The sequence below is a fragment of the Thermus brockianus genome (genome assembly GCF_021462505.1).
GTDB classification, from domain to species: Bacteria; Deinococcota; Deinococci; order Deinococcales; family Thermaceae; genus Thermus; species Thermus hydrothermalis.
Genome location: NZ_JAKEDV010000001.1, coordinates 323,980 through 380,687 on the forward strand (window position 1 = coordinate 323,980; position 56,708 = coordinate 380,687).

The window sequence follows — 56,708 nt, forward strand, 5'->3', positions numbered from 1 at the left end:
GGTAGAATGACGGGTGGCCCTTTGGGCCAGCCCATGGATACCCTTCTCCATACCCTCTATGGCCACCGCTTAAGCCTGCCCCAGGTGGCGGCGGCTTGGCTTTTTGCCCGGGAAACACCCCCGGCGGTCCTCTTGGCTCCGGAGGAGCGCTTGAAGCGCTACCAAGATCTTTCCGCCTTTGGGGTACCTGTCTACGTGAACCCAGGCCTCGAGGCTCTGGAGGAGAAGGCCCTTTTTCTCTTCTCCTACGAGGAGGCCCTGGCCCCCTTTCCCGAAAACCCCGAGGCCTGGCGCTTAGTCCTGGAAGTGGGGCGGCGTTACCCGCGGGAAGCCCTCCTTTCCCGCCTCCTCCAGATGGGCTACGCCCGGGACGAGGACTACCGGGTCCTGGGGGAGGTGTTGGAGCTCGGGGAGGTGCGGCTGGAGTTCTTTGGGGACGAGCTGGAAAGGCTCTTGGTGGCGGGGACGGAAAAGCGCCGCCACGTCCTCCTGCCCAAGCCGGGGAAAGCGGAAACCTTCTCAAGCCACAAGATCCGCCACTTCCCGGGGCCCGTCTACCTGGACACCCCTGCCCTGGCCCCCAAGGCCCTCTGGCCCCTCCTGGAGGGGCGGCCCCTGGTGGCCTTGGGGAGCGGGGTGGAGCTACCCCCCATGGAGCTTGGGGTGCGCCCCCTCTCCCCCTACCGGGGAAGCCTGAAGGCCTTGGAGAAGGACCTGGCCCGCTGGCTTGCGGAGGGCAAGCGGGTCCACCTCTTCGTGGGCCATGCCCGCACCTTGGAGTTCTTGAGTAGACGCTTTGGGGCCTTTAGGCCCCAGGTGGTGGAGCAGTTTCCGGGTCCCAAGGGGCGTCTCTCCCTCCTCCCAGGGGCCTTTGAGGGAGGGGCGGAGTGGGGGGAGCATGTTCTCCTCACCGAAGCCTTGGTCTTCGCCACGGGAGGTGTGCGGGCGAGGTTGCGCAAAGGGGAAGGCCTGGCCGACCCTGGGGCCCTTACCCCGGGGGACTACCTCATCCACCCCGAGTACGGCATCGGCCAGTTCTTGGGCTTGGAAACCCGGGAGGTTCTCCGGGCCAAGCGGGACTACTTGGTCCTGCGCTACAAGGGAGAGGGGCGGCTTTACCTTCCCGTGGAGCAGCTACCCCTCCTCCGGCGCCACCCCGGCACCACGGATGACCCTCCGGAGCTCTCCTCCCTTGGCAAAAACGAGTGGCAACGGGTCAAGGAAAGGGCGAGGAAGGACGTGGAGGAGCTGGCGGGGCGCCTCCTGGTCCTTCAGGCCAAGCGCAAGGCCACCCCAGGCCGGGCCTTTCCTCCCTTGCCCGAGTGGGATCCCCTCATAGAGGGCGGGTTCCCCTACCAGCTCACCCCTGACCAGAAGCGGGCCCTCGAGGAGGTTCTAAGGGACCTGGAAAGCCCCCACCCCATGGACCGCCTGGTTTCGGGGGACGTGGGCTTTGGCAAGACGGAGGTGGCCCTAAGGGCGGCCCACCGGGTGGTGGGACACGGGGCCCAGGTGGCTTTCCTGGTTCCCACCACCCTGCTCGCCGAACAGCACGGCAAGACCTTCCGCGAGCGCTACCAAGGGCTTCCCGTGCGGGTGGCGGTGCTTTCCCGCTTTACCCCGGAGAAGGAGGAGGCAGAAATCCTCAAGGGCTTGGCGGAGGGCACGGTGGACATCGTCATCGGCACCCACCGCCTCCTGCAGCCGGACGTGCGCTTCAAGGACCTGGGCCTCCTCATCGTGGACGAGGAGCACCGCTTCGGGGTGGCTCAGAAGGAGAGGATCCGGGAGCTCAAGGCGGAGGTGGACACCCTTTACCTCTCCGCCACGCCCATCCCCCGGACCCTCTACAGCGCCTTGGTGGGCCTAAAGGACCTCTCCAGCATCCAGACCCCGCCCCCGGGGCGGAAACCCATCCGCACCTTTCTTGCCCCCTTTGACCCCCTCCTCGTGCGGGAGGCCATCCTTCAGGAGTTGGAAAGGGGCGGCAAGGTCTTCTACGTTCACGACCGGGTGGCCTCCATTGAGGCCAGGCGGCGCTACCTGGAAAACCTCGTCCCCGAGGCCCGCATCGGGGTGGTCCACGGGCAGATGCCGGAAAGCCTCATTGAGGAGACGATGCTCCTCTTCGCCGAAGGGGCTTACGATGTGCTCTTGGCCACCACCATCATTGAGTCGGGCCTGGACGTGCCCGAGGCCAACACCATCCTCATTGAGCGGGCGGACCGGCTGGGCCTGGCCACCCTTTACCAGCTCCGGGGCCGGGTGGGCCGCCGGGACCAGGAGGCCTACGCCTACCTCTTCCACCCGCCCAGGCTCACGGAGGCGGCGGAGAAGCGCCTTAGCGCCATCGCCGACCTCTCCGACCTGGGCTCGGGCCACCTCCTGGCGGAGAAGGACATGGAGATCCGGGGGGTGGGGAACCTCCTGGGCCCCGAACAGCACGGGCACATCCGGGCCCTCTCCCTGGAGGTCTATACCGAGCTTCTGGAGGAGGCCATCCGCAAGCTCAAGGGGGAGGTGAAGGAGGAAAGGCCCCACGTCACCCTGGACCTGGCCCTTTCCGCCCGCCTGCCGGCGGAATACGTGGGGAGCCTCGAGGCGCGGAGCCGCTATTATGGCCGCTTCGCCGAGGCGAGGAGTTTGGCGGAGCTCTCCCGGCTGGTGCGGGAGCTCAAGGAGCGCTATGGCCCCTTGCCCGAGGAGGCGGAGAACTTCGTGAACCTGGCCCGGCTCCGCCTGGTGGCCGAGCGCAAAGGGGTGGTCTCCATCACGGAGGACCTCACCCATCTCCAGGCCATCTTCGCCCAATGGCCCTTGGACTACGATGCCCGGGGGCTTAAAGGCCTTCCCTTCCGCGTGGAGATGACCCAGTACCCCCCCGGCTTCCGCCTGGAAAAGAAAGGTTTAAGGCCCCGGGACTATCCGGAGGCCTTAATGGAAACGCTGTTTCTTTTCGCAGACCGTTAGCTCAAGTTTAGCCAAATGCTTTTCACTTCCGTATAGTGTTCTAGGGCATAGCGGCCCATTTCCCTACCCAGCCCACTTTCCTTGAAGCCACCCCACGGGCTGGTGGCATCTAGGAGAAGGTAGCCGTTGACCCAAACGGTGCCAGCCTTTAGGCTGTGCGCTACGCGGATCGCTTGCTTTAGATCTTCGCCCCAGACGCCTGCAGCCAGGCCATAACGGGTTGCGTTGGCCCGCTGAACGGCTTCAGTTAAATTCTCGTAGGGGAGAATGGTGAGAACAGGTCCGAAGATTTCTTCCTGCGCGATCGTGTGGTGATCCTCAGCCAGGAAAACCGTGGGTTTGACGTAGAATCCCTTAAGCGAATGGTTGGGTTCCCCACCCAATAGAAGCTCAGCGCCTTCCTCCTTTCCTTTCCGAATATAGGAGAGTACCCGTTCTCTATGTTCCTCGCTGATTAACGGTCCCATTTGGGTAGCCGGATCTAGCGGGTGTCCCTGGCGGATGTTTTTAACTGCATCCAGGAATGTGTTCATGAAGGTGTCCAGGTAGCTTTTGGGTACAAAAAGGCGGCTACCAGCAGCGCAGACTTCGCCCTGGTTAAAGAAGGCGGCAAAAAGTACGCCACGGACTACTTTTTGTGGATCCGCATCTTCCAATACAATGTTGGGCGACTTTCCCCCAAGTTCTAGGGTAACACGCTTTAGGTGCTCTGCTGACTTTTTGAGGATAGACTTGCCAACCTCAGGCGAACCAGTGAAGGATATTTTCGCAACCCTTGGATGCAGAACAAGCGCCTCTCCTGCTTCTGGACCGAAACCCGGTACGATGTTTACTACTCCCTTGGGGAAGCCAGCTGCTTCGATGAGTTCAGCAAGGTACAAGGCGGTAAGGGGGGTAAGTTCAGAAGGCTTTAACACCACGGTGTTCCCTGCAGCAAGGGCGGGGGCTAACTTCCAGCTCGTAATGAGGAGGGGGAAGTTCCAAGGGGTAATTGCTCCGATCACGCCTAAGGGTTCGCGCCGGGTGTAGGCAAGGTAGTTTCCTGGGAGAGAGACCGGGAGAACTTCCCCTGACCATTTGGTACTCCATCCGGCAAAATAGCGAAAGTGTTGTGCAGCCAGGGGAATATCTGCGGTCCGAGCCTCAATATAGGGCTTGCCGACGTTAAGGGCTTCCAGAATGGCGAGGGCTTCGGCGTGCTCCTCTATAAGCTCCGCGAGCCGGAAAAGCAAGCGGCCCCTTTCGTCGGGGCTTGTCCGTCCCCATGAGCCCTGAAGGGCCCTTTCAGCAGCGAGAACAGCCTGGTCTACATCGGGAGCTTTGGCCCGCGCTACCCAGGCGAGGACCTCCTTCGTAGCTGGGTTGAGGACAGGGAAGCGCTCCCCGTCCTCAGCTTCTACGAACCTACCCCCAATGTAAAGCGGTCCAACGCGCTTCAGGAACTCGTCAATTTGACGCGGGACGTTGATGACCATGGTTTAAGCTTCTCCTTCCTCCATTTCTAAGGCAATTTGTTCAATCTCTTTTAGGCTCTGGTTGCGAGCCAGCTCCAATCGCCGGTAGCGCTTTTGGAACTGGCCCATGGCATAGTTGACGAACTCCCCGACTTCTAGTTGAAGGGGAAACCCCTGCGGGTAGGCGCGGAAAATGTCTTGAACGACGCCGAGGGCGTAGGGAAGAAGGTAGTTCATTCGGCGCTCCACGATCTCCCACAAGGATGGGTTTTCTGCGAGCAACCGGGAAAGGAGGTAAATGCCGTAGGCGATATGGCGAGACTCGTCGCGCTGGACATGGCGAATACCCTCTATCGTTCCGGGAAGCTTCACGCCCCGTTGACCTAAGAGTTCAGCGGCGCGATAATAGGCGTAGTAGCCTGTTTCCGCCAAAACGCCCTCAACGATCATGTTGTACGTAACTGCGGCTTCTGCTTGCGCTTCCGGGGAGGGATCGTCCAAAAGCCGCCCCATTGCTTTCGGAAGTTCCTCGTAGAAGATCTTTTTGTAGTTATTGCTATGGAACCGCTCTAGATTAGTTTCTCGGGCCACCTCCCGAATGAGGAGATCAAAGAATTCTACGTGTTTGGCTTCGTCCACGAGGAAGGTGGTTAGGTACATCTCTTCTTCCAATCGCCCCTCACGAGCGATCACCTGAACCAAGGGAAGCAGGTCAAGGGTTACAGCTTCTTCCCCGGACACAAAGAGGGAAGCCAAGTGGAGCGAAGCTTCTTTCTGCCCTTCGTTCAGCGCAGCAAAGCTCTCTTTGTCAACCGAGAAGTCAATGGCTTTAGGGTCCCAGAAATACTTTTTCGCCTTATGGTAAAGTTGGAGAGGAAAGGAATCCTTTAAGCCTTCCCGTGCTGTCTGGAAACCTTCGCGCAACATCTTTTCACCCCCTAACTACCAAAAGCACTTTGAGCGCCTCTTTGCGGTCAAACAGCTCGTATCCCCGAGGAGCTTCTTCTAGAGGAAGATAATGGGAAACGATCTTCTCCGGTTTTAGCCGCCCGCTTGCCAGGAGAGCCAGAACGGTATCAATGTACAAATGGACGTTGGCTAGCCCTATTCGGAAGGTTAGGTCCTTGACTAGCCCAGAAGCCAAGGGAAAGGGGAAGGAGGGTGCGTTGTCCACGCCGACAGCTGATACCCTTCCACCCGGCCGTACCATCTCTATGGCTAGGCTAAGAGTGGTTGGCCCGCCCACGGCCTCGAGGACCAGATCAGGTCCTTCATCATTGGTTTCAGAACGAGCGCGGCGGACCGGATTTTCTCGCTCAGCATTTATAGGAATGGCGCCGAGAGCGGCAGCACGTTCCAAGCGCTCGGGAATACGGTCAATGGCCAGAACTTTGCTCGCGCCTAACGCCTGTGCCACTTCGATGGCCATCAATCCCACAGGCCCAGTTCCGATGACTGCTACGCTGTCCCCGGGACGGAACTGGCCCTGAATAAGGCCCCCGTACGCCGTGGAAAGTATGTCGCCGGCAAAGATGGCCCTCTCAGGGCTGAGGTTTGGGGGCAGTTTGCGAAGATTGACGTGGGCAAAAGGTACCCGTAGCAGTTCTGTTTGGGCACCCTGGAGGTTGCCGAACATGGGGCCGTAACCGTAGACGCCCCCTCGCTCGCATAGGTTGTACTGTTGCCTCCTACAGTAGGTGCAGGTGCCACATGCGATGTGGAAGGGCCCTACAACCCAATCACCCGGCCTGAGGTTCGGGATACCCTCACCTACCGCCTCTACCTGGCCCACGAATTCGTGACCCAGAATGCTTCCTGGGAGTACGGGGATTTTGCCGTGGTAAAGGTGCAGGTCGGAACCGCAAATCCCAGCTAAATGCACCCGTACCAGAGCATCTAACGGGTGTTGGAGGCTAGGGGGGTCCACCCTTTTGACTGCGATTCGTTCCTTGCCTTCAAAAACAACCGCACGCATGGTTAGAGCCCTTCTGGATACTGGGTGGGGACTTGTTTTGCCGTATTGGTGAGCTCTAGGGCTGCCATCATGTACTGGCTGAGCGCGGCAAGGTCCCCCTTTTCGAGCTTTACTTTCCCCCGCATGAGTGCGGATACGGGGTCCAGTTCTCCCTCAATGATTTGCTTCCATGTACGGGCATCAGCGGTAATGATGTATGGTGCTTCCTCAAAATCCTGCGCAGTAGCTTGTCGTGCACCTCGGCATTCACCGTGGTAAAGATCCAGGTAAATGCCCCGCTTTTCTTCCAGGCCAAAGGCGGGATCCGGCTCTACCGCCAAGATTAGCGCCCCTTCCCATGTCGCTGCGGCCTGGCGATAGGCGGAATTGCCGTTCAGTGCTTCGCAGTATGCTTTGGCCCATTCGTCGGAAAAAGGTTCGTACATAGGTTTGTCACCTCCCGTTTGGGAATGCAGTTATCACCTTAGACCGGGTCAAGGCTTCTGTCAAGAGCCGTTAAGATGCTTGTACAATTGAGCTAAAAGGCTAGCAATATCAAAGTTTTGCATAATGTATAAAAAGCGAGACAAAAGACAATATGGACTAAGAGTACGTGTAGTGTTGTTAAAACCGTCCCCGCCCCTTGACGTTCAAGCTTGCCCCCGCCTAATGTAGGCACCAACGCTTGCAGCGGATCGCCTTTAGAAGGCGACGGAGCGGTTTGGAGGGGGGCGAAGCAGATGTTGGTGAGCCTGCGGAAAGCCGTACACGGGGCGGTTATTGGTTTGGTTCTGGTTTCTCAGGTTGGGGTGGGCAATCAATCTGAACTTCGGGTTGTTTCCCCACCGGATTTTCCGTCGGACTTGGCTGACCTCGAGGCCTTGCATGATGCTGGACGTTACCGGGAGGCGTACGAGAAGGCGCTACAGCGTAAGGATGCTTGGGGCTACATTTTGGCTTCCTATAGCGCGACGAATTATGCCCGCTATCAGGCGCAGGAGGCCGAACGCCAAGACTGGTTTAGGCGAGCTGCGGATGCGGCGCGCGAGGCGATCAAGTTGGCTCCACAAGAGAAGCGGAGGGCATCCTTTGAGGTGAGCGCTGAAGCCAAGGCGTACTTCGCTTTGGGGCAGGCGTTGGGACGGTATGTTCAGTACGCAGGGCTCTTCACGCAAGCCCTGTTGGTGAACCAGATACGTTCTGCCTTCAGTAAATCCATAGAACTGGCACCTCACTTTCCCGACCCCTATATCGGCATGGCTTTGTGGCATGCGGAGGGTGTTTCGCGGAACATATGCTTGATTTTTGGATGTCGGCGGGACCAGGTTCGCGTGTTCCTTGACAAAGCGGAGTCTTTGCGAAGCAACTCCAAGCGGGTCATTCTCGGTTATGTAGATGGGGGCTACGCCAACCTGCTAATAGGGGATTTCCAGGAATCCGATCGCGGGTTAAAAACGGCGCTGGCAACTCCCGCCAACACTGCCGAGGATCAATACGAGCACGAGCGGGCCAGGAAATTGTTGCAGGAGCTAGACCGCAAGAGGGGGGCAGGAAAATGACCCGTGCGCAAGAAAAGCCCTGGCTGAAGTTTTACGACCCGGGAGTGCCGTGGCAGCTTGAGTACCCTGAGGTCCCTGTACATGCTCTCTTGGAGGAGTCAGCTCGTAAGTGGCATTCAAAGGAAGCCCTTTTCTTTTACGGCACGAAGGTGACGTATGGCGAGCTTCTTGCTTTGACGCAGAGGGTTGCGGCAAATTTGCAGCACTTGGGTCTTCGGAAGGGGGATCGGGTAGCATTGATGCTTCCCAATACTCCCCAGTACGTGATGGCCTACTACGGGGTGTTGATGGCGGGAGGGGTTGTCGTCAACATGAGCCCCCTGTATACGCCCCGGGAGATGCGGGCGATTCTTGAGGATACAGAAGCCCGCTTTCTCATCATGATAGACTTCGCCTTCCCCCGCTACCTGGAAATAGAGGCGGAAACCCCTGTAGAGGTGGTGTTCACGGCGGGAATCCAGGATTATCTTCCTCCTCCGCTTAATGTCTTGTACTTGGCAAAGGCCAAACAAGAAGGGATCTGGCAGGAGTTGCCGGAACATCCTAAGCGGAGGGATTTCAGCGCCCTCTTACAGGAAGGAAAACCCGCTCCGGTGGAGGTGGCTCCTGATGATCTGGCACTTTTGCAATATACGGGGGGTACTACGGGATCGCCCAAAGGGGCCATGCTCACCCACAGAAACTTGGTGGCGAACGTTTACCAGGTGTGGTCGTGGATGGAGGCGGGGCGTGTTAGGCAGGACAAGTTCCGCCTCGAGGAGGGCAACGAGGTGGGGCTATGCGCGGTTCCCTTTTTCCATGTGTACGGGATGACAGTAGCCCTAAACCTCGGCATCAAGGGCGGGGGGAAGCTTATTCTCGTACCCCGGCCCGAACCGAAGGAGCTCGTGGACCACGTGGAGGACCATCGGGTGACGCTTTTCCCGGGAGTACCCACGATGTACGTGGGCTTTCTTCAGGTGCCCAATTTGGCGAAACGGGATGTTTCCTCCCTTAAGTTCTGCATCTCTGGGGCTGCTCCCCTTCCTATAGAGGTGGCCAGGCAGTTTGAGGAGGTTACAGGGGCCAAGCTAGTGGAGGGGTATGGTTTGACGGAGGCAAGCCCTGTTACGCATGCCAATCCCCTTTTTGGGAAACGGAAGGTGGGCTCCATTGGCTTGCCTCTCCCTGGGGTGGAGGCCAAGGTGGTGGACAGTGAGGGAAGGGAGTTGCCCCCTGGGGAAGTGGGCGAACTGGTGGTTCGCGGCCCAAACGTCATGAAAGGCTATTGGCGGCGCCCCGAAGAAACGGCCCAGGTTCTGCGGGATGGGTGGCTTTATACGGGGGATATGGCCCGGATGGACGAAGAGGGTTATTTTTACATTGTAGACCGCAAAAAGGATCTAATCATTGCCGGAGGGTACAACATTTATCCCAGGGAAGTAGAGGAAGTTCTCTATATGCACCCGGGTGTCTTAGAGGCCGCGGTTGTGGGGGTGCCTGATCCTTACCGGGGGGAGACGGTCAAAGCCTTCGTGGTCTTGAAGCCAGAAGCGCGTGGGCAGGTTACGGAGGAGGATTTGGAAGCATTCTGCCGCAAACATTTGGCTGCCTACAAGGTGCCCAGAATATGGGAGTTCCGAGAGGAGTTGCCGAAGAGCTTGGTTGGAAAGGTTCTTCGGCGGGTGTTGCGCGATGAGGCTGGGAGTGGAGGTGGATCGTGAAGGGGTGGCGTGCCTACGTTTGGGCGCTATTGGGTGTGTTGTTGGGAGCGTGTGGCCTTCCGAGTCCCGAGCAGGCTAGGAGGAATCTAGCCCCCGAAACTCCACTCACGCCAGAGTACCGGGATATCCCTCTGGCGAGGATTCAGCTGGACGTGTGGGATCTCTACGATCTTCTTTTTGGTGAAAGCCCTAACGTCCGCCTGTTTACGGTAAGCGGGGGTCAGGCAAGAGGCCGTATCCAGCAAGGGGATATGGCCTTGGAGATAGGTGTTCCCGATTTTGGCTTACAGTTTTTCGTTTCTGCGCTAGAGCTTAATCGGGAGGTTAGGAAGGAGATTACGCTTCCCCGGATTAGTGGCGTGAATGCTGCCTTGCAAAGCCTGCTGCAACAGGCGCAACTTCCCGAGGCGTATCTTTTCCAAACGCTTACGCTTACCCTGCCTAGAGGGTACGTACGGGCCAGGGATATCGCTGTGTGTACGCAGGGAGCAAGCAGCAAGTGCACGGGAAATTTGATGGCAGTTAACGGTGGGAGCACGGAATTCCGCTTTAACACAGGGCAACCGGTGGAGGTGGTGGCTGAGGCGAGCGCTTTGCTCAATGCCTTGGGCGTGGCTGTGTTCTCGGGGGAGGTGCGCGTAGACCTTAGGTTGACGCCATTGGCGGATCTGGAGGACCTCCTGAGGTATGTTGCGCAGGAAGGCTGCAGCGTGTTAGGCTGCAACATTAGGCAAGTTGTTAGCCAGGCACGGGTGTTAGCCCCCTTCGGGGCTAAGTCTTCAGGCCCTTTTGTTGTTACCACAAAGGCACTTGCCTCACCACTAGGAGCGCTTCCCGCAGCTACTGTGGAGGAGCTCCAACGGTATACAGAAACGCTTGGGCTTACCCTGGAGTTGGAATCTGAGCTTCCCACAGAGGTCTTGGGCGTCACCCTGTGGGCCGGATCGGGGAACGAGCCTCGGTTTGACACGCCTTTGCCCGGGGATTTCGTCTATACGGTATCCGATCCCATACCTGCTCCTCAGGTAGACGCGGATGGGCGTTCACAGGGTGCAGTTCGTAAGAGGATTGCGGTTGAGCTGCCTCAGGAGGAGGCTAGGCGGTTCTTGGGGCTTCTGGGTCAAGAGAACGTTCACGTGGCGGCACGCTTGCACCTGCAGGGGCCTGCGGGTAGCCAGGGGGTCTTCCGGTTTAAGGCACAAGATCAGCTACGCATTTTTGCTAAGGGTACAGCGAGGTTGCGGATCGGGAGGTGAGGGATGCGCCGTGTTGGCTTGGTTGCGAGCGTTTGCTTGATTTTAGGGTCGGGTGCCTTTGGTCAGCCTGCCTTGTACCCGGAAGGTCCCCAGGCTCTTCCCTTGGAGGGAGGCTTGGAGATCGGGCTTCCGAGCCTGGGGTTGGATGTGGACAACAACACCCTGACCCTTGCCGACTTAATAAACGTGGCTGCCCTGTTGCGGGACCCCCAACCCACGGACATCCTCCTCTTGGCAGCTAAGGTACCCAGGGGTTCGGATTCGGTGGCTACGTTGCGTGGCCTGGGCCAGGTGTTTGCTGTGGCCTGGCCTTTTGGCGTAGACCCGCTAACGGGTTCCGCGGCCTTTAGCCTTGGACTTTCCTACGGGATTGAAGCTCGAGGTCGGCTTAATATTGGAAAAGATTTAGTTTCCCTGGCACAGGATGGAGCGCAACCGGGTGATGTGCTCGTTTTGGATGGCACCCAAGGCACAGGTGTGGTATTTGATCGGCTGACGCTTCAGGCGGCCTTACCGCTCTTGGATGGACTGGTGGTGGCTGGTGCGGAGCTATCGGTGCTTTACGCCCGCTTCCTGGGCCAGGCTGGTCTAGGCGGTAGTCTTTACTACGATGCCAACGGTTACGATGGGGTCGCAAGCCTCGAGGCGGTGGAGGGTGGCGGGGGGTTTGGGTATCAGCTCGGTTTTGGCGTTCGAACCCGCTTGCCTACTGTAGGGGCAGGAATTCGCTTCCGCGTTTTGGGTCAACTCAGCTATACTGGGGAACGTAGAACGGTAAGCGTGCAGGCCACCGATGCAGCGGCCTTGGACATTGTGGAATGCCTTCGCAATGGTACAGGCAATAGCCAGGTGAGTTGCGCTTCGCAAACGACTCAGACGGCTGGATCTTTATCTTTGCCCACAGAAATAGATGCCTATGCGTATTATCCTATTTTCCTTGGTCAGGGGGAGCCTTTGTTCCTTTTGGCTCGGGCACGTGGGGTATTTGGGGGTTTCCTGGACGAGGGGTGGCGGCTAGGTGTGGGCGCCTCGTACCGGTTGTTCACCCGGGTGCCTTTGGGGGTGGAGCTAGGAATTGGGGGTCCTTCGGGCTTCTCGCTAGGTTTTAGGCTGGGGGTGGAGTTGCCAGGAGCAGAGCTCCGTTTCGGTTTGGCGCAACGGGGGGGTTTCCTGCTGGGCGCGAAGGGGGCAGAGTTCCGGCTTGCGGCGGTGTTGAAGTAGGGGGGGATTGCGATGGTGGACTCGGTGCGACGGTACCGCTTATCGGAGGAGGAGCGCAGGCGGCTGAAGCAGGAACTAGAGGCTAAGGCGAAGACGATCACGCCTCGTGCCCGCATGCGAGCTGTGGTAAGCACCATGGCCCGTTATGGATTGTCCCAGCTTCTTGCGGGAGGCCTACCGCGGTCTGAGGAAGGATGGCGGGCACTAGGGCGTCGGGTAAAGCAAGCGTTTCAGGAGCTTGGGCCCACGTACATCAAATTGGGTCAGGTGTTGGTTACCCGGCAGGAGCTCTTTCCCGACCCATTTACGGACGAGCTTAAAACTCTCCTAGACGAGGTTCCTCCCATGGCCTTTCCCTACATCGCTTTGGTTTTGGAGGAGGAACTTCCCGAGGGATTGGAAACGTTTAACTGGATTGATCCCCAACCCCTTGCGTCTGCTTCTGTGGCTCAAGTGTATCGGGCGGAGTTGCGGGATGGGCGTGCTTGTGCGGTTAAGGTGGTGCGCCCGTTGGTGGACCTGTTGTTCCAAACCGACATTGGCGTGATAAAGCGGATCGCGTCCCGGGTTCAACGACTTTTGCCTCCTCCCATTGCTGCTTCGTTGGATTTGCCCGGTATATTGGAGGACTATTATTCTAGCGCCATGTCAGAGCTAGACATGCGTCTTGAGGCGCGCAATACCGAAGAGGGGCGCCGGATGGCGGAAGAATTCGCCACCTTGGCTGTTCCAGAGGTGTACTTGGCAACCCAACGAGTGCTCGTAATGGAGTTTGTAGACGGTTGGAACCTAAAAGATTTTCCGGTAGATTTCTTTACTTTTGAAGAGCGTCTTGAGATCATGTTGGACCTAGCCCACATTTACATTAAAACCTTCCTTGAGGGCTTATATCACGCGGATCCCCATGGGGGGAACCTGATGATACACCGGCATAACCGCAAGTGCTACATCATTGATTGGGGAATGATGGGTCGCATGGACGCTACCCATATAGAGGCGATTTTTCGCACGTTGCTTCATGTGCGGTCGGGCCAAGCAAAGGACGCTGCCGAAACGATCATGGAGGTTTACGAACCCACAGCCTTTACGGATCGGGGGAGGCTGCGGGATCAGCTTCGGGCTCTGGGCATCCATTACGTCAACACGGAGCAGGGTAGCCTGCGAAATTGGGGCGATTTTCTTATACGGTCTATAAAAATCGCCTTCCAAAATCATTGCCGCATCCCCTCGGGTCTTGCCTTGTGGGCAAAAGGATGGTCCGCGGCAGAAGGTACAGCGCGTTGGCTTTGCCCGGAGATTAGCTTCCATCATGTAGTGGAGTCTGCGGACATACGGATTATAGAGAGCTGGCTTAAGCGCCGGTTCAATTATCGCACCAATGCGAGCTTTTTGGCAGAAGGGTTGGAGTTTTTAGCCACGCTTCCCCGAAGGGTTAAGGAGATTTTGGAAAACTTAGCCTGGAATGAGTTTAGATTGGTTCTTGAAGGGAGGCTGGCCCACGATCAAGAGCGTCTGATGTCCCGGTTGGTTAACCGGCTCTCGTTGGGTATGTTAGCGAGCGGGCTCTTTCTCGGGGGATCCATTCTCCTGGCGTTTGGTGGGGATTCCTCCCGCGACCCCTTCCTTGTGCGGTTTGCGGGGCAGTTGGGGCTTTGGGGTGGCCTGATCCTTTCAGGGTACCTGGCGTATAAGGTTGTGCGGCAGCGCATTTAGGGGGTGTTGAATGGGAAAGAGCGATTTGAGCATGGAGGAGCGTATACGGGCCTTTTACAGGCAAAGCGGTGGGCCGTTGAACCCCAAGATCCCGGAACTCATAGAGCGGCATCTTCTTTATGGCAAGGATCACGGTCCCCCTGGACGCCGTGAGACGCTAGCCGATGCTTTCATGCGCTGGTTGATGGAGGATCCGAGCATGCGCCTGGTGGCGGAATGGTACATGCGCCGGCAGATGCGGCAAAGCTCGTTGGAGAGCCGGCTAGGACAAGTAGAGAAGGAGTTGGGAGCCTTGCGTGAGGAGGTGCGGGAGCTAAGGCGCGCGTTTCTGGAGCTTTGTAAGGAGCGACCGGGTAAGTGAGGTGCGATAGGGAGTAGGATACATCTTGACGGCAGATGCCTTTGGCATTAAACTTTGACCGAGTATAAGTTTGGGGAGGAAAAGATGCGTCGGATCAAAAAGGTTGGGGTCATAGGGGCTGGAACCATGGGCAGTGGGATTGCTGCGTTGGTTATTAGCGCAGGCATCCCAGTGGTGCTCCTGGATATACCCGGTCAGGATGACCGTAATGGTCCTGCTAAGCAGGGTCTGGAGCGTGCTCTGAAGTCCAAGTTTCCTGCGTTCATGGATAAGGATTTGGCAAGCTACATTGATGTGGGCAATATTGAGGATGACCTAGACAAACTGAAGGATTGTGACTGGGTAGTGGAAGCAATTGTGGAAAAGGTGGAGCCAAAACGGGCCCTTTATGCCCGGCTGGAATCCGTGCTGCATCCGGATGCTATTGTTAGTTCGAACACCAGCAGCATCCCGATGCGGGTTTTGTTGGAGGGTCGCTCGGAAGGATTTAAGCGCCGCTTCTTGGGGACCCACTTCTTTAACCCGCCCCGGTACCTCCACCTATTGGAGATCATTCCAACACCCGAGACGGACTCGGATGTTGTGGCAGCGATGCGGCGTTTTGGCGAACGTATCCTGGGTAAGGGTGTGGTTCTAGCCAAGGATAGCCCGGGATTTATCGCCAACCGGTTGGGCGTGTATGGAATGGTGCAGGCCATGCGGCTTATGGAAAAGCACGGCCTGACCATTGACGAGGTGGATGCCCTCACGGGCTCCCTCTTGGGGCGTCCTAATTCGGCTACCTTCCGTACGGCAGACCTTACGGGGTTGGACGTACTGAAGCTGGTGGCGGAAGAGCTTGCAGAGGCTACAGGAGAGGACTTTAAGCTCCCAGAGTGGTTTTATCAGCTTGTTGAGCGGGGGCTTTTAGGCGATAAGACAGGGGCAGGTTTCTACAAGAAAGTAGATGGGGAACGTTATACCCTGGATTACGCCACCCTCGAGTACCGCCCACGCCAGAAGCTAGAGCTTCCGGAGCTGAGTGCCTTGAAGGATAAACCCTTGGAGGAACGGCTTCGGGGAGCTCAGCAACTACCCGGAAAGTACGGTGTCTTTTTGAAAGAGCTCTTTGCCTTGACGGCCCACTACACCATTTCAAAGGCCCCCGACATCGCCTATGACCTTGTAGGGGTGGACCAGGCCTTGGAGTGGGGCTTTGGGTGGGAAGAAGGGCCCTTTAAGAACATGGATGCCCTGGGGTTGGATTACGTGCGCCAGGTTTTCCGGGAGTTTGGGCTTGAGGAACCCGACTGGATTCGGGGGCATGAGCGCTTCTATCTCAACGGGACCTTCCTGGGCTTTGATGGCGTATACCACCCCCTTCCAAGCCGTCCCGACATCATTCAACTGAAGCCTCTCAAGCGGGAGGGGAGGGTCCTGCATTCTACTTCCGAAGCTTCCATCTTGGACCTGGGCGACGGGGTGCTCTTGCTGGAGTTCCACAGCAAGATGAATGCCATCGGGGAAGGGGTCCTCCGAACCCTGGAGAAGGCGCTGAGAACGGTGGAAGCGGGGGATTACCTAGGATTGGTCATTGGTAATGAGGACCCCCGGGCCTTTTCAGCAGGAGCGAACCTCGCCCTCATTCTGTCCTTAGCTCAGGAGGGAGATTGGGCTGAGCTCAAGCGCGCCACATACTTTTTCCAACAGGCCACTAAGGCGATTCGGTACGCTCCGTTCCCGGTTGTGGTGGCCCCCTTCGGTCTGACCTTGGGTGGGGGAGCTGAGTTCATGCTCCATGCAGACCATGTGCAGGCGCATGCCGAACTGTATACCGGCCTTGTAGAGGCTGGGGTCGGCTTGTTGCCCGCAGGTGGGGGCACCAAGGAGATGCTCCTGCGCTTCACGAGGGAACTTTCTGGCTTCGCCCAGGCGGACTTGTTTGAGGGTGTGCGTCGGGCATTTGAGCTTATCGCCACGGCTAAGGTGGCCACAAGTGCTCTCGAGGCCAAGAAGCTCGGCTTCCTCCGGGATCGCGATGGCATAACGATGAACCGTGACTTCCTCATCGCAGACGCGAAGCGGAAGGTGCTGGAGCTTGCTGTGGATTACCGTCCTCCCCTTCCTTCCAAAATCACAGTTCTGGGCGATGAGGCCTTGGGCAACTTAAAGTACGCCGTTTGGCAATTCCGGGAGGCAGGGGAGATCACCGACCACGAGGTCAAAATTGGCCAGGAAATTGCGTGGGTTCTTTCGGGTGGAGGTGGACCGCGACGTGAGGTGACGGAAGACTTCTTGCTGGAGCTGGAGCGCGAGGCTTTTGTCCGGCTGTTGGGCACGCGGAAAACGCAGGAGCGGATTGCCTACACTTTGAAGACGGGCAAGCCGCTGCGGAACTAAGGTGGCGCTAGGGGGATGGAAAATGCGTGAGGCAGTCATTGTCAGTGCGGTGAGGAGCCCGGTTGGGCGGGGAAAGCGGGACGGCGCTTTTGCGAATCTGCACCCAGTGGATCTTTCTGCACAGGTGATGCGCGGGGCTGTGGAGCGCATTGGCTTGGATCCACGGGAGCTGGAGGATGTCCTTTGGGGTTGTGCGGTTCCAGAAGCGGGACAGGGGCTAAACATCGCACGGTTGGCTCTTTTGAGGGCTGGCTTCCCAATAGAGGTATCGGGTGCCACTGTTAACCGTTTTTGCTCTTCGGGTCTGCAGACCATTGCCATGGCGGCTCAAGCTGTAATGACAGGGATGGCGGATGGGGTGCTTGCGGGTGGCGTGGAGGTGATGAGTCAGGTGCCCATGTCTGGGTTTGTAACCCGCTTGCACCCTGAGCTTACCCCCGATACCTGGAGTCCAGAGGCGTACTCCACGTACATCGGCATGGGTTACACCGCCGAGCGGGTAGCGGAGCGCTTTGGCATATCCCGGGAAGACCAGGACAAGTGGGCGTATAGAAGCCACCAGCTGGCAGCCAAAGCCCAGCGGGAGGGGAAGTTCACCGAGATCGTTCCCATTCGCGTACCCAAAGTGACTTTCCAGGGCACCAAGAAGGTGGTAGAGGAAACGGTCGTGGAGAAAGACGAAACTGTTCGTCCGGACACCACTCTCGAGGCCCTGGCCAAGCTCCGCCCCGCCTTCAAGAAGGGGGGCACGGTGACCGCAGGGAACGCCAGTCCCTACTCCGATGGGGCGGCGGCGGTCGTTGTCATGAGCCGGGAGAAGGCGGAGGCTCTAGGCCTAAAACCCTTGGCCCGCTTCGTCAGCTTCGCCGTGGCCGGTGTGGAGCCCGACATCATGGGCATTGGACCGGTGAAGGCTATCCCCAAGGCCCTTCAGCGGGCGGGCCTTACCCTGGATCAGATTGACCTCATAGAGTTCAACGAAGCTTTTGCCGCCCAGGTTTTGGCGGTGATGCGGAGCTTGGGGATGCCGGAGGAGAAGACCAACGTGAACGGGGGGGCCATCGCTCTCGGCCACCCCTTGGGGGCCACGGGGGCTAAGCTCACGGCGCAGCTTATTTCCGAGCTTTCCCGGCGCGGTGGGGGGTATGGTCTTGTGACCATGTGCATCGGCGGCGGCATGGGGGCTGCTGGTGTTTTTGAGGTGTACCCGGCGTAGAAGGAGGGGAGTATGGTAGAAGAGAAGAAGCTTTGGCAGAAAGGCGGCGGCTGGCTTTTGGAGGCTCCGGAGCGCATTTACACCCCAGAGGACTTTGACTCCACGATTCGCGAAATTGCCAAGACAACCCGTACGTTTGCGGAGCGGGAAGTGCTCCCTCTTTTGGAGCGCTTGGAGCATGGTGAGCTGGAGCTGAACCGCGATTTGCTCCGCAAGGCGGGGGAGTTGGGCCTTTTGGGTGCTGAAACGCCTGAAGCGTACGGGGGCCTGGACCTTCCTAAGACAGTTTCCACGGTTATTGCTGAAAATCTCGCGGGATTAGGAGGTTTTGCCGTTACACACGGAGCCCACACCACTTTGGCCATGCTTCCCATCATCTACTTTGGCAACGAAGCACAGAAGCAAAAGTATTTGCCGAAGATGGTGACGGGGGAATGGGTGGGCGCTTATTGCCTTACCGAACCTGGGGCCGGCTCCGATGCGCTTTCAGGGAAGACCCGGGCCACCCTTTCGGAGGATGGGAAGTACTACATTCTCAACGGTGTGAAGCAATGGATCTCCAATGCCGGCTTCGCTGACGTCTTCATCGTGTTCGCCAAGGTGGATGGGGAGAAGTTCACCGCTTTCATCGTGGAGCGGGGCTTCGGGGTGAAGGTGGGCCCTGAAGAGAAGAAGATGGGGATTAAGTCCTCCTCCACCAGGCAAGTGATCTTGGAAGACGTCAAGGTGCCCGTGGAGAACGTGCTGGGAGAGATTGGCAAGGGGCACAAGATCGCTTTCAACATCTTGAACGTCGGGCGTTACAAGCTGGGTGCGGGCTCCATTGGTGGGGCTAAACTCGCTTTAGAGATTTCCACCAAGTACGCCAAGGAGCGGGTTCAGTTTGGTAAGCCCATCGCCCAGTTCGGCCTGATCCAGGAGAAATTGGCCGAGATGGCGACGCGGGCCTTTGCCGGGGAAAGTGCCGTTTACCGCACCATGGGCCTCATTGATGAGGCCATCGGTGACAAGAAGGGCCCGGAAGCGGTAATGGCAGGTATTGAGGAGTACGCAATAGAGGCTAGCATCATCAAGGTGCTTGGCTCGGAGGTCTTGGCCTACGCTGTGGATGAAGGGGTCCAGATTCACGGGGGTTACGGCTACTCCCAGGAGTACCCCATAGAACGGGCTTACCGGGATGCCCGTATCAACCGTATTTTTGAAGGGACCAACGAGATCAACCGGCTTCTCATCCCAGGGATGCTCCTACGGCGGGCCATGAAGGGGGAGTTGCCCCTGGTTCAGGCGGCTACTAAGCTTCAGGATGAGCTCATGTCCCCCAGCTTTGAGGAACCTGAAGACCAAGAAGCGGCCTTGATCCAAAACTTGAAGAAGCTCGCCCTCATGCTTTCGGGCCTCGGAGCGATGCGTTTCCAGCAGAGACTAGAGGAGGAGGAGGAGCTCCTTGCCGCTGCTGCCGATCTCCTCATTGACATCTATGCTGCAGAAAGTGCCTTGTTGCGGGCCCGTAGGCTTGGTGGAGTGGCAGAAAAGATGGCCAGGCTCTACCTCTATCAGGCGGCAGACCGGGCGCAGATGCGAGCCAGCCAGGTGGTGCCTCGGTTAGCCCAGGGGGATGAGCAAAGCTTCATCCTCTCAGCTGTGCGCCGGCTTACAAAGCGCCCAGCGGTGGATTTCATTTCTTTGAGGCGGGAGATTGCGGGGGCGGTCCTCGAGGCCGAGGGCTACCCCATCCCCCGCTAGCCTCCTAGGCTCTTGGCCCCCGGGGTATCCCGGGGGCTTTTTAGATGAGCTCAAGCCGCCACTTGGGGCCCTCCTTGGTGTCCTCCACGATGACCCCAAGCTCCTTTAGCCGCTCGCGGATGCGGTCGCTTTGGGCGTAGTCCTTGGCCCTTCTGGCCTCCTCCCGTAGCTCCAGGAGGAGGGCGATGAGCCCTTCCAGAAGGGGCCCGGAAAGCCGGTCCTCCAAGACCCGTTGGGGGAAAAGCCCCAGGATGCCTTCCCCTAGGGTGTGGAAGAGGGCTTCGGCGCGGGCCAGGCTATCCCCCTTGGCCTCGGGCAGGAGGCGGTTGAGCTCGGGCAGGAAGGTGAAGAAGGCGGCGAGGGCCTCGGGGGTAGCGAGGTCGTCCTCAATGGCCTGGAAGAAGGCCCTTTCCAGGTCGTCTAGTGCCCGCTCCAGCCCGGGGGTGGAGCCAGGGGAAGCGGTCTTCCGCCTTTGGCGCACCTCCCGGTAGGCCTGGAGGAGGCGGGCGTAGCCCCGCTTGGCGCTCTCCAGGCCCTCCCAGGTGAAGTCCATGGGGCTCCGGTAGTGGGTCTGCAGGAGGTAGAAGCGGAGGGCCATGGGCTCGTGGGCCTTCAGGAGGTCGTGGAGTAGGACCAGGTTCCCCGTGCTCTTGGCCATCTTCTCGCCCTCTAGGAGGACGTGGTTGTGGTGCATCCAGTGCCGGGCGAAGCGGTAGCCCGCCGCCTCCGCCTGGGCGATCTCGCACTCGTGGTGGGGGAACTGCAGGTCAATGCCCCCGGCGTGGAGGTCAAACCCTTCCCCCAGGTACTTGAGGCTCATGGCGGTGCACTCAATGTGCCACCCCGGGTAGCCTTCCCCCCAGGGGCTCTTCCAGCGCATGATGTGCCCGGGCTCGGCCCGCTTCCAAAGGGCGAAGTCCAAAGGGTCTTCCTTCTCCTCCCGCACCTCCACCCGGGCGCCGGCCCTGAGCTCCTCCAGGCGCTTACCGGAAAGCTTCCCGTACTCGGGGAAGGCCCGCACGCGGAAGTAGACGCTTCCGTTCCGCTCGTAGGCGTAGCCAAGCCTAAGAAGCCGCTCGGTGAGCTCAATCTGTTCGGGGATGTGGCCGCTTGCCCGAGGGGCGATGGAGGGGCGGAGGACGTTTAGGGCCTGGATGGCGTCAAAATAGCTCCACATGTACTTCTCCGCCACCTCCATGGGCTCTAGCCTTTCCAGCTTGGCCCTCTTCTCAATCTTGTCCTCCCCCTGGTCGGCGTCGTCCGTGAGGTGGCCCACGTCGGTGATGTTGGATACAAAGCGCACCTTGTAGCCCTTGTGGAGGAAGTAGCGGCGGAGAACATCGTAGACCACCGGTCCCCGGGCGTGGCCCAGGTGGGGGTCGGAGTAGACCGTGGGACCGCAGACGTAGATGCCCACGTGCCCGGGGGTGGCGGGTTCAAAGGGCACCTTTTGCCGCCTTAACGTATCGTAGAGGACAAGGCCCATAAGGAGGATTATAGGTCCCGTGGCATAATGGCGGGGTATGGGAAGGATTCTTCGGGGTTTGGCCGGCGAGGGGAACCTGCGGGTGGTGGCGGCGGAGACCACGGACATCGTGGAGGAAGCGCGGCGCCGCCACGGCCTTTCCCCCACGGCCACTGCCGCCTTGGGCCGGGCCATGACCGGGGCCCTCCTCCTGGCCCAGCTCCTCCTTAAAACCCCTAAGGAGCGCATCACCTTGCGCATGGAGGGGACGGGGCCCTTGGGGGGGCTTGTGGTGGAGGCGGATGCCCTGGGAAACGTGCGGGGGTACGTGCAGAACCCCAGGGCGGAGGTTCCCTTGCGGCAGGACGGCAAGCTCAACGTGGGCGAGCTTCTGGGGGCCGGGGTTTTGCGGGTGGACCGGAGCCTCCCCAATGGGGAGGTCTACACCAGCACCGTGCCCCTGGTTTCCGGGGAGATCGCCGAGGACCTGGCCCACTACCTCTGGCAGTCGGAGCAGATCCCCTCCGCGGTGCTCCTGGGTGTGCGGGTGAAGGGGGAAGGGGAGGTGGAGGTGGCGGGGGGCGTGGCGGTGCAGGTGATGCCGGGGGCTTCGGAGGAGGCGATAGGCCGCCTCGAGGCCAACCTTGCGGGCATCCCGGGCCTCACCCCTCTGCTTCGGGAGAAGGGCCTGGAGGGCACCTTGGAGGTGCTCCTCGCCGGGCTTGGCTTCGCCCGCACGGACCTTAGGGCCTTGGGCTTCCTGGCGGACGAGATCCCTGCCCGCTTCCGGTGCCGTTGCAACCGGGAAAAGGCCCTGGAGGCCCTGGTCTTCTTCACCCCTGAGGAAAGGGAGGACATGATCGTCAAGGAGGGGGGTGCGGAGGTGGTCTGCCACTGGTGCGGGGAGGTCTACCGCTTCTCCCCCGAGGAGATCCGCACCCTGGTGGCCGAGGTGCGTTGCCCCGACTGCGGGGCGCTCTGGCTTTACCCCAAGGCGGACGGCACCGTCTTCCGCATGGAGGGGGAAACCTGCCGTTGCGGCCGCAAGGTGGAGCTTCCCGCCGAGCGCCGCCCCCAGGCCTAGTGGGGTAAGCTTTAGGCATGTTCAAGACCATCCTTCTCGCCTACGACGGCTCGGAGCACGCCAAGCGGGCGGCGGAGGTGGCCAAGGCCGAGGCCAAGGCCCACGGGGCCCGGCTTTTGGTGGTTCACGCCTACGAGCCCGTGCCTGACTACCTGGGCGAGCCCTTTTTTGAGGAGGCCCTGAAGCGCCGCCTGGAGCGGGCGGAGAAGGTCCTGGCGGAGGGGGTGAGCCTGGCCGGGGTTTCCAGGGAGGAAGGCCTCCTCCTGGAAGGGGAGCCTGCCAGCGCCATCCTCCAAGCGGCCATAGGGGAGAAGGCGGACCTTATCGTCATGGGCACCCGGGGGCTTGGGGCCTTGGGGAGCCTCTTCCTGGGAAGCCAGAGCCAGAAGGTGGTGGCCGAGGCTCCTTGCCCCGTGCTCCTGGTGCGCTAGGAGGTGGCCATGGAGTACGAAACCCTAGCGGTCCTGGCGGGCCTGCCGGAAGACCCTTATGGGGCGGTGGGCCTTCCCATCTACGCCGTGGCCGCTTACGGCTTCAAGACCCTGGAGGAGGGGCAGGAGCGCTTCGCCACGGGGGAAGGGTACGTCTACGCCCGGCAGAAGGACCCCACCGCCCGCGCCCTGGAGGAGAGGCTAAGGGCTTTGGAAGGGGCTATGGAGGCCGTGGCCTTGGCCTCAGGCCAGGCGGCCACCTTCGCCGCCTTACTGGCCCTGGTCCGCCCCGGGGACGAGGTGGTGGCGGCCAAGGGGCTTTTCGGCCAGACCATCGGGCTCTTCAACCAGGTCTTGGCCCCCTGGGGCGTGCGGGTGCGCTACGTGGACCCTAGCCCGGAGGCGGTGCGGGAGGCCCTTAGCGAGCGAAGCCGGGTGCTCTTCGTGGAGATCATGGCCAACCCTGCCCTCCTGGTGCCGGACCTCGAGGCCCTGGCCCACCTGGCGGAGGAGAAGGGCGTGGCCTTGGTCGTGGACAACACCTTTGGCGCTGCCGGGGCGCTCGCCAAACCCCTCCGCTGGGGGGCCCACGTGGTGGTGCAAAGCCTCACCAAGTGGGCCTCGGGCCACGGCTCGGTCCTGGGCGGGGCGGTGCTTTCCCGGGAGACGGCCCTATGGGGGCGCTTTCCCCAGTTCCTGGAGCCCGACCTCAAGGGACAGGTGCCCTGGGAGGCCCTGGGGCCCAAGTGCTTCCCGGAAAGGGTGCGCACCCTGGGGCTATCCCTGGCGGGCATGGCCCTTTCCCCCTTCCACGCCTACCTCCTTTTCCAGGGCCTGGAGACCGTGGCCTTGAGGGTGCGGCGCATGAGCGAAACCGCCCTCAGGCTAGCGGAAACCCTCCGGGCCCACCCCAAGGTGAAGGCCCTCCGCTACCCCGGGCTTCCCGAGGACCCCGCTTACCCCTATGCCAAGAAGTACCTGGCCGCCGGGGGCGGCATCTTCACCCTGGACCTGGGAAGCCTCGAGGCGGCAAGCCGCTTCCTCAAGGCCATCCGCCTCCTCAAGGCCCCGAACCTGGGGGATGCCCGCACCCTCCTCGTCCACCCCTGGACCACCACCCATAGCCGCCTAAAGGAGGAGGCCCGCCTGGAGGCGGGGGTGACCCCGGGCCTGGTGCGGGTTTCCGTGGGCCTGGAGGACCCGGGGGATTTGGAGGCGCTTTTTCTGGAGGCCTTGGCGGCGGTTTAGGGGGAGAGCAAAAGCACAAGCGCAAAGTATCGTGATAAAAAGAACAAACCCTGCCCCCCTTGGGGGGCAGGGAAACGCTTGGCCGCCTAAACCACCCAGACCCCCCGCCGCATGAGGGGTATGCGGGTGCCGTCCTCCAGGAGGCCGTCCACGTCCACCTCCTCCGAGCCGATCATCCAGTCAATGTGCACCAGGCTCTCGTTGCCGCCCCGTTTCCGGAATTCCTCCCCGGAGGGACGGCCCTCGAGGTTCTCCGCATAGGCTTGGCCGAAGGCGATGTGGCTTGCGGCGTTCTCGTCAAAGAGGGTGTCAAAGAAGACCAGGCCCGTCTTGGCGATGGGGTTGTCGGCCGCCACCAGGGCCACCTCCCCGAGGCGCCTTGCCCCCTCGTCCGTGTCCAGGACCCTTTTCAACACCTCCTCCCCCTTCGCCGCCCCCACCTCCACGGCCACGCCCCTTTCAAACCGGGCCCAGATGCCCTCCACCAGGGTGCCCCCCAGGGCGAGGGGCCTCGAGGCCCGCACCACCCCTTCCACCCGCTCCCGGTGGGGGGCGGTGAAGACCTCCTCCGTGGGCAGGTTGGGGTTGCAAAGCCGCCCTTTCTTCGTGGGCGTGGCGCCTCCTTGCCAAAGGTGCCCCTCGGCCAGGCCCACCACCAGGTCCGTGCCCGGTCCCCGGAAGTGGAGGGCGTGGAAGCGCTTTGCGTTTAGGTAGGCCACCTTCTCGTGCAGGAAGCGGTTGTGGGCCTCCCAGGCGGCCACGGGGTCTTCCCGGTCCACCCGGGTGGCCTGGAAGATGGCCTCCCAGAGCTTTCCCACCGCCTCCTCCTCGGGAAGGTGGGGGAAGACCGCCTTGGCCCAGCCCGGGTGGGCGTAGGGCACGATGGTCCAGTTGGTGACGAACTCCGTGATGGCCTCCAGGGCCGGCTTGTAGGCCCGGGCGTTGGCCTGTTGCGCCTTCCCGATGCGCTCGGGGGGAAGGCCTTCCAGGGCCTTGGGGTCGTTGCCGGAAACGGCAAGCCGCGCCGCCCCTTCCCGGAAGGCCTTGGCCATGCCCTCGTAGAGCCAGGCGGGGGCCTTCTCTAAGCCCTCCTCGGGGGCGAGGGAGAGGCGCTTGCGGGAGAGGGCGTTGTCCCCATAGATCACGGTGAAGAGGCTCGCCCCCTCCCGGTAGGCCTTTTCCGCTAGGAGGCGCACGAAGTCCAGGGCCTCAATGGGGGCCGTGGCGATGATTTCCTGCCCCCTTTCCAGGTTTAGCCCCACCCGGATGGCCAGTTCGGCGAGCTTTTCTAGGTTCTTCTGAAAGGCGTCCACGCCCCAAGTCTTTTCCCCTTTGGCCTTCCCGTCAAGCCCGGGGGCAGGACCGGGGGCGGCCGAGGAGGAGGGTGAGGCCGGCGAGGAGGAGGAGGGGTGGGCGGTAGGCCTCGAGGAAGACCGCAAAGCCCACCCACAAGAGGGCCAAAGCGTAGCGCAAGAGAGGCGGCATGGCCCCATTCTAAGGGAAGGGGGGCGGGACATTCCTCACCCCCTTCCAGGGCTAAGGTAAGGGCGAGGTGAAGCCTATGCGTCCCATCACCGTGGACGGGAACGAGGCGGTGGCCCGGGTAGCCTACCGCCTTTCCGAGGTCATCGCCATCTACCCCATCACCCCCTCAAGCCCCATGGCCGAGCTCGCGGACGAGTGGGCGGCCAAGGGGGAGCCCAACCTCTTCGGCCTGGTGCCGAGGGTGGTGGAGATGCAGTCCGAAGGGGGTGCGGCGGGGGCCTTGCACGGCGCCTTGCAGGAGGGCACTCTGGCCACCACCTTCACCGCAAGCCAGGGCCTTCTCCTCATGATCCCCGACATGTACAAGATCGCCGGGCAGGCCTTGCCTGGGGTCATCCACGTGGCCGCTCGGGCCCTCGCCACCCACGCCCTTTCCATCTTCGGGGACCACCAGGACCTTTACGCCGTGCGCCCCACGGGATGGGGGATTTTGGTGTCCGAGTCGGTCCAGGCGGCCCAGGACCTGGCGGCCATGGCCCATGCCGTGGCCCTTCAGGCCAGCCTCCCCGTCCTGCACGCCATGGACGGCTTCCGCACCTCCCACGAGGTGCAGAAGATCCTGCCCCTCTCCGACAAAGAACTCAAGGCGCTCTTTCCCTTCTCCGCCCTCGAGGCCTTCCGCAAACGGGCCCTGACCCCGGAGGCCCCGGTCATAAGGGGCACGGCGCAAAACCCGGACCACTACTTCCAAAACCGCGAGGCCATCAACCCCCTCTACCTCCGCTTCCCGGAGGTGGTGGAGAGCACCATGGCCCGGTTCGCCGAGATTACGGGGCGGCGCTATGCGCCCTACGAGTACTTCGGCCACCCCGAGGCGGAGCGGGTGGTGGTGGTCATGGGCTCCGCTTCCTTGGCGGTGGAGGAGGCGGTGGCGTACCTCCTCAAGCGGGGGGAAAGGGTGGGGATGGTGCGGGTCCGCCTCTACCGCCCCTTCCACGCCCAGGGCTTCTTGGCGGCTATTCCCCCAAGCGCCAAGCGGGTGGCCGTCTTGGACCGGGGCAAGGAGCCAGGGGCGGTGGGGGAGCCCCTCTTTCAGGAGGTGGCGGCAGCCTTCGCCCTCAAGGGGGGAGAGGTACCCCTCCTGGTGGGCGGGCGCTACGGCCTCTCCTCCAAGGAGTTCACCCCGGCCATGGCCCTGGGCCTCTACGAGGCGCTAAAGGAGGAAAGGCTCCGCCACGGCTTTACTCTGGGCATCCAGGACGACGTGTCCCACACGAGCCTCCCGTACCCGGAGGTGGATTTTGAGGACCCCGCTTCCGTACGGGCCGTGTTCTTCGCCCTGGGAGCGGACGGCACCGTTTCCGCCAACAAGAACACCATCAAGATCATCGGGGAGGAAACCCCGCTTTACGCCCAAGGGTATTTTGTTTACGATTCCAAGAAGTCCGGCTCTCGCACCATCAGCCACCTGCGCTTCGGCCCCAACCCCTTGAACAAGCCCTACCTCATCCAGAGGGCCAACTTCGTGGGCATCCACCAGTGGGGCTTTTTGGAACGCTTCCCCATGCTCGGGATAGCGGAGGAAGGCGCCACCGTGCTCCTCAACAGCCCCTACCCCAAGGAGGAGGTTTGGGACCGCCTGCCCAAGCCGGTGCAGGAGGAGATCCTTCGCAAAAACCTCAAGGTCTACGTGGTGAACGCCTACGAGCTCGCCCGCAAGGTGGGGCTTCCGGGCCGCATCAACGTCCTCATGCAGGCGGCCTTCTTCAAGCTCTCGGGGGTCCTGCCCGAGGAGGAGGCCAAGGCCCGCATCAAGAAGGCCATAGAGAAGAGCTACGGGAAGCGGGGAAGGAGCGTTTTGGAGAAGAACTTCCAGGCGGTGGAGCTGGGCTTCCAGGCGGTGGAACCCCTCCCCATCCCCGGGCGCATCACCTCGGAAAAGGGCCTGGTGCCGCCCATGGTGGGGGACCCGCCTCCCTTTGTGAAGGAGGTCCTGGGCCCCATCGCCTTGGGCTTGGGAGATGCCTTGCCCGTGTCCGCCTTCCCCTTGGACGGCACCTACCCCACGGGCACCGCCCGCTACGAGAAGAGGGGGATCGCCGAGTTCGTCCCCACCTGGGACCCAGAGGTCTGCGTCCAGTGCGGCAAGTGCGTCCTGGTCTGCCCCCACGCCGTGGTTCGGGCCAAGGTGGTGCCGGAGGAGGCCTTGGCGGGGGCCCCTCAGGGCTTTCCCCACCGCAAGGCCATGTGGAAGGAGCTTTCCGGGGAGTTCGTCCTCGCCATTAGCGCGGACGACTGCACCGGGTGCTCCTTGTGCGTGGAGGTCTGCCCGGCCAAGGACAAGCGAAACCCGAGCCGCAAGGCCTTGAACATGGCTCCCCGCCTCCAGGTGCGGGAGGCCATGAACGAGCACTGGGACTTCTTCCTCTCCCTCCCCGAACCCCCCCGCCAGGGCCTCAAGCTCCACACGGTCAAGGACGTGCAGCTCCTCACGCCCCTTTTTGAGTTTCCCGGTGCCTGCGCCGGGTGCGGGGAAACCCCTTACCTGAGGCTTCTTTCCCAGCTCTTCGGTGACCGGCTCATCGTGGCCAACGCCACGGGGTGTAGCTCCATCTACGGCGGCAACCTCCCCACCACGCCCTGGAGCAAGAACCGGGAGGGCCGGGGCCCCGCCTGGGCCAACTCCCTCTTTGAGGACAACGCCGAGTTCGGCCTGGGCATGCGTTTGGCTCTGGACAAGAAGGCGGAGCACGCCAGGAGGCTTTTGCCCGAGTTCCGCCACGTGCTTGGGGAGGAGCTTGTGGCGCGGCTTCTCGCCGAGGTGGGGCCGGAAGGGGTGGAGGAGAGGCGAAAGGACGTGGCCCTCCTCAGGGAGCGGCTTGAAGGGCTAGAAGACCCCAAGGCCAGGGACCTCCTGGCGGTGGCGGATGCCCTCATCCCTCACACCGTCTGGATCGTGGGCGGGGATGGCTGGGCCTACGACATCGGCTACGGGGGGCTGGACCACGTGCTGGCCTCGGGGGCCAACGTGAAGGTTCTGGTCCTGGACACGGAGGTCTACTCCAACACCGGAGGGCAGGCCTCCAAGGCCACGGGGCTTGGAGCGGTGGCCAAGTTCGCCATGGCGGGCAAGCCCACCCCCAAGAAGGACCTGGCCTTCATGGCCATGAGCTACGGCCACGTGTACGTGGCCCAGATCGCCATGGGGGCGAACGATGCCCATACGGTGCGGGCCTTCCTCGAGGCCGAGGCCCACAAGGGCCCCGCCCTTCTCATCGCCTACAGCCACTGCATCGCCCACGGGATTGACATGGCCAAGGGCATGGACCACCAGAAGCTGGCGGAGCGCTCGGGGTACTGGCCCCTTTTCCGCTATGTGCCTGGGGAGGGGCTTATCCTGGACTCCAAGCCCCCTACCCTCCCCCTCCGGGAGTACCTCTATGCGGAGAACCGCTACCGCCTTCTCCTGCAGACCCACCCCGAGGAGGCCGAGGCCTTCTTGAAGGCGGCGGAGGAGGCGGTGCGGGCCAGGTGGGAAAGGCTAAAGCGGCTTGCGGGCGAGAAGGCCATCCCGGCGAGCTAGGGGGGCGCCATGGACCTAAGGACCACCTATTTAGGCTTGGAGCTGGACCACCCTTTGGTGGCCTCCGCTTCTCCCCTCACGGAGAAGCTGGATGGGTTTTTGCGGTTGGAGGACGGCGGGGCGGCGGCCATCGTCATGCACTCCCTCTTTGAGGAGCAGGTGACCCTCGAGGAGGAGATGCTGGACCACTACCTCCACTATGGCCACGAAAGCTACGCCGAGGCCCTGAGCTACTTTCCCCGCGCCCACGAGTACCGCCTCACCCCGGAACGCCACCTGGACCTCCTTTCCCGGGCCAAGGAGCGGGTTTCCGTGCCCATCATCGCAAGCCTCAACGGGATTAGCCCCGGGGGTTGGGTGGAGTACGCCCGGCTTTTGGAGGAAGCGGGGGCGGACGCCATTGAGCTCAACCTCTACTACATCCCCACGGACCCCGCCCTCTCCGGGGAGGAGGTGGAGGCGATGTACCTTTCCACCATCCGGGCCGTGGTGGAGGCGGTGCGGGTGCCCGTGGCGGTGAAGGTGGGGCACGCCTTTACCGCCTTCGCCCACTTTGCCAAGCGGGTGGAGGGTACGGGGGCCAAGGCCCTGGTGCTTTTCAACCGTTTCTACCAGCCGGACTTTGACCTGGAAACCCTTTCCGTGGTGCCCACCCTCTCCCTTTCCCGCCCCTACGAGGCCCTTTTGCGCCTGCACTGGATCGCCCTCCTCCACGGGCGGGTGGACCTGGAGCTGGCCCTCACCGGGGGGGTGCACACGGGCAAGGAGGCGGCCAAGGGCCTCTTGGCCGGGGCCCAGGTGGTGATGATGACCTCGGCCATCCTGGAGAGGGGGCCAGGCCACTTCCGCACGGTATTGGCCGAGCTAAAGGCCTTCATGGAGGAAAAGGAATACGCCAGCGTGGCGGAGATGCGGGGGGTCATGAGCTACCAGAAGGTGGCGGAGCCCGCCGCTTTGGAAAGGGCCAACTACCTCAAGGTTCTGGGCTCGTACCGGCTTCTTCCCTAAGGGCGTAAAGCCCGTTCCCTAAGGCCACCACGGGGCTTCGCTCCCACCTGGCGAGGGCGGAAAGCCGCACCTTGGCGATCTTTTCGGGCTCCTTTACCCTGGCCCAAAACCCCTCCTCCTTGAGGAGGCGGCCCACCTCGGTGTAGTGGAGGGGGCGCCCCGCCTCCCTTAGTAGGGCCACCACCCTTTTACGGAACCGGTCCGGCCTGGGCATGGGGTTTCAGTATACCCGTATAGTGAGGGCATGCGAAACCAGGAGCTTGCCCGCCTCTTTGAGGAGATCGGGCTCATGAGCGAGTTCTTGGGGGACAACCCCTTCCGGGTCCGGGCCTACTACCAGGCGGCCCGCACCCTCTACGACCTGGACACCCCCATTGAGGAGGTGGCGAAAAGGGGCAAGGAGGCCCTCCTCGCCCTCCCGGGCATCGGGCCCGACCTGGCGGAGAAGGTGTTGGAGTTTCTGAACACGGGGAAAATCGCCAAGCACCAAGAGTTGGCGAGGAAGGTGCCCAGGGGGGTCCTCGAGGTCATGGAGGTGCCCGGGGTGGGGCCCAAGACCGCCCGCCTCCTCTACGAGGCCCTGGGCGTGGACTCCCTGGAAAAGCTCAAGGAAGCCTTGGATAGGGGAGACCTCCTAAGGCTTAGGGGCTTCGGGCCCAAGAAGGCGGAGCGCATCCGGGAGGGGCTTGCCCTGGCCCAGGCGGCGGGGAAGAGGCGGCCTTTGGGGGCGGTGCTCTCCTTGGCCCGGAGCCTCCTGGAGGAGATCCGCGCCCTGCCCGGGGTGGAGCGGGCGGAGCTTTGCGGTTCGGCCCGGCGCTACAAGGACACCGTGGGGGACCTGGACTACCTGGTGGCGAGCCTCGAGGCCCCTCGGGTGGTGGCGGGCTTCGTGGCCCTCCCCCAGGTGAAGGAGGTTTACGCCAAGGGCCCGGAAAGGGCCACGGTGTTTCTAAAGAATGGCCTCCAGGTGGACCTGCGCGTGGTGCCTCCCGAAAGCTATGGCGCAGGCCTCCAGTACCTCACGGGGAGCAAGGCCCATTCCATCAAGCTTCGCGCCCTGGCCCAGGATATGGGCCTAAAGCTTTCCGAGTACGGGGTCTTCCGGGGGGAGGAGCGCCTGGCGGGGGAGACGGAGGAAGGGGTGTACGCCGCCTTGGGCCTGCCCTTCATCCCCCCGCCCCTCCGGGAGGACCACGGGGAGATTGAGGCGGCGCAAAGGGGAAAGCTTCCCAAGCTCCTAGAGCTTTCCCACGTCAAGGGGGACCTCCAGGTCCACTCCACCTACTCCGACGGCAAAAACTCCCTGGAAGAGCTTTGGGAGGCGGCCAAGGCCCTGGGGTACCAGTACCTGGGGGTCACGGACCACTCCCCGGCGGTGCGGGTGGCGGGGGGGCCGTCCCCGGAGGAGGCCCTAAGGCGCATTGAGGCCATCCGCCGCTTCAACGAAACCCACGGCCCCCCTTACCTCCTGGCGGGGGCCGAGGTGGACATTCGGCCCGATGGCAGCCTGGACTACCCGGACTGGGTCCTGCGCGAGTTGGACCTGGTCCTGATCTCCATCCACTCCCAGTTCAAGCTCTCCAAAGCGGAGCAGACGAGGCGCATCCTGAGGGCCCTGGAGAACCCTTTCGTCCACGTCCTGGCCCACCCCACGGCCCGCCTCCTCGGCCGCCGCCCCCCTATTGAGGCCGACTGGGAGGCCATTTTCCAAAAGGCCAAGGAGCGGGGCGTGGCCGTGGAGATAGACGGCTACTACGACCGCATGGACCTGCCCGATGACCTCGCCCGCCTGGCCTACGGGATGGGGCTTTGGATAAGCCTTTCCACGGACGCCCACCAGACCGAGCACCTCCGCTTCATGGAGCTCGCCGTGGGCACCGCCCAGAGGGCCTGGATTGGCCCGGAAAGGGTGCTCAACGCCCTTTCCTACGAGGAGCTAACCCGGTGGCTCAAAGCCCGGCGAGGGCTTTAGCCCTTAGGAGGACCTCCAGGAACATCTCCCGGGTGAGCTTGCCCGTTTGCGTGTTCTGGCGGGAAACGTGGTAGCTACAGAGGAGGTGCCTCCCCTCGGGCAAGGGGTAGTGGGCCCCGTGGCGGAAGGGGTAGGCGCTCCTTCTCAGGCCCAAGTGGTCCAGGAGGGCCTCGTGGGCGATCCGCCCCAGGGCCAGGTAAACCTGGGCTTTCCGAAGGAGGCCGAGCTCCACCGCCGTCCAGCGGGCGCACGCCCTGAGCTCCTCCGGCGTGGGCTTGTTCCCAGGCGGGGCGCACCGCACCGCCGCCGTGAGGTAGACGCCATAGAGCCTTAGGTCATCCCCAGGGTGGCTTTCGGGCTTGTTGGAAAGCCCCGCCTCGTGGAGGAGGGGGTAGAGGAAGGCTCCCGAGGCGTCCCCGGTGAAGGGCCGGCCCGTGCGGTTGGAGCCGTGGGCCCCGGGGGCGAGGCCGAAGAGGACGAGGCGCGCCTCGGGGTCCCCGAAGCCGGGCACGGGCCTAGCCCAGTAGGGCTCGTGGCGGAAGGCCCTTTTCCTTCCCGCCACCCCTTCCCGCCAGGCCACGAGCCGGGGGCAGAGGCGGCAGGCGGTGAGCTCTTGGCGAAAGCTTTCCAGGTCCATGGGCTTTTAGAGAAACCTCACGTGGGCCAGCTCGCTTCGCTTCTTGACCCCGAGCTTTTGGAAAACCAGGGAAAGGTGGGCCTTCACCGTCTTCACCGAGATGCCGAGCTCCTTGGCAATCTCCTCGTTGGAAAGGCCCAAAGCCGCCAAGGCCGCCACCTCCTTTTCCCTGGGCGTGAGGTGGGGGAGGGGTTCCCCCACCAAGGTGGCCACCACCTTGCGCTCGGCCCAGACCTCGCCCCGGGCCACCGCCTCCAGGGCCTTGGCCAGGACCTCGAGGCCCTGCTCGGGGTAGAGGTAGCCCCGGTACCCCTTTTTGAGGGCCTGGGGCGCTTGCTCCTTGTCCCGAAGCAGGATCACCGCGGGCACAGGGGGTGGGGCGGGGACCTCGCGGCCCGCCTCCACCAGCCCCACCTGGGCCTGGAAGGGGTGGGTCACCACCTCGAGGCCCCAAGCCCCAAGCTGGGCTTCCAACGCCTCTTGATAGGCGCGTAGGGGTACCTGGAGCCAAACCTTCAGCATCTGCTTCCAGTTTACCCAGGCACGCCTCGTGGATGGACTCGGAAGAGCAGGTACCGGCGGGGTTGGGGAGGAGGGGTTTAGAGGGGGATATTGTCGTGCTTCTTGGGTGGCCTCTCCTCCTTCTTGTCCCAAAGCATCCTGAGGTGCAGGTAGAGGAGGCGGCGGGTGTCCTTGGGGTCTATGACGTCGTCAATGTAGCCCCGGGCCGCCGCCACCCAGGGGTTGTCAAAGGCCTGGCGGTACTCCTCAATCTTCTTGCGGCGGGTTTCCTCGGGGTTGGGGGAGGCCTGGATCTCCTTGCGGTAGATGATGTTGGCCGCCCCTTCCGCCCCCATCACCGCCACGGAGGCGGTGGGCCAGGCCAGGACCACGTCCGCCCCCATGTCCTTGGAGTTCATGGCCAGGTAGGCCCCGCCGTAGGCCTTGCGGACGATGAGGGTGATCTTGGGCACCGTGGCCTCGGCGTAGGCGAAGAGCATCTTGGCCCCGTGGCGGATGATGCCCCCGTGCTCCTGGGCCACTCCGGGAAGGAAGCCCGTCACGTCCACCAGGGTGAGGAGGGGGATGTTGAAGGCGTCCATGGTGCGGATGAAGCGGGCGGCCTTGTCCGAGGCGTTGATGTCCAGGGCCCCGGCCATGAACCGGGGGTTGTTGGCGATGACCCCCACGGGGTAGCCGCCAAGCCGCCCCAGGCCCACGATGATGTTTTTGGCGAAGCCGGGCTGGATTTCCAAAAACTCCCCCTCGTCCAACAGGGTGCGGATTACCTGGTGCATGTTGTAGGGCCTGCGGGCGTCGGGGTGGACGAGGTCCAGGAGCTCCGGGGTGGGCCGGAAGGGGTCGTCCTTGGGGTCTAGCACCGGGGGCTTTTCCCGGGAGTTTTGCGGCAGGTAGGCGAGGAGCTTCTTGATGAGGTCCAAGACCTCCTGGTCGCTTTCTCCTTCCAGGTGGGCCACGCCGCTTTTCTCCATGTGCACGTCGGCCCCGCCCAGCTCCTCAAAGGTCACCTCCTCGCGGGTGACGCTTTTAATAACCTCGGGGCCGGTGATGAACATGTAGCTGGTGCCCCGGCTCATGAGGATGAAGTCGGTCATGGCGGGGCTGTAGACGGCTCCCCCGGCGCAAGGGCCCAGGATGGCGGAGATCTGGGGCACCACCCCGGAGTAGATGGCGTTGCGGTAGAAGACCTCCCCGTAGCCGGAGAGGCTATCCACCCCTTCTTGGATGCGGGCCCCGGCGGAGTCGTTGAGGCCGATGATGGGGGCTCCCACCTTGGCGGCCAGGTCCATGAGGCTTGCGATCTTGCGCCCGTGCATCTTGCCCAAGGAGCCGCCCAGGACGGTGAAGTCCTGGCTGAAGACGAAGACGAGGCGGCCGCCGATGGTGCCGTAGCCCGTCACCACCCCGTCCGCGGGCGCCTCGAGGCCCTCCATGAGCCCGGTTTCCAGGTGCTCGGCAAAGGGCATGAGCTCCACGAAACTCCCGGGGTCCAGGAGGTAATCGATCCGCTCCCGAGCGGTGAGCTTGCCCTGCTGGTGCTGCTTTTCTATGCGCTCTTTCCCCCCGCCCAAAAGCACCTTTTTGCGCCTTTCTTCAAGCTCCGCCAAGAGCTCATCCAGGATGAGCCGGGCATTATCCGCCATACTGGCCGTCATGATACACTAAGAAACCAGGCAGGCTTCCAGGAAAGGCCGCCTGGGAAGGAGGTGAAGCGTGCGAAGGTGGCTTTGGTATCTCTTGGCGCTTATTTTGCTGGGGCTTTTGGCCTGGGGAGGCTATGCGGCCTACGCCAGCTACCAAGGCCTGAGGGCCAAGGTGGCGGCCCTGGAGGCCCGGGTAACCGCCCAGGAAGAGGCCATCAAGGGGCTTGCCGAGCGGGTGGGGAAGCTGGAGGAAGAGGTCTTCCAGGCGCCTACACCGCCCCTCTCCCTGCCCGAGGTACCCGAGGCGGGCGGCGCCCCTGTCTGGCCCTACGCCGTGGGCGTGGTGGTGGCGGCGGTGCTTCTCTACCTTCTCCTCCGCCTCCTCCGGGGGCAGGAGCCTAAGGCCGAGGCGCCAACCCAAGCTTCTCCCGACCTCGAGGCCTCCCGCATGACCGAAGAAGGCGCACCCCCGCCCCCTGGGGAGCGGGGCTAAGGGAAAGCCCGCCGGGGGAAGCCCCGGCGGGCCTTTTTTTTCTAGTCCTTTAGCTTCTTCACCGCTTCAATCAGGGCGGGGACCACCTGGTGCACGTCCCCCACGATGCCATAGTCGGCGTGCTTGAAGATGGGGGCCTCGGGGTCCTTGTTCACCGCCACGATGTACTTGCTCTTGTTCATCCCCGCCAGGTGCTGCACGGCCCCCGACACCCCTAGGGCGATGTAGAGGGAAGGTTGCACCGTCTTGCCCGTCTGGCCCACCTGCTCGCTGTAGGGCCGCCAGCCGGCGTCCACCACCGCCCGGGTGGCGCCCACGGCCCCGCCCAAGAGGGCGGCGAGCTCCTCCACCAGGCGGAAGGCCTCGGGGCTCCCCATGCCCCGCCCTCCCGTGACCACGATGTCCGCCTCGGTGAGGGAAACCCCCTTCTTCTCCTCCTGGAGGCGCTCCAGCACCTCCACGGTGGGCACAGCCGGCACCTCCAGGGGCCGCACCTCCCCCTGGGCCGCAAGGGGCTCCGCCAGGGGGGTGGTGTTGGGCTTCACCGTGAGGACCACGGGGAGGGGGGCGCGCACCCTCTGCGTCACCCGGTTCAGGTAGGCGTAGCGGGTGGCCACCACCGCCCCGCCCTCCACCCCGCTTTCCAAGGTGTCCTCCAAGAGTCCCGCCTTCAGGGCGTAGGCCACCCGGCCCAGGTAGGTGCGGCTTTGCCGGGAGGAGGGGGCCACCACCGCCTGGGCGCCCGCCTCCTGGGCCGCCGCCAAGACCCCAGCCGCCCACCGTTCGGCCGTATAGGGGCCTAGCGTGGCGGTGTAGAGGGTCTCCACGTAGCTTCGGGCCTCCTCCACCGGGGCCTTGTCCTCCGCCAGGAGGACCCCAGCCACCCGGGTGCCCAAGGCCTCCGCCAGGGCCCGGGCCCGGGTGAGGGCCTCGAGGCTCCCCTTCCTTAGCTTGTTCCCATCGTGGTCCAGAACCACAAGAACCATAGCCACCTCCTAAAGCACCTTGGCCTCTTCGTGGAGAAGCCGCACCAGCTCCTCCGCCGCCGCCACGGGGTCCTTCCCGTCCAGGATCCTCTGCAGGCGGGCCTTTTCCTGGATGCTCTCCTCGAGGATTTCCACCTTAGGCGTTCCAGTGAAGGCCACCTTCCTTATCTCCTTCTTCTTGGCCTTCATGATGCCGGGAAGGGTGGGGTAGCGGGGCTCGTTCAGGCCCTGCTGCGTGGTGAAGACGGCGGGAAGCCTTACCCGGACCCACTCCGCCCCCTCGTCTAGGTCGTGCTTGGCCTTGGCCGTTTCCCCTTCTAGCTCCAAGGCCGTGGTCCAGGACACCACCGGCACCCCCAGGGCCTCCGCCAGGGCGGCCCCCAGGGCCTGGCTATCCCAGTCCGCTTGCTGCCCCCCGGTGAGGACCAGGGTGGGGGCCTCCTCCCGCACCACGTCCGCCAGGGCTTCGGCCACGGTCACGGGGTCGGCGTAGCCCTCGTAAACCACGTGCACCCCCCGGTCGCACCCCATGGCCAAGGCGGTGCGGATGGCCTCTTCCGTGCGCTCGGGGCCGAAGCCCACCACGATGGCCTCGCCGCCGTGCTTTTCCTTGAGGCGGAGGGCCTCCTCCACGGCGTACTCGTCCATCTGGTCCAGGATGAGGGTGGCCCCGGAAAGGTCCACCCGGCCGCCTTGGATCTTGAGCCTGCTCTCCCCGTCGGGGACCTGCCTGATAACCGCCACGAACTTCATCCTGCCTCCTTTCACTCCGCCAGGAGGTGCCTGGCGATGATGAGCCTTTGGATCTCGTTGGTGCCCTCGTAGATCTGGTTGAGCTTCACGTCCCGAAGGAGCTTCTCCACAGGGTACTCCCGCACGTACCCGTAGCCCCCGTGGATCTGGATGGCCTGGTTGGCCGCCTCAAAGGCGATTTCCGAGGCGTAGGCCTTGGCGATGGCGCTGGCGTGGGCGTGGGGCAGGCCTTGGTCGGCGAGCCAGGCGGCGTAGTAGGTGTACATGCGGGCGGTTTCAATGCCGATCATCATGTCCGCCAGCTTGAACTGGATGGCCTGGAAGTTGGCGATGGGCTGGCCGAAGGCCTCCCGCTCCTTGGCGTACTTCTTGGCCTCGTCCAGGGCTCTCCGGGCCACGCCCACGCTTCCTGCGGCCACGGGGATGCGGGTCTTGTTCAGGGTGTTCATGGCGATCTTGAAGCCTTCCCCCTCTTCCCCAAGCCGGTTTTCCACCGGCACCTTCACGTCCTCAAAGACGAGCTCGTAGGTGCCGCTAGCCCTTTGGCCCATCTTCCCGTGGATCTTCACCGCCCGGAAGCCCGGGGTGCCCTTCTCCACCACCAGGGCCACCACGCCCTTGTGGCGCAGCTCGGGGTTCAGGGTGGCGAAGACCACCACCCACTCCGCCTCGCCCCCGTTGGAGATCCACATCTTGGTGCCGTTTAAGACGTAGTAATCCCCTTGGCGCACAGCCCGGGTCCTGAGGGCGGCGGCGTCGGAGCCGTTCCCGGGCTCGCTGAGGGCGAAGGCGGCCAGGGCCGGTTTCTGGGTGAGGGGGGTGAGGAAGCGCCGCTTTTGCTCCTCGGTGCCGGCGAGGAGCACCGGGGTGATGCCCAGGTCGCTGGCCATGGGGATGGTGTAGATGCCCATGCAGGCGTAGGCCAGCTCCTCCCCCACGATGACCTCATCCAGCATCTTGAGGCCCATCCCCCCGTAGGCCTCGGGGATGATGGCGTTGAGGAGGCCCACCTCGTGAAGCTTTTCTATTACGGGCCAGGGTACCTCCTCCTTCTCGTCGTAGGCCGCCGCCACCGGCAGGATCACCTCCTTGGCGAAGCGGCGGGCCAGGGCCTGGAGCTGTTTCTGCTCTTCCGTGAGGCTGAAATCTATGGGCATACCCGACCTCCCCTAGCAAGGGGCCCTCTCTTTGACCAAGTCTAAGATTTCACCCTTCCCCTTGCAACCCAGGCCCCATGCTACCATTGGAGGCAGATGAGATTGGCCGGGCAACTTGCGGTGTTGGCCCGTTTTCAAAGGGCCCTTCTTAAGGATTTGGAGCCAGTACAGATTTTGCGCAACCTCCTGGAGGTGGCCACGGAGGAGGGGGTGGAGCGGGCGGCCCTTTTCCTCTATCACCCTTCCACCCGGGAACTGGTGGGCGAGGTGGCCTCGGGGCGGGGGCGGCACTACACGGTTTCTGCCATCGCCCTGCCCCTTTACAGCAAGGGGCCGGTGCAGGAGGCCTTTTTCGCCGAGGGGCCCGTTAAGCGGGGCGAGGAGTGGTTGTTGCCCGTGGTGGGGGAGGAGGCCCTTTTTTGCTGGAGCGATCCCGAGGCCCGGTGCCAAGAACGCCCCCGGGCTACCCGGGAAACCCGGGCCATGGTCTGCCCTTCCTGCTTCCGTTTTGCGGCCAAGGGGGTGCTCAGCCTCGAGGGCGTCCCCCAGGCCCTCCAGCCCACCTTGCCCCTCCTCGCCCAGCTCACCGCCCTGGCCCTCAAGAACGGGGAACTCCTCGCCAGCCGCAACGCTGCTTTGGGGAAGCTTTCCCGGCATGTGGAGGCCCTCTCCCACGTGAGCGCCCTGGCCCGGGAGGTGGCCCGTTCGCTAGAGCCAAGCGCCGTCCTGGAAACCTTAGCCCGGGCGCTATCCGAGCGGTTTGGCTTTTTCCGGGTCACCGTGGCCTTGGTCAAGGAGGGCCGCTTGGAGGGGCACCTCACCGTCAGGGGCCAGGAGGTGTATTGGACGGAGGGCAGGAGCCGTATCCAGCTTCTCGTGGAAGTCTCCCCTGATCCCTTGGCCCGGGCGGTGCGGGAGCGGAAAACCCTGGTTTTGGAGCGGGAGAAGCTTCCGGCGGGCGTGGGCCAAGGCACGGGGCCCACCGTGGCCTACGTGCCTATCCTGGCGGAGGAGGAACCCTTAGGGGTGGTGGCGGTGGACCACGGCCCAGGGGGTCCTCCGGTGAACCCCGAGGAGGTGGGCTACGTGGAGCTTCTGGCCGGGGTGGCGGGGGTAGCCCTGAAGAACGCCAAGCTCTATCGGGAGAAGACCCAGCTTTCCCTGGCCCTAGCGGCGGAGCGAAAGCGGCTATCCCAGGTGCTGGAAGACCTTCCCGATGGGGTGGTGGTCCTTTTTGGGGATAGGGGGTTCGCTAACCCGCGGGCGCGGGAGGCCTTGGGCTTGGGACCTGAGGTGGCCCTGGAGGACCTCCCTACAGCCTTAGGCCCCGCCTTGGAGGGGGGTAGGCTGGAGCTTGCCTTGGGGGGGCGGAGCTACAGCGTCCGGGGCCGGGTTGTGGGGGAGATGCGCATCTTGGTCCTCCACGACATCAGTGAGCGGGTGCGGATGGAAAGGGCCCTAAGGGAGCAGGTGGTCTTCACCCAGGCCCTGGTGGACCTGGCCCAGGCGGCGTTGCGGGAGAAGGGGATAAGGGGCTTGGCGGAGGCCATCGTGCGTCGCCTCTTGGTCCTTTTCGCCGCAGACGAGGGGGTGCTTCTGGCGGAAGGGGAAGTGGTGCTCTTCGCCACCTGCCCCCTGCCGGCTTCCCTGCCCCAACCCAACCTCCTGGAGCGGGCTTTGGCGGAGGAAAGCCCTTTGGGTGTGGAAGAGCTTCATCCCAGGGAGTGCGGGATCGCCACCTCTTTGGGCCTGCAAAGCGCCTTGGTGGTGCCCTTTCGTGCCGGGGTGTTCCGGGGGGGGCTCCTTTTGGGTTACCGCAAGGGCCGGCGCTTCGGCGAGCGCCTCTTGGCCCGGCTTGCCCAGGTGGGGACCCTTTTGGCCTTGGTCCTGGAGAAGGCCCGTTTTCTGGAGCTCTTGGAGGCGGAGGAGGAGCGGCTAAAAGCGCTTATGGAGCACTCCCAGGACGTGGTCTACGTTCTGGATGGGAATGGGACGATTCGCTTCGTGAGCGCCAGCGTGCGGGGGGTCTTGGGGTATGACCCCGAGGGGTACAGGCGGGCACCCGTGAACGGCCTGGACTTCGTCCATCCCGAGGACCGCCCCTTGGCCGAGGCCCTTTTCCGGGAGCTTCTCGCCCACCCCGGGGAGGTGCGTGCGGGAGAGTTTCGGGTCCTCCACGCCGACGGCACCCCCATTCCCATGGAAGCCTGGGGCCGGAACCTCCTCCACGAGCCCCGGGTGGGCGGGGTGGTGGTGAACCTGAGGGACCTAAGGCCCCGCCTCGAGGCCGAGCGCCTCAAGGGCGAGTTCATCGCCGCCGTATCCCACGAGCTCCGCACCCCCCTTGCCGTCATCATGGGCCTGGCGGAGCTCTTGCGGGAGGAGGGGCTTTCGCCGAGCGCCGAGGAGTCCGTGGAGCTCATCCTGGAAAGCGCCTTCCGCCTCAAGACCATGGTGGACAACCTCCTGGACACGAGCCGCCTCGAGGCGGGCCGCTTTGAGGTGAACCGGCGGCCCGTGAACCTCAGGCCCCATCTCCTAGACCTGGCCAAAAGCTTCCACGGGGTGGCGCGGCTTTCCGGGGTGGACTTCCGGGTGGAGGTGGAGGAGCTCCCCGTGGTGGAGGCGGATCCCGAGCGCATGGTCCAGGTGGTGGGGAACCTCCTCTCCAACGCCTTCAAGTTCACCCCCCAGGGGGGGCGCATCCGGCTTGGGGCCCGGGGGGAGGGGGATGTCCTGGTCTTGGAGGTGGAGGACACCGGCCCCGGCATCCCCAAGGAGGAGCTCCCCAAGCTCTTCCAGCGCTACGCCCGGGCCAAGAACGCCGGCGCCCGTGGGGTTTCGGGCACCGGGCTTGGGCTTTATATCTCCAAGGCCATCGTGGAGGCCCACGGGGGGCGGATTGAGGTGGAGACGGAGGAGGGCAAGGGGAGCCTTTTCCGGGTTATCCTACCCCTATATGGCCCGCATCCTGCTGGTGGAGGATGAGCCCTTGGTGGCCCACACGGTGCGCCGCATCCTGGAGAGGGCCGGGCACCAGGTGGAGTGGGCGGCCTCGGGCCAGGCGGCGCTGGCGCGCTTGGGCGCCATGGCCTACGACCTGGTGCTGTGCGACCTGGTGATGCCGGGGGTTTCGGGCCTCGAGGTGATCCAGGAGGTAAAGCGCCTGGGCGGCCCGCCCGTCCTCGCCCTTTCCGCCAGCGTGTCCACCAAGAGCCAAGAGGAGGCGCTAAGGGCGGGGGCCAAGGCCTTTTTAGGCAAGCCCTTTGACGCCCAGACGCTTCTTTCCCTGGTGGAGAAGCTTCTGGATCGGGAGGGGGCCTGATACACTGGAAAGCCAAAGGGGGAAGGTATGCGGCGGCGGAGCTTCCTCAAAGCGGTGGGGGTAGGCTTAGCGGCAAGCCTCAGCTACACGGCCCATGCCCAGGCCCAGCCCCAGGTGCGCTGGCGGCTCGTTTCCAGCTATCCCAAGAGCCTGGACACCCTCTATGGCGGGGCGGAGGACCTGGCCAAGCGGGTTTTTGACCTCACGGGGGGCCGCTTCCAGATCCGGGTCTACCAGGCGGGGGAGATCGTTCCCGGGGGGCAGGTGCTGGACGCCGTGCAGCAGGGCACGGTGGAGGCGGGGCACACCTATGGGCCCTTCTATGTGGGCAAAAACCCCGCCCTGGCCTTTGACGGGGGGGTGCCTTTCGGCATGACCTACCGCCAGCACAACGCCTGGATGCTCTTCGGCGGGGGGCTTGAGCTTTTGCGGGAGGTGTACGCCGACTTCGGCGTCCTCCAGTTCCCTGGGGGAAACACGGGGGCCCAGATGGGGGGGTGGTTCCGCAAGGAGATCCGCACCCTGGCGGATCTAAAGGGCCTTCGGATGCGCATCCCTGGCCTCGGGGGCCTGGTCATGGGCCGGCTTGGGGTGGTGCCCCAGACCCTGGCCGCCGGGGACATCTACCCCGCCTTGGAACGGGGGGCCATTGACGCCACGGAGTTTTCCGGCCCCTACGACGACGAGAAACTAGGCTTTTACAAGGTGGCCCGCTATTACTACTATCCTTCCTTCTGGGAACCCTCGGCGCAGCTTTCCTTCCTGGTTGCCCAAAGGGAGTGGGCCCGCCTGCCCAAGGAGTTCCAGGAGGCCTTCCAGGTGGCGGCCCAGGAGGTCAACCTCACCATGATGGCCAAGTACGACGCCCAAAACCCGCCCGCCCTCCGCCGCCTCCTCGCCGCCGGGGTGCGCCTGAGGCGGTGGCCCACGGAGGTGATGAAGAAGGCCCTGGAGGAGGCGAGGGCGCTTTACGAGGAGCAGGCAGCCAAGGATGCCACCTATAAAAAGGTGTACACCGCCTACTGGGCCTTCCGGGAGGAGGCGTACCGCTGGTTCGCCGTGGCCGAGCTGGCCTACGAGACCTTTGCCTTCCCCACCCTCTAGTCCACCTTTTCTAGCCGCACGGCACTCACCTTGTACTCGGGGATGCGGCTCACGGGGTCCAGGGCGTCCAGGGTGAGGCGGTTGGCGGGGGCCTCGGCGAAGTGGAAGGGGGCGTAGACCACCCCTTCGGGGGTGCGCTCCGTCACCCAGGCCTTGGCGCGGATCCGGCCCCGGCGGCTCACCACGTAGATGGGCTCGCCATCCTGGAGGCCAAGCCTGGCGGCGTCCTTGGGGTTCACCTCCACCTTGAGCTCGGGGTACGCCTCCTGCAGGCGGCTATTGCGGCTAAGGGTTCCCCCGTGCCAGTGGAAGAGGACCCGGCCCGTGGAGAGGGTGAAGGGGTAGTCCTCCGAGGGGGGTTCCGCCGGGGGCGCGTAGGGGGCAGGGAAGAAGCGGGCCCGGCCCGAGGGGGTGTTGAAGCGCTCGCGGAAGAGCACCGCCTCCCCGGGGTGGTCCTCGTGGGGACAGGGCCAACGCACCCCTTCCTCCACCAGGCGGGCGTAGGTGATGCCCCCCATCAGCTCGGGGATGGCCTGGCGCACCTCCTCCCAGATGCCTTCCGGCCCCGGGTACACCCGCCAAGGCCGGCCCAGGGCTTGGGCCAGGCGCCGGCCCAGTTCCTGGGTAATCCACCAGTCGGGCCGGGCCTCCCCGGGCGGGTCAAGGAGCCTCCGCACCCGTTGCACCCGGCGGTCGGTGTTGGTGAAGGTGCCCTCCTTTTCCAGGAAGCTGGCGGCGGGAAGGACCACGTGGGCGAAGGGGGTGGTTTCGTTTTCCAGGATGTCTTGGACGATAAGGAAGGGGAGGCTGGCAAGCTTGGCCTTGAGGTGGTCCTGGTAGGGCTCGCTGGTCACCGGGTCCTCCCCGATGAGGTAGATGGCTTCCACCTCGGGGATGGCCTCAAAAACCTCGGTCATGCGCAGGCCGGGCTTGGGGTTGAGGGGCACGCCCCACAGGGCCTCAAAGCGTTTTCTGGCTGCTTCCTCCGCCACCTTGAGGTAGCCGGGGTAGACGTCGGGCAAGGCCCCCATATCCCCGGCCCCTTGCACGTTGTTCTGGCCCCTTAGGGGGTTCAGGCCCGCCCCCTCCTTGCCCACCTTGCCCGTCAGAAGGGCCAGGTTCACCAGGGCCTGGGCCGTGGCCGTGCCCTTGGTGTGCTGGGTGACCCCCATGGCCCAGTAGGCCCCGGCCCGCTCCGTGGTGGCGTAAAGCCGGGCAGCCAGGGCGATCTTCTCCCGCTCCACCCCGGTGATGGCCTCCGCCCTTTCCAGGGTGTATTCCTCCAAGGAGGCCTGCCACTCGGCGAACCCTTCCGTGCGGGCCTCCACGTAGGCCCGGTCCCAAAGGCCCGCCTCGAGGATGTACCGGGCCATGGCGTTCAGGAGGAACAGGTCCGTCCCGGGGCGGACCCTAAGCCACAAGGTGGCCGCCTCGGCCATGCCCGTGTAGCGGGGGTCCACCACGACCATCCTCGCCCCCTGGCGCACCCGCTTCTTGATCATGGCGGCGATCACCGGGTGGGTTTCCGTGGTGTTGGAGCCCACCACCAGGAAGAGGTCCGTTTTCCAGATATCCTCTAGGGGGTTCGTCATGCTAGCCCCACCCAAGGAGCGGGAAAGGGCGGCGGTGGAGGAGGAGTGGCAAAGCCGGGAGCAGTGGTCCACGTTGTGGGTGCCGAGAAGGGCCCGGGCCAGCTTCTGGGCCAAATAGACCTCCTCGTTGGTGGTCTTGGCCGAGGGGAAGACGGCGAGGCCTTCGGGGCCCTTGCGCCTTAGGGCCTCCAGGAGTTTTTCCGCAGCGAAGTCTAAGGCCTCTTCCCAGGTGGCCCTGCGGAAGGGGACGTTCCGGCTTTCCCGCACCATGGGGTAAAGGAGGCGCTTCTTAGAAAAGGGAAAGTCCAGACCAAACCGCCCCTTGACGCAAAGGGCCCCGTGGTTGGGCGGGATGTCCGGGGCCAGGACCCGGACGATCCGGCCCCCTTGGACCTCGGGCTCCACCTGGCAACCCACGCCGCAGTAGGGGCAAGTGGTGCGCATCACGCCACCTCCAGGGTCAGGGGCCGCAAGGCCCCCGTGGGGCAGACCTGCACGCAGTTGCCGCAGAAGACGCAAGGGGTTTCCGGCAAGGGGCGGCCCAGGGGGGTGGTGGGATGGGCCAGGAGGCCCCGGTCCTCGAGGGTGAGGGCGTACACCCCCATGATCCCGTCCCCGCAGGCGTCCACGCAGCGGCGGCAGTTGACGCACTTGGCGTAGTCCCGCAGGAAGAAGGGGTTGTCCTTCAAGGCTTCCCGATCTCCCCGCCCCGCCACCCCCGGCCAGCGGCCAGGCTCGGCCCCGTAGCGCTCCATGAGGGCGAGGAGCTCCGGTGCCTGGGAGAGGTCGGTGGTGAGGGCAAGCCACTCCAAAAGGGTTTTCCTTAGGCGCCGAAGGGCCTCGGTTTCCGTCCTCACCTCCATCCCCTCTTGGGCCAAGGTGGCGCAGGCGGGTTGCGGGCGCCCGTTCACCTCCACCAGGCAAAGGCGGCAGAGGCCCTTGGTTTCCGTGTGGGGGTGGTGGCAGAGGGTGGGTACCCGGGCCACCTGGAGCAAAAGGGTCCCTTCTTGGACCTCCACTTCCTTCCCATCTACCCTAAGCCGCACCTTCCACCTCCAAAAGGCTTTGGTAGGCCCAGGAAGCGGACTGGCCTAAGCCGCAGAGGCTTCCTTTTAGGGTTTCCGCCAGGTCCTGCACCAGGGCCCGGTTCCGCTCGCGCCGCCGCACCATCTCCACCTGCACCGCCGTGCCCAAGGGGCAGGGGAAGCACTTGCCGCAGGACTCCTCCTTGAGGAAGTGGACCAGGCCCAGAAGCACCTCCCAGAGGTCCACGGCAGGGCCAAAGGCCACGATGGCCCCAGCCCCCAAGGGAAGCCGCTCTTTAAAGCGCAAGGGGAAGGCGAAGTCCCGGGTGAAGACCCCCGCCGCTCCCCCCAGGAGCACCGCTTGGAGTTCGCTTGGCTCCCTCCCAGCCCGGCGCAGGGCCTCCCCTAAGGGCGTGCCTAAGGGGAGCTCGTAAAGCCCAGGGTGGGCCACGTCCCCGCTTATGGAAAAGAGCTTGGGCTCGCGGGCGCGCCAGGTACCGGGACCTTCCCGGAGGATGAGGGGGAGGTTGGCCAGGGTTTCCACGTTCTGCACCAGGGTGGGCCTCCCCCAAAGCCCCTTTTCCCCGGGGAAGGGCGGCTTGAGCCGGGGCTCGGCCCGCTTGCCTTCCATGGACTCTAGAAGGGCGGTCTCCTCGCCGCAGATGTAGAGCCCGCCGCTTCGGAATACTTCCATGGGCACGGGGAGGAGGCCGGCCTCTTCCAGTTCGCCCAGGGCCTTTTGCAGGCTTTCCTGCGCTGCCTCAAACTCTTCCCGCACGTAGAGGTATACCCTTTCCGCCCCCACGGCCAAGGCGGCGAGGAGGGCGCCCTCTAGGACCAAGAAGGGGTGGTGTTCCAGGAGGAAGCGGTCCTTGAAGTTGCCGGGCTCGGACTCGTCGGCGTTCACCACCAGGTACTTGGGGGCGGCACCCCGGGCCACGGCCCGCATCTTCACGTGGGCGGGGAAGGCGGCCCCGCCCCGGCCCAAAAGCCCCGCCTCCTCCACGGCCCTTAGAACCCCTTCGGGGCTAGCCCCTCCCTGGAGGAGGGCCGCGAGGGCCTGGAGCCCTCCCAAGGCCCGGTACTGGGCCAGGGAGAGGATGGGTTCTGGGGGAAGGAGGTGCTTCCCGCGGCCCAGGTTGAAGGGGAGACGGAAGTCCCTAAAGGATACCAGGCGTCCCTGCCACTCCACGAAGCGCCCCTCCGGGGTGAAGCGGAGGTAGATGGGGGAGAGGGCCTCGAGGCCCAAGGGGGGGTAGCTTCCGTCCGCCGCTTCCCGTAGCCGGGCGAAGCCCCGGGCCCGGGCCACGGGGTCGTCCACCAGGAGGCGGCCTTGGGGTAGGCCGCGGTAGCGGGGGTAGTAGCGCACCACCCCCCAGGCCTGGGCCAGGGGTACCCTGGCAAGCCGCGCCGCCTCGGCCACCTTCTCCTCCGTGAGGGGTAGCCGGGCGTCCAGGAGGGGGAGGAGGCTTGGGTTTTCCATGGTTCAAGCTTACCCCTACAGGAGGCGAAGCCCGGGAAAGCGTTGGAGGAGGGCCTGGCGGAAGCTTTCCAGGCCCGTTTCGGGCACCAGGGCCACCACCGCCCCGCCAAAGCCTGCCCCCGTGAGCTTGGCCCCGTAGGCGCCCGCCTGTAGGGCCGCCTCCACCAGGGCGTCCAGCTCGGGAAGGCTCACCTCGTAGTCCCGGGAGAGGGAGCGGTGGCTTTGCGTCATGAGCTCGCCAAAGCCCCGGGCGTCCCCCCGCCTTAGGGCCTCTACCCCCCGAAGCACCCGCAGGTTCTCGCTCACGATGTGCCGGGCCCGCTTGTCCAAGGGGGCGGGGAGGCTTTCCACCAGGCAAAGGTCCTGCACCTGGCGCAAGGAGGGCACCCCAAGCCGCCTGGCCGCCTCCTCCGCCTCCAGGCGCCTCTCGTTGTACCCGGCCTCGGCCAGGCGCCGCTTGAGCCCCAGGTCCAGGACCACCACCTGGCTCCCTGGGGGCAGGGGCAGGTTCTCGTGGGCCAGGGTCTTGGTGTCCAGGAAAAGCGCCTTGCCCACCTCGCCCAGGCTCGCCGCCATCTGGTCCATGAGGCCGCACCGGACCCCCACGTATTCCACCTCCGCCTTTTGCGAAAGGAGGGCCACCTCCAGGTCGCTCAGGGGCAGGCGGTAAAGGGCCCTAAGGGCTTTTAGGGCCGCCACCTCGAGGGCCGCCGAACTGGAAAGCCCGGCCCCCATGGGCACCTGGCTTTTCACGTAGAACCGGGCCCCGGGCACGGGGTGCCCCGCCTCCCTCAGGGCCCAGACCACCCCCAAAAGGTAGTCCAGGAAGTCCCCCTGGGGGCCGCTTTGGAGGGGTCTGGCGCGGAGCTCCTTGAGGTTTTCGCTGTAGGCCTCCACCCTGCCCTCGGCCCGCCCCGCCTCCACCTGGGTGACGTAGGGGAGAGGCGTGGGCAGGACGTAGCCCTCCTGGTAGTCCGTGTGCTCGCCGAGAAGGTTCACCCGGCCCGGGGCCTTGGCGCTGGCCTCGGGCAGGACGCCGAAGACTTCTTGATAGCCCATGCCCCTATTATGGGCAAAGGGCCTTCAGGTTGTGGTCCAGGAGGGCCAGGTAGGTGGGTACCCTGGCGTCCAGGGTGTCCGTGTAGAGGAGGGCGATCCGGGCCCCTAGGGCCTCCGCCAGGGCTTTTAGGGCGGTGCCCCCGAACTGGGGCTCGGCGAGGAGGAGCTTTACCCCTTCCCGCTTGGCCTTCTCTAGGAGGGCGAGGAAGCGCCTGCTCCCCACCTCCTGGGTCCCGCTCCCGCTTAGGGTGCCCACCACGACGAGGCCGTAGCGGCGGGCGAAGTAGCGGAAGGCGTCGTGCTGGGCCACCACCTTGACCCCATTAAGGCCGCAGGCCCGAAAGGCCTGGTCCCGCCTTTCCACCTCCTTTTGGAAGCGGCGGAGGTTGGCCTCGTAGAGGGCCTTCCCTCCCGGGTCCAGGCGGATAAGCTCCTCTGCGATGCGCTCGGCGTAGCGCAGGGCGTAGGTGGGGTCTAGCCAGAGGTGCGGGTCGCAGGGGCCGTGGGCGTGTTCGTCGGCGTGGGGCGCTTCCTCGCAGATGAGCCCGGGCATCCCTTCCCCGAGGCGCACCACCCGCGCCCCCTTGGGGAGGAGGTTTTGGAGCTTGGGCAGGAAGGGCTCGAGGCCGAGGCCGTTGGCGAAAAGGATCCGGCTTCGGGATAGGGCTTTGGCCACCGCCGGGGTGGGCTCAAAGGTGTGGGGGTCGGCCCCGGGGGGCACCACCGCCACCACCTCCACCCGCTTGCTCCCCACCTGCCCCACCAGGTCCGCCAGGATGGGGGTGGTGGCCGCCACCCGCACCTGGGCCAGGGCGGGAGCCAGAAGGAAAAAGGCCCATAGGCGCCACATGCCAAGAATGATAACGCAATCTCACTAGAAGCGCAACGCCCCTGCCGTGGGCGCTAAGGTATAATCCGCACACATGGACCTTAAGGCCCTTCACAAACGGCATGTCCTCACCCCCTGGGTGGCCCAGGGTTCCCTGAACCCGCCCTTGGTGGTGCGGGGCGAGGGGGTCTGGCTTTGGGATGCGGAGGGCCACCGCTACCTGGACCTCTCCGCCGGGCTCGTGGCGGTGAACCTGGGGCACGGCCACCCCAAGGTGGTGAAGGCCATCGCCGAGCAGGCGGCCACCCTGGCCTACGCCGCTCCAAGCCTCTTCCACGACAAGCGGGCCCTTCTCGCCAAGGCGCTTTCCGACCTCGCCCCGTGGCCGGAAGGGGCCAGGGTCTTCTTCACCCCCTCGGGGGCGGAGGCCAACGAGGACGCCCTCAAGTTCGTCCGCCACCTCACGGGGCGGTTTAAGGTCCTCGCCGCCTACCGCTCCTTCCACGGGGCCACCCATGGGGCGGCGAGCCTCACGGGGGAGAACCGCCGCTTTCCCGCGGAACCGGGCATCCCGGGGGTGGTGCACTTCTTCGCCCCGTACCCCTACCGGAGCCCTTTTTACACGGATGACCCCAAGGAGGAGGTGCAAAGGGCCTTGGACCACCTGGAAAGGGTCCTCCTCCACGAGGACCCTTACCGGGTAGCCGCCCTCTTCCTGGAGCCCGTGGTGGGCTCCAACGGGGTCATCGTCTACCCCGAGGGGTACCTGGAGGGGGTGCGGGCCCTATGCGACCGCTACGGCATCCTCCTGGTCTTTGACGAGGTGATGACGGGCTTCGGCCGGGTGGGGGCGGCCTTCGCCGCGGAGCGCTTTGGGGTGGTCCCCGACCTCATCACCTTCGCCAAGGGGGTGACCTCCGCCTACGTGCCTTTAGGCGGCGTCCTGGTGCGGGAGCGCCTGGCGGAGCGCTTTGACGAAACCCCTCTCCCCACGGGGCACACCTACGCCGGCCACCCCCTGGCGGTGGCGGCGGGGCTTGCGGCGGTGGAGGCCTACCGGGAGGAGGGCCTCTTTGAGCGAGCCCTGGCCCTGGAGGGCTTTTTCCGGGAGGCCCTTTTGGCTCTAAAGGAAAGGCACCCCGTGGTGGGGGAGGTGCGGGGGCTTGGGGCCTTCTTCGGCCTGGAACTGGTGAGGGACCGGGAAACCAAGACGCCCCTTTCCCCCTGGCACGCCCCTTTTAGCCCGCCCATGCAACGGCTCCTCCAGGCCCTCTTCCAGGAGGGCGTCTACCTTCTTGCCAAGCACAACATCCTCCTCGTGGCCCCGCCCCTCACCATCCGGGAGGAGGAGTTCTTGGAAGGCGTAGAGCGGCTTTCCCGCGCCCTGAGGCGGGTGGAGGTGGAGGCCTTGGGGTAGGCTTTAGGGGTGCGGCGGCTTGCGGACCTCTATTCCCTTCTGGCCTCCCTGGAGGGTAAGCCCTACCCCTTTTACAAGGACCTGAAGGGCCTCTGGCAAGGGGAAGGCTTCGCCTTGCGCTTCGTGCACGTGCAAGGGGACCCCTTCGCAAGCCCCTCGGTCCTGGAGGTGCGCTACCCCAAAGAGGCCCTGGACCGCCTCCGGGTCTATGGCGTGGCGGCGGGGCGGGTGGCGGTGGAGGATTTTCTCCTGAGAAGCCTCAAGGAGCGGCTTCGGGCCCTTCCCCCTATTGGCGGCATGGGCCACTCGGGGGAGGTGCGGGTGGAGGTGGAAAGCCCCAAGGTCCTAAAGCGGGCCGGGGCCCATTTGGGGGAAGAGGGGCTTTTCCTCCGCTTCCGCTTAGGCCTTCCCGCCCAGGGGCGGCGCATCCTGGGCAAGGAGGCGGCGAGGCTTTTTAGGGCTCTTGCCGAGCACCTCCGGGGCTTTCTCCTGGAGTTGGACGAAAGGGGGCTTCTCCGCCACGTGCACCAGGCGGAGGACTTCGCCCATATCCAGGAGAGGCTTCCCGAGCGGGGCCTCGTGGCCTTCGTGGGGGAGGGGAGCGTGCTTCCCCGGGAAAGCGGGGTGAGCCAGAGGCCCCTCAAGGGGGCCATCCCCTTCCAAAGCCCGCCAAGCCTCAAGGTGGCCTTCCGGGTACCCCACGCTGGGGAGGTCTTGGGCATGGGGCTTCCCCGGGGCCTCACCCTCATCACCGGCGGGGGGTTTCACGGGAAGACCACCCTCCTCGAGGCCTTGGTCCACGGGGTCTACCCCCATGTGCCCGGGGACGGGCGGGAGTGGGTGGTGACGGAGGCTTCGGCCGCGCGGGTCCAGTCGGAGGACGGAAGGAGTGTGAGGGGCGTGGACCTAAGGCCCTTCGTCCACGACCTCCCCTTGGGCCAGGACACGGCCTTCTTCTCCACCGAGGACGCCTCGGGCTCCACGAGCCTGGCGGCGGCCATCCTCGAGGCCCTGGAGCTCGGCGCCCGCCTCCTCCTCTTAGACGAGGACACCTGCGCCACCAACCTCCTGGTGCGGGACGCCCGCATGCAGGCCTTGGTGCGGCGGGAAACCCTGACGCCCCTACTGGACCGGGTGGCGGACCTCAAGGCCCTCGGGGTGAGCCTGGTCCTGGTGGTGGGGGGCGTGGGGGACTATCTGGAGCTTGCGGACACCGTGATCCTCATGGAGGAGTACCGGGCGCGGGAGGCCACGGAGGAGGCCCGGGCCGTGGCGGAGGCCCACCCCACGGGCCGCACCTTCGGCGAGCCCCGCTACCCCTTGGCCGTGCGCCCCAGGATCCCCTTGCCCGAAAGCTTTGACCCGAGGCGGGGGCGGAAGGCCCGGGTGAAGGGGCGGGGCCTCCGGGAGCTGGTGTACGGGGAGGGGGTGGTGGACCTCTCCGCTTTGGACCTCTTTGAGAACGCCCAGGTGCGGGCCATCGGCGCCTTCTTCCAGCGCCTCATGCGCCTGGCGGACGGCAAGACCCCCCTGAAGGTCCTGGTGGAGCGGGCTTTGCAGGTGGAGGACCTCTTCTCCCTGGAGGAGGCCCCGGAGCTCGCCACGCTCCGCCCCCTGGAGCTCGGCGGGGCGGTGAACCGGCTCCGGGCCCTGGAGGTGCGCTAACCCTCCCAGGGGTGGTAGAGGGCGGGCCTTCTGGCGCCCGCCGGAATCCCTTCCCCTTCCAGGAAGGCTTGGGCGTAGAGCCGGGCGAGCTCGGGAAAGGGGGCCTTGGCCACCTGGGAGAGGGCGTGGACGGCCACGGCGTCCGCCAGGCGCCTGAGGGCCTCCTTGGCGTACCAGGGGCCCTCCTCGGCCAGGCGCTTTAGGGCCTTTTCCGCATGGGCCAGGGCCACAGGGGTTTCCTTTAGCGCCTCCAGGAGGGGCTCGTGGGCTTTCTTTTTGGCGATGGCCTCCGCCATGTCCAGGGCCTGGATGTTGGCGGGGCCTTCCCAGATGGGGGTGATGAGGGCCTCCCGGTGCCAACGGGCAAGCCCGTAGTCTTCCAGGAAGCCGATGCCGCCAAAAAGCTCCATGGCGAGGGCGGTGAGGGCGGTGCCGTGCTCCGCCGTGCGCCCCTTGGCCAGGTGGGAGAGGAGGCGGGCGTAGTGGTAGGAGGGCGAGTAGGGAGGGCGCTCCTCCCAGGCCCGGTCAAAGGCGGCCACGGCGAAGAAGGCCAGGGCCGTGCCCCCCACCTGCCTCAGGCGCATCTCCAGGAGGTCGCGTTGCACCAAGGCGTGCTCCACCAGCTTCCGGCCAAAGGCGCTTCGGCGCCCCACGCGGAAGAGGACCTCCAGGTGGGCCTTCTTGGCGATGCCCATGGCGGCCACGGCGTTGGCCAGGCGGCTCACCGTGAGGTTTTCCAGGGTGTAGTAGATGCCCTCCTCCAGCCTGCCGATGGGGTAGGCCAGGCTTCCCTCCAGCTCCACCTCCCCCGAGGGCACGGCCCGGGTGGCGAGCTTTTCCTTAAAGCGGCGCACGCGGAAGTTGAGCCTCCCTTCCACCTCCCGGGGCAGGAGGAAAAGGCCAAGCCCTTTGGGGCCCTCCGGGGCTCCCTCGGGCCTCGCCGTGACCAGGGCGTAGTCCGCCAGGCCCGCCCCGGAGGCGAAGTACTTGTCCCCCTGGTAGAGGCGGAAGGCGCCTCCTTCCCGCCGGGCCAGGGTGCGGTTCGCCCCCAGGTCGCTTCCTCCCTGGATCTCCGTCATCCAGGTGGCCCCGTAGGCCTGGCCATAGAGGAGTTCCCGCTTCACCCCCTCGTGCTCCGGGGCGTATTTATGGAGGGCGTAGGCCACCTGGTGGGTGATGGTGAGGATGCAGTAAAGCCCCCCGTCCGCCAGGAGGTAGCCATAGGCGTAGTGGAGGGGCCAGCCCTTGCCCTCGTAGGCGGGGCGGACCATGGGGCGGAGCTTTTCCAAAAGCGCCCTTTGCGCCGGGGAGAGGAGGGCCCGGTCCAGGCGGTTCCCGTCCAGGTCGTGCATGAGAAGGCGAGGGGAGGCGTCCTGGTCCACGTGGTGGGCCACCTCCAAAACCTCCTCCCCCACGAGCCGGCCGAAGGCGGAAAGCGCTTCCTGGGGCAGGCCCGGAGAGAAGGCGTCTAAAATCGCCTTTAGGTCCGGGTCCAAAGCGTAATGGTCCTCGCCCTGACTATAGAAGAGGCCTTTCATGGTTTCCTCCGTCACCAAGCTACCCTTGGCCTTCTTGGGGGTCAAGGTGGCCTGGTTCACATTCAAATAGTTTGTTATGAAATAATCTCATCCCATGGTCTTTGAGGTCCTGGGCCGAATCTGGCGGTTGCAGCGGGCCCTCCGCGAGGAGGCGGAACGGGGTCTTAAGGGGCTTGGGGGCCTCGAGGCCTGGCTCTTGCGCGTCCTCAAGCACCACCCCCACCCCACGGAGGCCGCCCGGCGCATGGGGCTACCCCTGCCCACGGTGAGCCACATGCTCCGCCGCTTGGAGGGCGCAGGCTTCGTGGCCCGGGCCCTGGACGAAAAGGACCTGCGCCGCTTCGCCTTCCGCCTAACCCCCAAGGGGGAAGAGGCCTTGGCCCAAGCGGAGGCCCTCATGGAAGAGGCCCTGCGGAAGCGCCTTTCCCGGCTTTCCCCAGAGGAAGTCCAGGAACTTTTGAGGCTCTTAGCGAAACTGGAGGAAGCATGAACCCCACGCCACAAGAAGTTCGGTACACCATGTTGGGCATCTTTCTTGGGATGTTCCTGGCCGCCTTGGACCAGACCATCGTTTCCACGGCCATGCCCCGCATCGTGGGCGAGCTAAAAGGGGCGGAGTACTACGCCTGGGTCACCACCAGCTACCTCCTCACCTCCACGGTCTCCGCCCCCATCTTTGGCCGCCTCACGGAGCTTTTCTCCCGCAAGGCCATCCTGCTTTGGGCGGTGGGGCTTTTCCTCCTGGGCTCGGCCCTTTCCGGCCTCTCCCAGAACATGGCCGAGCTCATCCTCTTCCGCGGCCTCCAGGGGGTGGGGGGTGGGGCGCTTTTCGCCCTGGCCCTCACCACCATCGCCGTCTTCTTCCCGCCTCGGGAGCGGGGAAGGCTTGCGGGGGCCTTTGGGGCCATCTTCGGCCTTTCCTCGGCGGTGGGGCCTTGGCTTGGCGGGTTTCTCACGGACCACCTTTCCTGGCGGTGGGTCTTCTACATCAACATGCCCGTGGGGGCGGTGGCCCTTTGGTTCATCCTCCGTTATATGCCCCGCCTGAGGCCCCTTCACCGGGAGCCCTTTGATCTCCTGGGGGCTTTCCTCCTCGCCCTCTGGACCGTGCCCCTCATGCTCGCCTTCTCCTGGGGCGGGAGCACGTACCCTTGGGCGAGCCCGGTGATCCTAGGGCTTTTGGCGGGCGCCCTTTTGGGCCTTTTCGCCTGGGTCTACGCCGAGCTTCGCGTGCCTTACCCCCTCTTTGACCTCTCCGTCTTCCGCATCCCCACCTTTTCCCTTTCCGCCCTGGCGGCCTTTTTCTACGGCCCCGCCTTCCTTGGGGCCGTGGCCTTCCTGCCCCTCTACCTGCAGGTGGTGAAGGGGGTTTCCGCCAGCCAAAGCGGGGTCACGGTCCTGCCCCTAACCCTTGGGGTCATGGTGGGGAGCATCGGCGGGGGGCAGCTCGTGGCCCGCCTGGGGCGGTACAAGGCCATCCTCTTGGGAAGCGCCCTCTTCCTTTTCGCCCTTTTCCTCACCCTCCACTTCGCCTTGGAGGTGGGCACGCCCCTCTACCTGGTGATCGCCCTCTTCTTCCTTCTGGGCCTGGGGTTGGGTCCGGCCCAGAGCGTCTTAAACATCGTGGCGCAAAGCGACCTACCCAGGGAGCGCCTGGGAAGCGGGACCAGCATGGTGCAGTTCACCCGGCAGATCGGGTCCACCATGGGCATCGCCCTTCTGGGCACCATCCTGGCGGGAAGCCTTTCGGACCACCTCAAGGCCGCCTTTCCCGGGGGGAGCACCCCCGCCATGGCCCGGGCGGGGGAGGGGATGGCCTTGGACCTGGACCGGGAGTTCGCCCGCCTAAAGGAACTCCTCCCCCGGGCCCTTGCCGGCGATGCCGCCGCCTACCAGGCCCTTTCCCAAGACCCCTTCCTCCCCGAGGCGTTCAAGAAGAACCTGGAGCCTGGGGGGCTTCCCGCCCGGTTTGCCCGGCTTAGGGCGGAGGTGGAAAGGGCGCTAGAGGGGGACGAGGCCGCTCGGGAAAGCCTCCTCCGCGACTCCAGGCTTCCCGCCGAGCTCAAGGGGCTTCTCCTCCCGGGGGGCCTCGTGAAGGGTACCCTGGACCTCCTGGCCCGGGCGTGGGAGGGGGATGAGGCGGCCCGAAAGGCTTTGGAGACGGGCTCCTTGGCCCCGGCCCTTAAGGGGCTTCTCGCCGCCCCGCCACCCCCCGCCCTGCGGCCCCAGGTCCTGGCCCAGGTGGAGGCCGGGCTTAGGGGCGAGGAGGCCCGCCTTAAGGCCCAGGTCTTGGAGGGGCTTAAGCGGGCGGAGGAGGAGGCCCTTAGGCAGGCCACCCAGAAGGTTTTGGCGGAACTCACCGCCGTGGAGGGCAAGGTGAAAGGAGCCCTTATGGAGGGCATCGTGGCGGCCCTAAAGCGCATCTTCCTCTTTGGCGCGGGCTTCGTGGCCTTGGCCTTCGTGGCGGTCCTCTTCCTGCCCAACCGGGAGCTTGCGGGCCGCATCCCCCAGGCCTCGCTAGAGTAGAGGGGTGGAGGGGCTTTACCTGGTTTTGGGCGAGGGGCTTTCCGAGGAGGCCAACCGCCTGGCCCAGGGCCTGGCCCGGGCCCTTCTGGAAAACGCCCCGCCCGGGCTTTTGGAGGCGGTCCCCGCCTACGCCACCCTCTACCTGGAGTACGACCCGAAGCGGCTTCTAGGGAGGGAGCTCCTCCGGCTTCTCAAGGCCTTGCCCCCGGTGGGGGAAGGGGAGGGGAGGGTGGTGGAGATCCCCGTGCGCTACGACGGGGAGGACCTCCTGGAGGTGGCAAGCCGCACGGGGCTTTCCCGGGAGGAGGTGAAAAGGCGCCACCAGGCCCCCCTCTACCGGGTTTACGCCCTGGGCTTTACCCCGGGCTTTCCCTTCCTGGCCCCGGTGGACGAGGCCCTGCGCCTTCCCCGCCGCCCGCACCCTAGACCCCGGGTGCCGGCCCACAGCGTGGCCATGGCCGGGGTCCAGACGGGCATCTACCCCTTGCCCTCCCCTGGGGGATGGCACCTCCTGGGCACCGCCCTGGTGGCGGTTTACGATCCCCAGCGGGAAACGCCCTTCCTCCTCCGCCCTGGCGACCGGGTGCGGTTCGTGGAAGGGGAGGGTACCCCTCCCCCGGAGCCCGCGCCCCTGGAGCTCCTGCCCGAGACGCCCCTCCTACCCGCCATCCGGGTGGAGGAGCCCGGCCTTTTGGACCTCTTGGTGGACCGGGGCCGGTTCCTTGCGGGGCACCTGGGCCTCGCCCGCTCGGGGCCTTTGGACCCCTATTCCGCCAGGCTTGCCAACCGGCTCGTGGGCAACGGGGAGGGGGCGCCCCTTTTGGAGTTCGCCTACAAGGGGCCGGTGCTCACCGCCCTACGGGACCTGGTGGCCGCCCTTGCCGGCTATGGCTTCGTTGGCCTCCTCGAGGGGGAGGAGATCCCGCCGGGGCAGAGCTTCCTGTGGCGGAAGGGCAAGGCGCTCCGTTTCGTGCCCAAGGGGAAAGGGGTGCGGGCCTATCTGGCGGTGGCGGGGGGCCTTCAGGCCCGCCCCTTCCTGGGCTCGGTTTCCCCGGACCTTAGGGGGCGGGTGGGCCGCCCCTTGCGGGCGGGGGACGTGCTCGGCCTAAAGGAGGTGCGGCCCGTTCGCCCGGGGCGCGCTTTCCCCCA

At 64.4% G+C, this 56,708-nt stretch carries 46 protein-coding genes (2 of these 46 only partly in view); 26 read left to right on the forward strand and 20 right to left on the reverse strand.

Annotated features, from left to right (window positions below):
- Positions 1-10 carry the final stretch of a DegV family protein gene (locus LXN00_RS01785; protein ID WP_234503853.1) on the forward strand. It extends 827 nt beyond the left edge of the window, so the window shows 10 of its 837 coding nt (coding positions 828-837); its start codon lies beyond the left edge, outside the window; it ends in the stop codon at positions 8-10.
- A 23-nt stretch (positions 11-33) separates the two neighbouring features.
- Positions 34-2,970, forward strand: a complete 2,937-nt coding sequence (mfd, locus tag LXN00_RS01790; protein WP_234503855.1) for a transcription-repair coupling factor — start codon at positions 34-36, stop codon at positions 2,968-2,970.
- Here mfd and LXN00_RS01795 read toward each other — a convergent pair.
- The 4 genes from LXN00_RS01795 to LXN00_RS01810 are packed head-to-tail and all read right to left on the reverse strand — an operon-like array spanning position 2,967 to position 6,824.
- Positions 2,967-4,445: an aldehyde dehydrogenase family protein gene (locus LXN00_RS01795; RefSeq protein WP_234503857.1), complete on the reverse strand. Its 1,479-nt coding sequence runs from the start codon at positions 4,443-4,445 to the stop codon at positions 2,967-2,969. The genes mfd and LXN00_RS01795 overlap by 4 nt on opposite strands.
- Before the next feature lie 3 nt (positions 4,446-4,448).
- Positions 4,449-5,351 (reverse strand): R2-like ligand-binding oxidase, encoded by a 903-nt coding sequence (locus LXN00_RS01800; protein WP_234503860.1) that lies wholly within the window; start codon positions 5,349-5,351, stop codon positions 4,449-4,451.
- 4 nt (positions 5,352-5,355) lie between these two features.
- On the reverse strand, positions 5,356-6,399 hold the full coding sequence (locus LXN00_RS01805) for an alcohol dehydrogenase family protein (protein ID WP_234503863.1): 1,044 nt from the start codon (positions 6,397-6,399) through the stop codon (positions 5,356-5,358).
- A 2-nt stretch (positions 6,400-6,401) separates the two neighbouring features.
- The gene (locus tag LXN00_RS01810; RefSeq protein WP_234503866.1) at positions 6,402-6,824 is read right to left on the reverse strand and encodes an SCP2 sterol-binding domain-containing protein; all 423 of its coding nucleotides are present in this window, start codon (positions 6,822-6,824) and stop codon (positions 6,402-6,404) included.
- Between the two features lie 294 nt (positions 6,825-7,118).
- Between LXN00_RS01810 and LXN00_RS01815 the strand changes: the two genes are divergently transcribed.
- The 9 genes from LXN00_RS01815 (at position 7,119) to LXN00_RS01855 (ending at position 19,529) form a co-directional block, all read left to right on the forward strand.
- Complete coding sequence (locus tag LXN00_RS01815) at positions 7,119-7,937, forward strand: hypothetical protein (RefSeq protein WP_234503869.1); 819 nt, start codon at positions 7,119-7,121, stop codon at positions 7,935-7,937.
- On the forward strand, positions 7,934-9,640 hold the full coding sequence (locus LXN00_RS01820; protein ID WP_234503872.1) for a long-chain-fatty-acid--CoA ligase: 1,707 nt from the start codon (positions 7,934-7,936) through the stop codon (positions 9,638-9,640). Before LXN00_RS01815 ends, LXN00_RS01820 begins: the two co-directional genes overlap by 4 nt.
- Complete coding sequence (locus LXN00_RS01825; RefSeq protein WP_234503875.1) at positions 9,637-10,896, forward strand: hypothetical protein; 1,260 nt, start codon at positions 9,637-9,639, stop codon at positions 10,894-10,896. Before LXN00_RS01820 ends, LXN00_RS01825 begins: the two co-directional genes overlap by 4 nt.
- Positions 10,897-11,010: 114 nt before the next feature.
- A complete protein-coding gene (locus tag LXN00_RS01830; protein WP_234503878.1) occupies positions 11,011-12,117 on the forward strand; it encodes a hypothetical protein in 1,107 nt (368 codons plus the stop codon).
- 135 nt (positions 12,118-12,252) lie between these two features.
- Positions 12,253-13,830 (forward strand): ABC1 kinase family protein, encoded by a 1,578-nt coding sequence (locus LXN00_RS01835; RefSeq protein ID WP_267962551.1) that lies wholly within the window; start codon positions 12,253-12,255, stop codon positions 13,828-13,830.
- Positions 13,831-14,029: 199 nt separating this feature from the next.
- The gene (locus LXN00_RS01840) at positions 14,030-14,191 is read left to right on the forward strand and encodes a hypothetical protein (protein WP_234503884.1); all 162 of its coding nucleotides are present in this window, start codon (positions 14,030-14,032) and stop codon (positions 14,189-14,191) included.
- Between the two features lie 84 nt (positions 14,192-14,275).
- On the forward strand, positions 14,276-16,570 hold the full coding sequence (locus LXN00_RS01845) for a 3-hydroxyacyl-CoA dehydrogenase/enoyl-CoA hydratase family protein (RefSeq protein ID WP_234503887.1): 2,295 nt from the start codon (positions 14,276-14,278) through the stop codon (positions 16,568-16,570).
- 22 nt (positions 16,571-16,592) lie between these two features.
- The gene (locus LXN00_RS01850; protein WP_234503890.1) at positions 16,593-17,786 is read left to right on the forward strand and encodes a thiolase family protein; all 1,194 of its coding nucleotides are present in this window, start codon (positions 16,593-16,595) and stop codon (positions 17,784-17,786) included.
- A 12-nt stretch (positions 17,787-17,798) separates the two neighbouring features.
- On the forward strand, positions 17,799-19,529 hold the full coding sequence (locus LXN00_RS01855; RefSeq protein ID WP_234503900.1) for an acyl-CoA dehydrogenase family protein: 1,731 nt from the start codon (positions 17,799-17,801) through the stop codon (positions 19,527-19,529).
- A gap of 40 nt (positions 19,530-19,569) precedes the next feature.
- Here LXN00_RS01855 and cysS read toward each other — a convergent pair whose 3' ends face one another.
- Positions 19,570-21,015 (reverse strand): cysteine--tRNA ligase, encoded by a 1,446-nt coding sequence (gene cysS, locus LXN00_RS01860; RefSeq protein ID WP_234503904.1) that lies wholly within the window; start codon positions 21,013-21,015, stop codon positions 19,570-19,572.
- 37 nt (positions 21,016-21,052) lie between these two features.
- Here cysS and hslO point away from each other — a divergent pair, with 37 nt between their 5' ends.
- From hslO to LXN00_RS01875, 3 genes are read left to right on the forward strand one after another with little or no spacing between them, the layout of a single operon-like run.
- A complete protein-coding gene (gene hslO, locus LXN00_RS01865; protein ID WP_234503908.1) occupies positions 21,053-22,078 on the forward strand; it encodes an Hsp33 family molecular chaperone HslO in 1,026 nt (341 codons plus the stop codon).
- A gap of 17 nt (positions 22,079-22,095) precedes the next feature.
- Entirely contained in the window at positions 22,096-22,509 is a 414-nt protein-coding gene (locus LXN00_RS01870; RefSeq protein WP_234503909.1) for a universal stress protein, read from the forward strand.
- Positions 22,510-22,518: 9 nt separating this feature from the next.
- Positions 22,519-23,757 carry an aminotransferase class I/II-fold pyridoxal phosphate-dependent enzyme gene (locus LXN00_RS01875; RefSeq protein ID WP_234503911.1) on the forward strand — a complete coding sequence of 413 codons (1,239 nt, stop codon included), beginning with the start codon at positions 22,519-22,521 and terminating at the stop codon, positions 23,755-23,757.
- A gap of 86 nt (positions 23,758-23,843) precedes the next feature.
- On the opposite strand, the gene LXN00_RS01880 is transcribed toward LXN00_RS01875, so the two are convergent.
- Both LXN00_RS01880 and LXN00_RS01885 read right to left on the reverse strand, forming a co-directional pair.
- The gene (locus tag LXN00_RS01880) at positions 23,844-25,070 is read right to left on the reverse strand and encodes an aminopeptidase (RefSeq protein ID WP_234503914.1); all 1,227 of its coding nucleotides are present in this window, start codon (positions 25,068-25,070) and stop codon (positions 23,844-23,846) included.
- Between the two features lie 31 nt (positions 25,071-25,101).
- Complete coding sequence (locus tag LXN00_RS01885; protein WP_234503916.1) at positions 25,102-25,242, reverse strand: hypothetical protein; 141 nt, start codon at positions 25,240-25,242, stop codon at positions 25,102-25,104.
- A gap of 76 nt (positions 25,243-25,318) precedes the next feature.
- Between LXN00_RS01885 and nifJ the strand changes: the two genes are divergently transcribed.
- Positions 25,319-28,825 (forward strand): pyruvate:ferredoxin (flavodoxin) oxidoreductase, encoded by a 3,507-nt coding sequence (nifJ, locus tag LXN00_RS01890; RefSeq protein ID WP_234503918.1) that lies wholly within the window; start codon positions 25,319-25,321, stop codon positions 28,823-28,825.
- Between the two features lie 9 nt (positions 28,826-28,834).
- Positions 28,835-29,833 (forward strand): dihydroorotate dehydrogenase-like protein, encoded by a 999-nt coding sequence (locus LXN00_RS01895; protein WP_234503920.1) that lies wholly within the window; start codon positions 28,835-28,837, stop codon positions 29,831-29,833.
- On the opposite strand, the gene LXN00_RS01900 is transcribed toward LXN00_RS01895, so the two are convergent.
- Positions 29,799-30,047, reverse strand: a complete 249-nt coding sequence (locus LXN00_RS01900) for a winged helix-turn-helix domain-containing protein (protein ID WP_234503923.1) — start codon at positions 30,045-30,047, stop codon at positions 29,799-29,801. The genes LXN00_RS01895 and LXN00_RS01900 overlap by 35 nt on opposite strands.
- Positions 30,048-30,077: 30 nt before the next feature.
- Here LXN00_RS01900 and polX point away from each other — a divergent pair, with 30 nt between their 5' ends.
- Positions 30,078-31,805: a DNA polymerase/3'-5' exonuclease PolX gene (gene polX, locus LXN00_RS01905; protein ID WP_234503926.1), complete on the forward strand. Its 1,728-nt coding sequence runs from the start codon at positions 30,078-30,080 to the stop codon at positions 31,803-31,805.
- Here the strand turns inward: polX and LXN00_RS01910 are convergent.
- From LXN00_RS01910 to LXN00_RS01920, 3 genes are all read right to left on the reverse strand, one after another.
- A complete protein-coding gene (locus LXN00_RS01910) occupies positions 31,783-32,442 on the reverse strand; it encodes a uracil-DNA glycosylase (protein WP_234503929.1) in 660 nt (219 codons plus the stop codon). The genes polX and LXN00_RS01910 overlap by 23 nt on opposite strands.
- Before the next feature lie 6 nt (positions 32,443-32,448).
- A complete protein-coding gene (locus LXN00_RS01915; RefSeq protein WP_234503933.1) occupies positions 32,449-32,964 on the reverse strand; it encodes a helix-turn-helix transcriptional regulator in 516 nt (171 codons plus the stop codon).
- A 77-nt stretch (positions 32,965-33,041) separates the two neighbouring features.
- Positions 33,042-34,607, reverse strand: a complete 1,566-nt coding sequence (locus LXN00_RS01920) for an acyl-CoA carboxylase subunit beta (protein ID WP_234503934.1) — start codon at positions 34,605-34,607, stop codon at positions 33,042-33,044.
- A 70-nt stretch (positions 34,608-34,677) separates the two neighbouring features.
- On the opposite strand from LXN00_RS01920, the gene LXN00_RS01925 reads away from it, so the two are divergent.
- The gene (locus LXN00_RS01925; protein ID WP_234503937.1) at positions 34,678-35,100 is read left to right on the forward strand and encodes a hypothetical protein; all 423 of its coding nucleotides are present in this window, start codon (positions 34,678-34,680) and stop codon (positions 35,098-35,100) included.
- 41 nt (positions 35,101-35,141) lie between these two features.
- On the opposite strand, the gene LXN00_RS01930 is transcribed toward LXN00_RS01925, so the two are convergent.
- From LXN00_RS01930 to LXN00_RS01940, 3 genes are read right to left on the reverse strand one after another with little or no spacing between them, the layout of a single operon-like run.
- Complete coding sequence (locus LXN00_RS01930) at positions 35,142-36,086, reverse strand: electron transfer flavoprotein subunit alpha/FixB family protein (RefSeq protein ID WP_234503940.1); 945 nt, start codon at positions 36,084-36,086, stop codon at positions 35,142-35,144.
- Positions 36,087-36,095: 9 nt separating this feature from the next.
- Complete coding sequence (locus LXN00_RS01935) at positions 36,096-36,839, reverse strand: electron transfer flavoprotein subunit beta/FixA family protein (RefSeq protein WP_234503943.1); 744 nt, start codon at positions 36,837-36,839, stop codon at positions 36,096-36,098.
- 11 nt (positions 36,840-36,850) lie between these two features.
- Positions 36,851-37,996, reverse strand: coding sequence for an acyl-CoA dehydrogenase family protein (locus LXN00_RS01940; protein WP_071676154.1), 1,146 nt, complete (start codon positions 37,994-37,996; stop codon positions 36,851-36,853).
- A gap of 96 nt (positions 37,997-38,092) precedes the next feature.
- On the opposite strand from LXN00_RS01940, the gene LXN00_RS01945 reads away from it, so the two are divergent.
- From LXN00_RS01945 to LXN00_RS01955, 3 genes are read left to right on the forward strand one after another with little or no spacing between them, the layout of a single operon-like run.
- Positions 38,093-40,984, forward strand: a complete 2,892-nt coding sequence (locus tag LXN00_RS01945) for an ATP-binding protein (protein WP_234503945.1) — start codon at positions 38,093-38,095, stop codon at positions 40,982-40,984.
- Positions 40,956-41,321 (forward strand): response regulator, encoded by a 366-nt coding sequence (locus tag LXN00_RS01950; protein ID WP_071676156.1) that lies wholly within the window; start codon positions 40,956-40,958, stop codon positions 41,319-41,321. The genes LXN00_RS01945 and LXN00_RS01950 overlap by 29 nt, the downstream gene beginning before the upstream one ends.
- 27 nt (positions 41,322-41,348) lie before the next feature.
- Positions 41,349-42,425: a TRAP transporter substrate-binding protein gene (locus LXN00_RS01955; RefSeq protein WP_071676157.1), complete on the forward strand. Its 1,077-nt coding sequence runs from the start codon at positions 41,349-41,351 to the stop codon at positions 42,423-42,425.
- Here the strand turns inward: LXN00_RS01955 and fdhF are convergent.
- From fdhF to LXN00_RS01980, 5 genes are read right to left on the reverse strand one after another with little or no spacing between them, the layout of a single operon-like run.
- Positions 42,422-44,461, reverse strand: coding sequence for a formate dehydrogenase subunit alpha (fdhF, locus tag LXN00_RS01960; RefSeq protein WP_234503949.1), 2,040 nt, complete (start codon positions 44,459-44,461; stop codon positions 42,422-42,424). The genes LXN00_RS01955 and fdhF overlap by 4 nt on opposite strands.
- Positions 44,461-45,063 carry a 2Fe-2S iron-sulfur cluster-binding protein gene (locus LXN00_RS12705; RefSeq protein ID WP_071676159.1) on the reverse strand — a complete coding sequence of 201 codons (603 nt, stop codon included), beginning with the start codon at positions 45,061-45,063 and terminating at the stop codon, positions 44,461-44,463. Before LXN00_RS12705 ends, fdhF begins: the two co-directional genes overlap by 1 nt.
- Positions 45,053-46,525, reverse strand: a complete 1,473-nt coding sequence (locus tag LXN00_RS01970; protein ID WP_234503959.1) for an NADH-ubiquinone oxidoreductase-F iron-sulfur binding region domain-containing protein — start codon at positions 46,523-46,525, stop codon at positions 45,053-45,055. The genes LXN00_RS12705 and LXN00_RS01970 overlap by 11 nt, the downstream gene beginning before the upstream one ends.
- A 15-nt stretch (positions 46,526-46,540) precedes the next feature.
- Positions 46,541-47,584: a galactokinase gene (gene galK, locus LXN00_RS01975; protein WP_234503960.1), complete on the reverse strand. Its 1,044-nt coding sequence runs from the start codon at positions 47,582-47,584 to the stop codon at positions 46,541-46,543.
- 7 nt (positions 47,585-47,591) lie between these two features.
- Positions 47,592-48,434 (reverse strand): metal ABC transporter substrate-binding protein, encoded by an 843-nt coding sequence (locus tag LXN00_RS01980; RefSeq protein WP_234503963.1) that lies wholly within the window; start codon positions 48,432-48,434, stop codon positions 47,592-47,594.
- Positions 48,435-48,507: 73 nt separating this feature from the next.
- Between LXN00_RS01980 and LXN00_RS01985 the strand changes: the two genes are divergently transcribed.
- Both LXN00_RS01985 and LXN00_RS01990 read left to right on the forward strand, forming a co-directional pair.
- Positions 48,508-49,830: an aminotransferase class III-fold pyridoxal phosphate-dependent enzyme gene (locus tag LXN00_RS01985; protein ID WP_234503966.1), complete on the forward strand. Its 1,323-nt coding sequence runs from the start codon at positions 48,508-48,510 to the stop codon at positions 49,828-49,830.
- A gap of 9 nt (positions 49,831-49,839) precedes the next feature.
- Complete coding sequence (locus LXN00_RS01990) at positions 49,840-51,495, forward strand: ABC-ATPase domain-containing protein (protein WP_234503968.1); 1,656 nt, start codon at positions 49,840-49,842, stop codon at positions 51,493-51,495.
- Here the strand turns inward: LXN00_RS01990 and LXN00_RS01995 are convergent.
- Positions 51,492-53,033 carry an acyl-CoA dehydrogenase family protein gene (locus LXN00_RS01995; RefSeq protein ID WP_234504140.1) on the reverse strand — a complete coding sequence of 514 codons (1,542 nt, stop codon included), beginning with the start codon at positions 53,031-53,033 and terminating at the stop codon, positions 51,492-51,494. The two genes, LXN00_RS01990 and LXN00_RS01995, sit on opposite strands and share 4 nt — an antisense overlap.
- Before the next feature lie 94 nt (positions 53,034-53,127).
- Here LXN00_RS01995 and LXN00_RS02000 point away from each other — a divergent pair, with 94 nt between their 5' ends.
- The 3 genes in view from LXN00_RS02000 to pxpB are tightly spaced (at most 4 nt apart) and all read left to right on the forward strand, a layout consistent with a single transcriptional unit that may run on beyond the window.
- Positions 53,128-53,523, forward strand: a complete 396-nt coding sequence (locus tag LXN00_RS02000; RefSeq protein ID WP_234503971.1) for a MarR family winged helix-turn-helix transcriptional regulator — start codon at positions 53,128-53,130, stop codon at positions 53,521-53,523.
- Positions 53,520-55,559 (forward strand): MDR family MFS transporter, encoded by a 2,040-nt coding sequence (locus LXN00_RS02005; protein WP_234503974.1) that lies wholly within the window; start codon positions 53,520-53,522, stop codon positions 55,557-55,559. Before LXN00_RS02000 ends, LXN00_RS02005 begins: the two co-directional genes overlap by 4 nt.
- A 4-nt stretch (positions 55,560-55,563) precedes the next feature.
- On the forward strand, positions 55,564-56,708 hold the 5' portion of the coding sequence (gene pxpB / locus LXN00_RS02010) for a 5-oxoprolinase subunit PxpB (RefSeq protein ID WP_234503976.1). It continues 379 nt past the right edge of the window; only the first 1,145 of its 1,524 coding nucleotides appear in the window; it begins with the start codon at positions 55,564-55,566; its stop codon lies off the right edge, out of view.

Bases quoted from the DNA above. Each gene is read 5' to 3' on its own strand.
- mfd (WP_234503855.1), top strand. From the start codon at position 34: ATGGATACCCTTCTCCATACCCTCTATGGCCACCGCTTAAGCCTGCCC.
- LXN00_RS01795 (WP_234503857.1), bottom strand. From the start codon at position 4,445: ATGGTCATCAACGTCCCGCGTCAAATTGACGAGTTCCTGAAGCGCGTT.
- LXN00_RS01800 (WP_234503860.1), bottom strand. From the start codon at position 5,351: ATGTTGCGCGAAGGTTTCCAGACAGCACGGGAAGGCTTAAAGGATTCC.
- LXN00_RS01805 (WP_234503863.1), bottom strand. From the start codon at position 6,399: ATGCGTGCGGTTGTTTTTGAAGGCAAGGAACGAATCGCAGTCAAAAGG.
- LXN00_RS01810 (WP_234503866.1), bottom strand. From the start codon at position 6,824: ATGTACGAACCTTTTTCCGACGAATGGGCCAAAGCATACTGCGAAGCA.
- LXN00_RS01815 (WP_234503869.1), top strand. From the start codon at position 7,119: ATGTTGGTGAGCCTGCGGAAAGCCGTACACGGGGCGGTTATTGGTTTG.
- LXN00_RS01820 (WP_234503872.1), top strand. From the start codon at position 7,934: ATGACCCGTGCGCAAGAAAAGCCCTGGCTGAAGTTTTACGACCCGGGA.
- LXN00_RS01835 (WP_267962551.1), top strand. From the start codon at position 12,253: ATGGCCCGTTATGGATTGTCCCAGCTTCTTGCGGGAGGCCTACCGCGG.
- LXN00_RS01840 (WP_234503884.1), top strand. From the start codon at position 14,030: ATGCGCCTGGTGGCGGAATGGTACATGCGCCGGCAGATGCGGCAAAGC.
- LXN00_RS01845 (WP_234503887.1), top strand. From the start codon at position 14,276: ATGCGTCGGATCAAAAAGGTTGGGGTCATAGGGGCTGGAACCATGGGC.
- LXN00_RS01850 (WP_234503890.1), top strand. From the start codon at position 16,593: ATGCGTGAGGCAGTCATTGTCAGTGCGGTGAGGAGCCCGGTTGGGCGG.
- LXN00_RS01855 (WP_234503900.1), top strand. From the start codon at position 17,799: ATGGTAGAAGAGAAGAAGCTTTGGCAGAAAGGCGGCGGCTGGCTTTTG.
- cysS (WP_234503904.1), bottom strand. From the start codon at position 21,015: ATGGGCCTTGTCCTCTACGATACGTTAAGGCGGCAAAAGGTGCCCTTT.
- hslO (WP_234503908.1), top strand. From the start codon at position 21,053: ATGGGAAGGATTCTTCGGGGTTTGGCCGGCGAGGGGAACCTGCGGGTG.
- LXN00_RS01870 (WP_234503909.1), top strand. From the start codon at position 22,096: ATGTTCAAGACCATCCTTCTCGCCTACGACGGCTCGGAGCACGCCAAG.
- LXN00_RS01875 (WP_234503911.1), top strand. From the start codon at position 22,519: ATGGAGTACGAAACCCTAGCGGTCCTGGCGGGCCTGCCGGAAGACCCT.
- LXN00_RS01885 (WP_234503916.1), bottom strand. From the start codon at position 25,242: ATGCCGCCTCTCTTGCGCTACGCTTTGGCCCTCTTGTGGGTGGGCTTT.
- nifJ (WP_234503918.1), top strand. From the start codon at position 25,319: ATGCGTCCCATCACCGTGGACGGGAACGAGGCGGTGGCCCGGGTAGCC.
- LXN00_RS01895 (WP_234503920.1), top strand. From the start codon at position 28,835: ATGGACCTAAGGACCACCTATTTAGGCTTGGAGCTGGACCACCCTTTG.
- LXN00_RS01900 (WP_234503923.1), bottom strand. From the start codon at position 30,047: ATGCCCAGGCCGGACCGGTTCCGTAAAAGGGTGGTGGCCCTACTAAGG.
- polX (WP_234503926.1), top strand. From the start codon at position 30,078: ATGCGAAACCAGGAGCTTGCCCGCCTCTTTGAGGAGATCGGGCTCATG.
- LXN00_RS01910 (WP_234503929.1), bottom strand. From the start codon at position 32,442: ATGGACCTGGAAAGCTTTCGCCAAGAGCTCACCGCCTGCCGCCTCTGC.
- LXN00_RS01915 (WP_234503933.1), bottom strand. From the start codon at position 32,964: ATGCTGAAGGTTTGGCTCCAGGTACCCCTACGCGCCTATCAAGAGGCG.
- LXN00_RS01920 (WP_234503934.1), bottom strand. From the start codon at position 34,607: ATGGCGGATAATGCCCGGCTCATCCTGGATGAGCTCTTGGCGGAGCTT.
- LXN00_RS01930 (WP_234503940.1), bottom strand. From the start codon at position 36,086: ATGGTTCTTGTGGTTCTGGACCACGATGGGAACAAGCTAAGGAAGGGG.
- LXN00_RS01935 (WP_234503943.1), bottom strand. From the start codon at position 36,839: ATGAAGTTCGTGGCGGTTATCAGGCAGGTCCCCGACGGGGAGAGCAGG.
- LXN00_RS01940 (WP_071676154.1), bottom strand. From the start codon at position 37,996: ATGCCCATAGATTTCAGCCTCACGGAAGAGCAGAAACAGCTCCAGGCC.
- LXN00_RS01945 (WP_234503945.1), top strand. From the start codon at position 38,093: ATGAGATTGGCCGGGCAACTTGCGGTGTTGGCCCGTTTTCAAAGGGCC.
- LXN00_RS01950 (WP_071676156.1), top strand. From the start codon at position 40,956: ATGGCCCGCATCCTGCTGGTGGAGGATGAGCCCTTGGTGGCCCACACG.
- LXN00_RS01955 (WP_071676157.1), top strand. From the start codon at position 41,349: ATGCGGCGGCGGAGCTTCCTCAAAGCGGTGGGGGTAGGCTTAGCGGCA.
- fdhF (WP_234503949.1), bottom strand. From the start codon at position 44,461: ATGCGCACCACTTGCCCCTACTGCGGCGTGGGTTGCCAGGTGGAGCCC.
- LXN00_RS01970 (WP_234503959.1), bottom strand. From the start codon at position 46,525: ATGGAAAACCCAAGCCTCCTCCCCCTCCTGGACGCCCGGCTACCCCTC.
- galK (WP_234503960.1), bottom strand. From the start codon at position 47,584: ATGGGCTATCAAGAAGTCTTCGGCGTCCTGCCCGAGGCCAGCGCCAAG.
- LXN00_RS01980 (WP_234503963.1), bottom strand. From the start codon at position 48,434: ATGTGGCGCCTATGGGCCTTTTTCCTTCTGGCTCCCGCCCTGGCCCAG.
- LXN00_RS01985 (WP_234503966.1), top strand. From the start codon at position 48,508: ATGGACCTTAAGGCCCTTCACAAACGGCATGTCCTCACCCCCTGGGTG.
- LXN00_RS01995 (WP_234504140.1), bottom strand. From the start codon at position 53,033: ATGAAAGGCCTCTTCTATAGTCAGGGCGAGGACCATTACGCTTTGGAC.
- LXN00_RS02000 (WP_234503971.1), top strand. From the start codon at position 53,128: ATGGTCTTTGAGGTCCTGGGCCGAATCTGGCGGTTGCAGCGGGCCCTC.
- LXN00_RS02005 (WP_234503974.1), top strand. From the start codon at position 53,520: ATGAACCCCACGCCACAAGAAGTTCGGTACACCATGTTGGGCATCTTT.